This is a genomic window from Stenotrophomonas sp. TEPEL, from assembly GCF_004348785.1.
GTDB classification, from domain to species: Bacteria; Pseudomonadota; Gammaproteobacteria; order Xanthomonadales; family Xanthomonadaceae; genus Stenotrophomonas; species Stenotrophomonas indicatrix.
In genome coordinates, this window is sequence record NZ_QQXJ01000001.1 from 732,721 (window position 1) to 788,707 (window position 55,987).

Genomic DNA, 55,987 nt, shown 5'->3' on the forward strand with positions numbered 1-55,987 from the left:
GGACCGTCCACGGCATGGATGCCGTGGCCGAGCCTACAGGGACGTACTTGCGGCGTGTCCCGCCAGCTGCCCCCCTCCCCGCCAACCAAGCAACAACCCAGAGCCGCTCCGGCTTTTGTAGTTGCTTTTGCAGTTGCAGTTGCCTCGGCGGGCGCCGGGCAGCCGCCCGGCCGATCACCCCTGTAACTGCAGCCGCTCACGCAGCAGCGGCACCAGCCAATCCAAGAACACCTGCACACGTTGCGCGCGATGCTGCCGGTGCGGCAGCAACAGGGTCACCGGCAGCGGCTGCGCCGCGTACTGGGGCATCACTTCCACCAGCGCACCGGTTTGCAGTTCGGCCTGCACGTCGTAGCGTGGAATCTGCAGCAGTCCCAGCCCCGCGACGCAGCAGGCAATCGACGCCTCGGCGCTGTTCACCCGCACCCAACCGGGCATCGGCAGCGTGCGCAGCTGCGCGCCGTCCTGCCATTCCCACGGCTCCACCCGCGCCGTGGTCGGCGACGCATAGTTCACCGCGCGGTGCTGCTGCAGGTCGGTGGGGTGCTGCGGCACGCCGTGCGCGTGCAGGTACGCCGGCGCGGCAACGTTGACGAAGTCCAGCTGGCCCAGCGTGCGGGCCACCAGGCTGGAGTCACCCAGCTGGCCCACCCTCAGCACCGCATCGCAGCCGTCCTCGATCAGATTCACCGCGCGATCGGTCATGCCCAGGTCCAGCTCGACCTGGGGGTGCCGTGCGAAGAAGTCCGGCAGCGCCGGGGCGATGATGCGGCGGCCGATCCGGCTGGGTACATCGATCTTCAACAGGCCACTCGGCTGTGCGTCGTCCTGGCGGAACAGCGACTCGGCGTCTTCCACCTCGGCGATCAGGCGCAGGCAGCGCACGTAGAAGGTGTCGCCGTCGTGGGTGGTGGAGACCCTGCGGGTGGAGCGCTGCAGCAGGCGCGTGCCCAGGCGCTGCTCGAGCTCGGCCACGGCCGCCGAGACGGTGGAGCGGGGCAGGCCGAGCTGGTCGGCGGCGCGGGTGAAGCTGGTGCACTCCACCACCCGGGCAAAGATGCGGAAACGCTCGATCCGGTCCATTGTTCGCCCGCTTTGGAAAGTTAAGTCAACGTTGCGGTCTTTATCCGCAATTTCTGCACGATATCGTCGTCGGCACAGGGTTGCCAGCCCGGCAGCCTCTTCCCGAGACCGATGCCATGACCGACCACCGTATCCAGGGCAAGACCGTGCTGATCGCCGGCGGTGCCAAGAACCTCGGCGGGCTGATCGCCCGCGACTTCGCCGAACAGGGCGCCAAGGCCATCGTCATCCACTACAACAGCGCCGCCACCCAGGCCGACGCCGAGGCGACCGTTGCGGCGGTGCAGGCCGCAGGTGCCAAGGCCGTGGCGTTGCAGGCCGATCTGACCTCGGCCGCTGCGATGGAGCGCCTGTTCGCCGACGCGGTTGCCGCCGTCGGTCGCCCCGACATCGCCATCAACACCGTCGGCAAAGTGCTGAAGAAGCCGATGCTGGACATCAGCGAAGCGGAGTACGACCAGATGAGCGCGGTCAACGCGAAGACGGCCTTCTTCTTCCTCAAGGAGGCAGGGCGCCACGTCAACGACGGCGGCCGCATCTGCACACTGGTCACGTCGCTACTGGGCGCGTTCACGCCGTTCTATTCCAGCTACGCGGGCACCAAGGCGCCGGTGGAACACTTCACCCGCGCGGCGTCGAAGGAGTTTGGCGAGCGTGGAATCTCGGTGACCGCGATCGGCCCCGGGCCGATGGATACGCCGTTCTTCTATCCGGCCGAGAGTGCCGATGCGCAGGCCTACCACAAGACCGCCGCGGCACTGTCGGCGTTCACCCGTACCGGCCTGACCGATATCGCCGACATCGTGCCGTGGATCCGCTTCCTGGTGACCGACGGTTGGTGGATGACCGGGCAGACCATCCTGGTCAATGGCGGTTACACCACCAAGTAGAGGCAAGCGAGGCTTGGGTTTGCGCAGTAGATCCCCAAGTGGACAGCTTCAGGGCGTTCACGGGCACAATAGCGGGCTGTCCCGGGGCCGGAGAGCCTGCATGTTTCCTCGCACGATCCGCGCTTGCGTCCTGACGCTGGTCGCCTGCTGCGGTCCTGCCGATGCAGAGCCGGCGCAGACCGAGGCACTGCGCTTCCAGCAGAACTTGGTTGCCGTGCTCGAATGCCGTGCCAGTGCAGATACCCGGCAGACCGTCGCCAGTACCCTGCGTGCGGCACGCTACGGCGATCCGGCCGGTCGCCCGTTGCATCTGCGTGGCTGGCATTTCGAGCAGGCCGGAGACGCCGACGCCGCTTCGGTGACGATCGTCGATATGCCGGTGCCGTTGACCGTGCAGGGCGTCCGGACCCAGCGCGTATTCGCAGACGCGCAGGGGTTGTCCATTGCCATCGACGCTGCAGCGCGTGATCGTATCGTTGCCCGCCATGGCCTGCAGCTGCAGTCGAGCACGCTGCGTGAGCCCTTCCGGGTGTGGTCCGCACGATCGGTTGATGGCAACACGTCGGCCCCGTCGATCATGGTGAGCAGCGATGGCGACGGCTATCGGTTGGGATGTACTGCCCCAGCTGCCAGCACGCAGGGAGCGTTGCCACTGGATCGGCAGCAGCGTGCAGATGCCAATGACCTCACAGCGGCCATCGAGTGCCGTGCCGACGATGCGGCCCTGCGCCGCGTCGGGCGCTTGCTGCAGCAGGTGATGGAACAGCCGCAGAGCGAATGGCCGGCAGAGGTGCACGCAGTGTCGGCACCCACGCATGCGATCAACGGCACGGTGCTTCCCGTCTTCCAGATCGAACTGCAGACGCCGCTGCAGATCCAGGGGATCACCAGCGACAAGGTACTGGCGGCACCGGCCGGCCTGACCGCTGCAGACCTTGGCAGAATCAACGTGGCAAGCGTGTTGCTCGATGCCGGTCTGACGGGTGCTCACCAGCAGGCCGGCGTGCAGGTCTGGCAACGCGAAGCGTCGCGCAGCGGCTTGCCTTCAGGCAGCATCCGAATCCATGAACGCGTGGTGGCCAGAGCTGACGACGGCACCGTCCTGACCGGATGCAGCAGCTCGCAGATGCGCGCGGCCGCGAGCGATCCGCAGAGCGCGAACATCCCGCACTGAGTAAGTCAGTGCGGGATACGCAGAGAGAACGGGTAGCGGACGCCGTCCGGTACCCCGAACACTCATCCCAGTTTGGCCAGCACCGCGTCGGTGGCCGCCGCCGTGCTCACCGCGTGGCCCTTGGCGGCCAGGTCTGCGGTGAACACGCCATCGTCCAGCACCGCGTGCACCGCCGCTTCCACCGCTGCTGCTTCGTCTTCCAGCCCCAGCGAATGGCGCAGCAGCATCGCCGCGCTGAAGATCGTCGCGTACGGGTTGGCGATGCCCTTGCCGGCGATGTCCGGTGCCGAGCCGTGGATCGGCTCGTAGATACCCACCGCACCCGGCTCGCCCAGCGATGCCGATGGCAGCAGGCCCAGCGAACCGGCCAGCATCGAGGCCTCATCGGTGAGGATGTCGCCGAACATGTTCTCGGTCACGATCACGTCGTACTCGCGCGGCTTGGCCAGCAGATGCATCGCCATGGAATCGACCAGCTGGTGTTCCAGCGCCACGTCCGGGAATTCCTCGCGGCCGATGCGCGCGGCCACGTCACGCCACAGGCGTGAGGTTTCCAGCACGTTGGCCTTGTCCACCGAAGTGAGCTTGCCGCGACGCTGCTGCGCCAGCCGGAAGGCACTGCGCAGCACACGCTCGATCTCGGCCACGGTGTAGCGGCACAGATCGCTGGCGCTGTCGGCATCGCGGGTCTTGTCACCGAAGTAGATGCCACCGGTCAGTTCGCGCACCACGACGAAGTCCACGCCCTGCAGCAGCTCGGCCTTGATCGGCGAGGCGTGCAGTGCGGCTTCATGGGTGCGCACCGGACGCAGGTTGGCATACAGGCCCAGCGCCTTGCGGATCGCCAGCAGGCCCTGTTCCGGGCGTACCTTGGCGTTCGGGTCGGACCACTTCGGCCCGCCCACGGCGCCCAGCAGCACAGCATTGGCGGCCTGGCAGGCGGCCAGGGTCGACGCCGGCAGCGGTTCGCCGTGGCGGTCGATGGCGATGCCACCGATGTCGTGCTCGCTGAAGGTGAAGGTGTGGTTGAAGCGCTTGGCGACAGCGTTCAGAACGGCGACCGCGGCGGCGGCCACTTCCGGGCCGATGCCATCACCGGGCAGGACAACAATTTCAGCGTGCATGCTCACTCTCGTAACGTTCGATTTCAGGGACACGGCCCAACAGATAACCCAGTTGATCGACGCCTTCCAGCAGGCAGGTCTGCGAGAAGCCGTCCAACGGGAAGGAGTAGATGCGGCCATCGGGCGTGCGCAGCTCGCGCGCCGCAATGTCGATGGTCAGCTCATCGTCAGGGCGCTGCATCAGCAGCTGCACGTCGGCCTCGTCCAGTACGATCGGCAGCAGGCCGTTCTTCAGCGAATTGCCGCGGAAGATGTCGGCGATCTCGCTGCTGACGATGGCACGCAGGCCGAGATCGGTCAGTGCCCACGGCGCGTGTTCGCGCGATGAGCCGCAGCCGAAGTTGCGCCCGGCCAGCAGGATGCTGCGGCCGGCGTTGTGCGGTTGGTTGAAGGCGAAGTCGGCCACGGGCGAGCCATCGGCCTGCCAGCGCCAGTCGTTGAACGCATTGCGGCCCAGGCCAGCACGTTCGGTGGTGGACAGGAACCGCGCCGGAATGATCTGGTCGGTGTCGATGTTGGTCTGGCGCAGCACCACGCTGGCCGAGCTCAGGGTGCGGAAGCCGCTCATCAGGCCACCTCCTGGGCGAACAGCTCACGGGCATCGGCGACGTGGCCCTGCACCGCGGCCCAGGCAGCACTCATCGGCGAGGCCAGCAGCGTGCGCGAGCCCGGGCCCTGGCGGCCTTCGAAGTTGCGGTTGCTGGTGCTGACCGCCAGTTGGCCGGGGGCGACCAGGTCGCCATTCATGGCGATGCACATCGAACAACCCGGTTCGCGCCATTCGGCACCGGCCGCGCGCACGATCTCATGGATGCCTTCGGCTTCGGCCTGGCGCTTGACGATCTCGGAACCAGGCACCACCAGCATGCGCACGCGCTCGGCGACGCGACGGCCGCGCAGCACCTGTGCCACTTCGCGCATGTCGCTCAGCCGCCCATTGGTGCAGGAGCCGACGAACACCACGTCCACCGGCGTACCGGCCAGTGTCTGTCCCGCCTGGAAGTGCATGTAATCCAGGCCCTTCTGCGCGGCGGCATCATTGGCCGCCGGGATCGGCGCATCCACCGCGATGGCGGTGCCGGGGTGGGTGCCCCAGGTCATTGTCGGGCGGATATCGGCGGCATCAATGTGCACCTCGCTGTCGAAGCGCGCGCCTTCATCGCTGCGCAGCTGCGTCCAGCGGGCAACGGCAGCGTCGAAGTCGGCGCCCTTGGGGCCGCGCGGCGTATTGGCAACGAAGTCCAACGTCACCTGGTCGGGCGCAACCATGCCGGCGCGTGCACCGGCTTCGATCGACATGTTGCACAGGGTCATGCGCTGTTCCATGTCCATCGCTTCGATGGTGCTGCCGCGGAACTCGATCACGTGTCCGGTGCCGCCATTGACGCCGATCACGCCGATGATGTGCAGGACCACGTCCTTGGCGCCGATGCCCGGCGCGAGCTTGCCATCGACGGTGATCGCCAGCGTCTTCGCCTTGCGCTGCAGCAGGCACTGCGTGGCCAGTACATGGCCGACTTCGCTGGTGCCGATGCCGAAGGCCAGCGACCCGAATGCGCCGTGGGTGGAGGTGTGGCTGTCGCCGCAGACGATGGTCATGCCCGGCTGGGTGAAGCCCTGTTCCGGTGCGATCACGTGGACGATGCCGCGGTTGTCCGAGGCCATGTCGAACAGTTCGATGCCGTGCTCGGCGCAGTTGCGCGCCAGCATCGCGACCTGTGCTTCGGAGGCGGCACTGGCGTAGGGCAGCGTACCGTCGGCAGCGGCCGGCAGGGTCGGCGTTGAATGGTCCATCGTGGCCTTGGTCCGATCCGGACGGCGCGGCTTCAGGCCACGCTCGCGCAGCTCGGTGAAGGCCTGCGGCGAGGTCACTTCATGGATCAGGTGCAGGTCGATATACAGCACGGCGGGCGCGCTGTCGGTTTCTGGAACCACCACGTGGGCGTCCCACAGTTTGTCGTACAGGGTACGGGGTGCGGAAGTCATGCGTTTGCCTGGCAGGAGTACGGAGTAACGGGCATCGAAGAGAAAGTAACAGGAGCAGGTCAGCGGCGCCGCGCGAGCACGCGCAGGCGCACGTAGTCCGCCAGCGGCTGGCCGGCGGCATTGCGCGGCAGGTCGGCCAGCAGGGCCGTGGCGGCATCGCGCACCGTGGCGCGCGCCTCGGCCGGCAGGTCGTCCAGCAGTGGAGCGGCGAATACCCGCAGCCAGCCGGCAACGCCGGTCGGCAGCGCGGTCGGGCGCGGCAGGCATTCGATCAGCTGCACCTGGAAGCCGTGCTGGCGCAGGCGGTCTGCGTAGGCATCGGCGGTGGGGAAGTACCACTGGAATGCGCTGGCACCATGGCCATGGGCGACGCGCGCGGCCTGCACGGCGGCAGTGATCGTGGCCACGTTGCCATGGCCGCCGAACTCGGCGACCACGCGCCCGCCGGGGCGCAGGGCGCGGCGCACGCCCTCCAGCACGCGATCCGGGTCGGGCATCCAATGCAGGGCTGCGTTGCTGAACACCGCATCGAACGCGCCGTCGAAGGCCAGGGCGTGGCCGTCCATCACCTGCGCATCGACGCCCCGCGCACGCGCGGCGATCACCATTTCCGGCGAGGCATCGACGCCCAGCATGTGTGCGCCGCTGAGGGCCAGTTCGGTGGTGAGCACGCCATCGCCACACCCCAGGTCGAGAATGCGCTCACCGGCACGCGCATCGAGCAGGCGCGCTACGGCGCCACCGAGGGTCGGCACGAAGCCGGCATCGATCGCATAGTCCTGGGCATTCCACTGCTGGCCAGCGCTGCTGGTGGTGGTTGCGGTGTCGAAGGCGCTCATCTCACATTCCTCAGGCGGTGGCGGTGGCAGGTGATTCAGTACTGATGCCGGCGTTGGCCTGGCGCTGGCGCAGCAGGCGGTTGGCCACGTCCAGCCAGGCCAGCGCGGATGCTTCGATGATGTCCTTGCTGGTGCCGGTGCCGTCGTACTCCACGCCCTCGTGGCGCACGCTCAGGTTGGCCTCGCCACGCGCATCGGCACCGATGCCGACGCTGTGCACGTGGTAGCTGTCCAGCATCAGCTGCACGCCGGTGGCGGCCGCCAACGCGCCGAACAGCGCATCGACCGGGCCGTCGCCCTGCGCGGTCTCGGCCACGCGGTTGCCGTCCGGGTCGGACAGTTCGACCAGCGCGTTGGCGCGGCTGCCGACATCGCTGATGGTCATCGAAGCCAGGCGGTAGCCCTGGGCATTGGAGCCGCCCTGCATCAGCGTCTGCAGGTCGGCATCGGTGACAACACGCTGCTGCTCGCACAGTCCCTTGAACTGCTCGAACACCAGCTTCAGCTCGTCTTCTTCCAGCCAGAAGCCCAGTGCGCGCAGGCGTGCTTCGACGGCGGCGCGGCCACTGTGGCGGCCCAGCACCATCTGCGAATCTTCCCAGCCCACGTCTTCCGGACGCATGATTTCGTAGGTGCCGCGGTGACGCAGCATGCCGTGCTGATGGATGCCGGACTCATGGGCGAAGGCATTGGCACCCACGATGGCCTTGTTGCGCTGTACCGGCATGCCGACCAGGCGCTGCAGCAGCTGCGAGGTGCCGACGATGCGCGGGGTGTCGATGGCGGTGTCCTGCTCGTAGAAAGCCTGGCGCACCTTCAGCACCATCGCGATCTCTTCCAGCGAGCAGTTGCCGGCGCGCTCGCCGATGCCGTTGACGGTGCATTCGACCTGGCGCGCGCCGCCTTCGATGGCGGCCAGCGAGTTGGCCACGGCCAGGCCCAGGTCGTTGTGGCAGTGGGCGCTGAAGATCACGTTGGCTGCGTTCGGCACATCGGCGACGCCAGCGATGACCTGCTGGAACATCGTGCGGATCTCTTCCGGCGTGGTGAAGCCGACGGTGTCGGGCAGGTTGATGGTGGTGGCGCCGGCCGCGATCGCCACGCGCGAGACCTCGATCAGGTAGTCCAGTTCGGTGCGGGTGGCGTCCTCGGCGGAGAACTCCACGTCATCGATGTAGGAGCGGGCCAGCGCTACGTGCCTGCGTACCGATTCCAGTACCTGCTCGCGGGTCATCCGCAGCTTGTGCTCACGGTGCAGCGGGCTGGTCGACAGGAACACATGCAGGCGCGGGTTGGCAGCGGCTTCCAGCGCACGCGCCGAGGTTTCGATGTCGGCCTGCAGGCAGCGCGACAGCACCGCCAGGCTCAGGCTCGGGCGGCGCAGTTCGCGGCCGATCAGGGCCATCGCTTCGCGGTCGGACTGCGAGCTGGCCGGGAAGCCGGTCTCGATGATGTCCACGCCCAGTTCGTCCAGCGCACGCGCCATCACCAGCTTCTGCGGCGGGCTCATGCTGCAGCCGGGGGACTGCTCGCCGTCACGCAGGGTGGTGTCGAAGATGCGGATGCGCGGGGTGGTAATTCGTTCGATGGTGGTCACAGGGAAATCTCCTCGACAGCGGGTGCGACGGCTTGCAGGGGGGAAGGGAAAGGCGTGGGAAAAGCGGTGGCGGTCGCCTTGCCGGGCGAGCGCGGGGTTTCTGCCCGGCGTCGGCGCGGCTTGCGTGGCGGGCGGGGGCGGATGTCGGTGAGCAGGCCGGCGAGCACGCCGGCGTCTATGTTGCCGCCGGAGACGACCGCGCACTTGCGGCGCCCGGCGACGCGACGGCCGGCGGCCAGTGCCAGCGCACCGGCGCCTTCGGCGATGATGTGTTCTTCCAGTGCCAACCGCACCAGGGTCTCGCGCAGCTCGGCTTCGCGCACGATCACCACATCGTCCAGCAGCGAGGTACACAGGCGACGGGTCAGGAAACCGGGGACCTTCACCCGCACGCCATCGGCCAGCGACGGCACGGGATTGATCTCGCGCACGTCGCCGCGGATCGCGCGGGCCATCGAATCGACCCCCTCGACCTGCGCGCCGACGATGCGCACGCCCTGCGACTTCAGCGCCAGGGCGACACCGGATGCCAGGCCGCCACCGCCGATCGGTACGATCACCACGTCCGGCGCGTGTGCGGCCAGCTCGATGCCGACGGTACCCTGGCCGGCGATGACATCGGCATCGTCGAAGGCGGACAGGAAGCGGTAGCCGTGGCGCTGCGCCAGTTCGACGGCGAACGCATAGGCCTCGTCATAGCTGTTGCCGTGCTGGCGCACCGTTGCACCCCAATGGGCGACGCCAGCGATCTTGGTGGCCGGCGCGCCATGCGGCATCACGGTGATGGCCGGCACATCCAGGCGATAGGCAGCCCAGGCCACGCCCTGGGCGTGGTTGCCGGCCGAGGCGCAGATCACCGGCCGGGTATCGCCACGTTCGCGGGCGGCCAGCAGGGCATTCAGCGCGCCGCGCACCTTGTACGAGCCGGTGCGCTGCAGGTTTTCCAGCTTCAGCCAGGTGCCGAAGCGCTCGGCATGATGCAGCGGCGTGGGCGGCAGGAAACGGCGCAGGCGGGCCTGCGCGGCCAGTACGTCGGCAACGGTTACGTCGCCGACATCGCTTTCCTTGCTGGCGTCAGCGGCCGGCATGGGCCACCAGCAGGGTGTTGCCGACCACCGCATGCGGGCACGGGCGGCGAAGAAGACGCCTCCGTACCGGCACCGTGTTGCATACGGTACGGGCATTCATGCGGAAGCTCCTTCCAGTGCGGTCATCTGCACCGAAACGCAGTCGTAGATCTTTTCCATCTGCCGGCACAGCGTTTCCGGCGGGCGCTGGCTGTCCACCACCAGTTGCAGGTGCCAACGGCCATCATCGGCGGCCACCGGCGCACCGGTGATCGCGCGCGGCGTGAAACCGCGGCGTTCGGCCATGCCGATCACGCGCAGCAGCGCGCCCTCGGCCGGTTGCAGCACCAGGTCAAGCCGGTATTGCATTGGGGATCTCCTGGCGTGCATGTGCAGGGTTGCTTTCCAGCATGGTGCTGTTGGCGGTATTGGGCGGCACCAGCGGCCACACGTTCGCGCGTGCATCGATGGCCACGTGCAGCAGGGCCGGGCCGGGTTCGGCCAGCAGCGCGGCCAGGCCGCCTTCGACGTCATCACGTGCATCGATGCGCGTGGCCGCGATGCCGAACACCTTGGCCAGGGCGACGAAGTCCGGGTTGTCGGACAGGTCGATCTCGCTGTAACGCTCGGCGAAGAACAGTTCCTGCCACTGCCGCACCATGCCCAGCGAACTGTTGTCCAGCAGGATGATCTTCACCGGCAGGCGGCAGCGGGCGATGGTCGCCAGCTCCTGCACGTTCATCATGAAGCTGCCATCGCCGGACACCAGCACCACCGTGCGCTCGGGGCAGGCGAACTGCGCGCCCATCGCCGCCGGCAGGCCGAAGCCCATCGTGCCCAGCGCACCGCTGGTGAGGTGGTTGCGCGGATGAGTGAAGCGGCAGTGCTGCGCAACCCACATCTGGTGCTGGCCGACGTCGCAGGCGACCACCGTATCGGCCGGCGCCAGTTCGCTCAGGCGCTTCAGCAGCGCCGGGGCGTAGATGTGCTGGCCGGGTGCGTCGTAGCGCGCGGCGAAGCGATCGCGATGCTGTGCGCAGCGCTTGCGCCATGCGTCCTGGTGGGCCTTGGGGGAGGGGAAGGCCGCACGCAGGGCGCGGATGGCGTGGCCGACGTTGCCGGGCACGGCGACATCGGCGCTGCGCAGCTTGGAGATCTCGTACGCATCGGCATCGATGTGCACCACGCGGGCAAACGGTGCGAACTCGGCCAGCTTGCCGGTCGCCCGATCATCGAAGCGCGCACCCAGCACCAGCAGCAGATCGCTTTCCTGCACGGCCATGTTCGCCGCGCGGGTGCCGTGCATGCCCAGCATGCCCAGCGACTGCGGGTGTTGGGGAGGCAGCGCGCCCAGCCCACGCAGGGTCATCACGGTGGGGATGGCGCTGGCTTCGACGAATTCGCGCAGGTCCTGCACGGCATCGCCCAGGGCGATGCCACCACCGGCGTAGACCACCGGCTTCTCGGCTGCCGCCAGAGCCGCGATGGCCTCGGCGATGGCCGCGTCGGCGGCGGCCGGCGGCGGTTCCACATCGGCCGGCACATGCGCCGGCAGGTGGCTGGCATCGGCCAGCTGCACGTCCTTGGGCAGATCGATCAGCACCGGGCCGGGACGGCCTTCGCGGGCGATGCGGAAAGCATCGGCCACCGCGCGTGGCAGGTCATCGACGCTGCGCACCAGCCAGCTGTGCTTGACGATCGGCATCGTCAGGCCGAACACGTCCAGTTCCTGGAACGCATCGGTGCCCAGCAGCGGCGTGGCGACCTGGCCGGTGATGCAGACCATCGGCACCGAATCGAGCATCGCATCGGCGATGCCGGTGACCAGGTTTGACGCGCCCGGCCCGGAGGTCGCCACGCAGACGCCGACCTGGCCACTGGCGCGCGCAAAGCCGTTGGCGGCCAGTGCCGCGCCCTGCTCATGGCGCACCAGGATGTGCTTCAGCGACGAATCCACCAGCGCGTCGTAGAACGGCATGATGGTGCCGCCCGGGTAGCCGAACAGCGTACGGACACCCTCGGCCTCCAGCGCCTGGGTCAGCCAGCGCGCGCCGTTGGGCGGCGCGCTGCGGTGTGTGGGAGAGTTCATGGGGGAACCTTGCAGAGCGGGTGGGGGTGCCGCGTTGTTACGCGGCTTGACCTTGCAACCAGACCATCTTGGCGCGCAGTTCCTTGCCTACCTTCTCGATCGGGTGCTCCAGGTCGGCCTGCTTGAACTTGTTGTAGTTCGGCAGGCCCGCTTCGTACTCGGCCACCCAGTTCTTGGTGAAGGTGCCGTCCTGGATGTCCTTCAGCACTTCCTTCATGCGCGCCTTGGTACCGGCGTCGATCACCCGCGGGCCGCTGACGTAGTCGCCGTACTGCGCGGTCTCGGAGATGAACTCCAGCATCCGCGAGATGCCGCCTTCGTAGAACAGGTCGACGATCAGCTTCAGTTCGTGCAGCACTTCGTAGTAGGCGATTTCCGGCTGGTAACCGGCTTCCACCAGCGTCTCGAAGCCCGCCTGCACCAGTGCCGAAGCGCCGCCGCACAGCACTGCCTGCTCGCCGAACAGATCGGTTTCGGTTTCTTCCTTGAAGGTGGTCTGGATCAGGTTGGCGCGCGCACCACCCAGGCCGGCCGCATAGGCGAGCGCGTACTCGGCGGCCTTGCCGCTCTTGTCCTGGTAGACCGCCCAGATGCATGGCACACCGCGGCCGATTTCATATTCGCGGCGGACCAGTGCACCCGGGCCCTTCGGTGCGACCAGCACGACATCCAGGTCTTCGCGCGGCTTGATCATGTCGAAGTGCACGTTCAGACCATGCGCGAACAGCAGCACCGCGCCCTGCTTCATGTTCGACGCCAGCACGTCCTCGTACAGCTTCTTCTGCACCATGTCCGGGGTCAGCACCGCGACCAGGTCGGCATCCTTCACCGCATCGGCCGGTGCCTTCACGGTGAAGCCATCGGCCTGTGCCTTGACCTCGGTGGGGCCGCCCGGACGCAGGCCTACTACCACATCGAAGCCGGATTCACGCAGGTTCAGCGCGTGCGCGCGGCCCTGGCTGCCGTAGCCGATGACGGCGATCTTGGTCTGGGGCAGTTCGTTGGTGCTCATGGGGGAGGTTCCTTGCGGGTGGGAAGAAAAAAGACGGCCGGCAGTCGAAGCGACGTACCGGCCGGTCAGGGAAAAGTGGCGAGGGCAGCGCCGCGCATCGCACAGGTACTGCCACCACGAGAGTTCGTGGTGCAGCAGGTCCAGGTTGTGGAGGAGGCGGTGGTCATGGTGGTTGCGTCTGAAACCAGGTCCTGAAATGAAAAAACCCGCACCTGGGCGGGTGCGGGTTTTTGAAGAGTTCCGGTGTGTCTGTTGCTTACACGCTGGCTCGTCCCGCACCTGTTGGTTGGGTAATAAGTACGAGCACAAGAATCGAACGCAGCGAGGCGGCGCCGGTATCGGCGGCTTCGATGTGGGTTCGCGGTGGTGTGTTGTGATGCAACATGTGATCGAGAAAACCACAGCCATTTCCGCTGTGTCAACCCTCGCAGCACTATTTCCGTCAGTTTCCGCTGCATGCAGTGCAATCGCTTGTGGCACAAGGATGGTTGCTGCTGAAAGTGTTTCGGTGAACCCGAATTCACTCTTTTCAACGGGTTTTTTGCGCGGATTCCGGGTGATGCCAGCTGCGCTCGGCGGGTCGTGCAGCGCCCCGTGTGCCGCGGGAGGTTCGGCGCGCATTGCGATGCATTCGTGGCAATGGCGCCCGTGGCTCCATGAGGCGCCCCATGACCTATGCCCGATGGCCACCGGTCGCGGTGGCGGCGAAGATCGGGTCACCACCTCTTCCCTCGGAACCTGACCGTGTCCCGACGTCTTGCCCGTTCCCTGCTGGCAGCTGCCGTGCTGGCTGCCGTGCCCATGCTGTCCCAGGCTGCCGACCGCATTACCGGCCACACCTTCGCCACCCGTTCGGAGGTGATCGCCCCGCATGCGATGGCCGCCACCTCGCAGCCGCTGGCTACCCAGATCGCGCTGGACGTGATGAAGGCCGGTGGCTCGGCCGTCGATGCCGCCATTGCGGCCAACGCAGCGCTGGGGTTGATGGAGCCGACTGGCAATGGCGTCGGCGGCGACCTGTTCGCCATCGTGTGGGACCCGAAGACGCAGAAGCTCTACGGCTACAACGGCTCGGGCCGTTCGCCGAAGTCACTCACCCTGGCCGAGTTCCAGCGTCGTGGCCTGAAGGAGATCCCCGCGACCGGCCCGCTGCCGGTATCGGTGCCGGGCGCGGTTGATGGCTGGTTCGCGCTGCACGAGCGCTTCGGCCGCAAGCCGATGGCCGACAACCTGGCCCCGGCCATCCGCTACGCACGCGATGGTCATCCCGTTGCCGAAGTGATCGCCCATTACTGGGATCGCTCGGTGCCGAAGCTGTCGCAGTATCCGGGTTTCAAGGAACAGTTCACGATCGATGGCCACGCGCCGCGCAAGGGCGAGATGTGGAAGAACCCCAACCTTGCCGACACCCTGCAGAAGATTGCCGACGGCGGCCGTGATGCCTTCTACAAGGGCGACATCGCCCACACCATCGGCGATTACTTCAAGAAGAACGGCGGCTACCTGAGCTACCAGGACATGGCCGACCATCATGGCGAGTGGGTCGAGCCGGTCAGCAGCAACTACCGCGGCTACGACGTGTGGGAGCTGCCGCCCAACAGCCAGGGCATCGCCGCGCTGCAGATCCTCAACGTACTGGAAGGCTACGACTTCTCGAAGATTCCGTTCGGCTCACCCGAGCACGTGCATCTGTTCGTGGAAGCCAAGAAGCTGGCTTTCGCCGATCGTGCGCGCTTCTACGCCGACATGGCGTTCCAGCCCGCGCCGGTACAGAAGCTGATTTCCAAGGAGTACGCAGCGCAGCGTCGCGCGCTGATTTCGATGGACAAGGCGCTGAAGGAAGTGCAGCCGGGTACGCCCAAGCAGCTGGAAGAGGGCGACACGATCTACATGACCGTGGCCGATGCCGACGGCATGATGGTGTCACTGATCCAGTCCAACTACCGCGGCATGGGCAGCGGCATGGCCCCGCCGGGGCTGGGCTTCATCCTGCAGGATCGCGGCGAGATGTTCGTGCTGCAGAAGAACCATCCCAACGGTTACGCACCGGGCAAGCGTCCCTTCCAGACCATCATTCCGGCCTTCATCACCAAGGGCGGCAAGCCTTATGCAAGCTTCGGGGTGATGGGTGGTGCGATGCAGCCGCAGGGGCACGCACAGATCGTGATGAATCTTGTGGACTTCGGCATGAACCTGCAGGAGGCCGGTGATGCGCCGCGCATCCAGCATGAAGGCTCGACCGAACCGACCGGTCAGGCGACGGCGATGACCGATGGTGGCGAGGTCAATCTGGAAACCGGGTTCCCGTACGAGACGGTGCGGGCGCTGATGCGCAAGGGGCATCGGGTGGTGTTCGCCGATGGTCCGTATGGTGGCTACCAGGCGATCCTGCGTGATCCGGAAACGGGCGTGTATTACGGCGCGTCGGAGAGCCGCAAGGATGGGCAGGCGGCGGGGTATTGAAGTTTCCCGGCCACCGGGCTGAGCCCCCTCTGCGGTGGATTCCGTAATGCTGGGTTTGGCCGGCCGGGTGGATTGTCTGGGGGCCGCCGTGAATACGTCCCTGTAGGCTCGGTCGCCGCATCCATGCGGCTCACGCCCCCAGCCAATCCACCCGCCCGGCCACGGACAGTTTCCTGTGGCTGCCACCGCAGGAAGAGAAAGAAGAAGATCAAAAGCAACAGCAACANCCGCNTGCTGANGGTTGGGGTCGGATCCGTTTTCCGTAGGAAAACGGATCCGGCCCCTTCTTGTTTTCCGATACACCTTCATCCACGCATGGCGTGGATCTACTGCCGTCANCGGGAAATNNTCGGAGGCGGGGAGGGGGCNGNTGGCGGGACCGTCCACGGCATGGATGCCGTGGCCGAGCCTACAGGGACGTACTTGCGGCGTGTCCCGCCATCGGCCCCCTCCCCGCCTCCGACAATTTCCCGGTGACGGCAGTAGATCCACGCCATGCGTGGATGAAGGTGTATCGGAAAACAAGTGGCGGGACCGTCCACGGCATGGATGCCGTGGCCGAGCCTACAGGGACGTACTTGCGGCGTGTCCCGCCATCGGCCCCCTCTCCGCCAAACCCTCAGCATCCCAGAGCCGCTTTTGCCGTTGCCGTGCTTGAAAGAAGCGGTGCAGCCGCAGGCTGCAAAACACCCTCAATCCGAATCCTGCGCGCGTGCCGCCTCCGCCTGGGTCTCTTCCTGCGCCGCCATCTCGCGTGCGATCCACGCATCGATCATGCGTCGCTGCCGCTGCGCCTGCCGCCGCTCGCGCGTGTACTCCTGGTCCAGCACCCGGTACAGCGACACCATCACCAGCACCATCAGCAGCGCGAACGGCAACGCCGCAATCGTGATCATGCCCTGCAGCGCATCCAGCCCGCCCGCCAGCAGCAATGCCGCCGCAATCAACGCCACCGCGATGCCCCACGCCAGCTTGCGCTTCAGCGGCGGATCCCCGGCTTCGTCGGTGGACATGCTGGCCAGCACCAGCACCGCCGAATCGGCCGAGGTCACGAAGAAGATCATCAACAGCACCAACGCCACCGCAGACAGCATCAGCGACGCCGGCAGGCTGTCGAACAGGGTGAACAGCACCGTCTCATAGCCATTGCCCAGTGCCTGCACAAGGTCGGCGTGGCCGAAGATCTGCGCCCACAATGCCGTTCCTCCGAACACGGCGAACCAGAAGAACCCGAGCAGGGTCGGTGCCAGCACCACGCCGATCACGAACTCGCGCACGCTGCGGCCGCGCGAGATGCGCGCGATGAAGGAACCCACGAACGGGGCCCACGAAATCCACCAGGCCCAGTAGAAGATCGTCCAGTCGGCCACCCACGTGCTGCCGGAGAACGGCGACATGCGCAGGCTCATGGTCACCAGCTGGTTGAGGTAGGAACCCAGCGTGGTGGTGAACGTATCGAAGATGAATCCAGTCGGCCCCAGCACAAGTACGGTCGCGGCCAGCAATGCAGCCAGTGCCAGGTTGAAGTTGGACAGCCACTTCACGCCGCGCTCCACACCGCTGGCGGTCGAGGCCATGTACAGCACGAAGGCAATGGCGATGATGGTCATCTGCACCGGTACGGTCGCCTGCAGGCCAAATACGCGCTCCACGCCTGCAGCGATCTGGATGGTGCCAAAGCCGAGCGTCGTCGCCACGCCGATCGCCGTGGCGACAACCGCCGCGATATTGACGACACGGCCGATCCAGCCGCGATGGTGGCGGCCGATGATCGGCTGCAGCATATCGCTGACCAGCCCGCGTCCATTGCGGTTGAACTGGAACCAGGCCATCGCCAGGCCGATCAGTGCATAGATCGCCCACGGATGCAGGCCCCAGTGGAAGAACGCATACCGCATCGATGCACGCGCGGCATCCATGCTTTGCGGTTCAAGACCTTCCGGTGGCTTGGTGAAGTGCGAGATCGGCTCGGCGGCGCCCCAGAACACCAGGCCGATGCCCATGCCGGCGGCAAACAGCATCGACATCCAGCTGGCGCGCGAGAACTCGGGTTCGGCGTCTTCGCCACCGATGCGCAGGTTGCCGAAGCGGCCGAAGGCCAGGTACATCAGGAACACCAGCGCCAGGAAGACCACCAGCAGGTACAGCCAACCGACGCTGCGGATGACATCCGCCAGCGCCGCCTGCACGACGGTATTGAAGGGACCGGGCGCGAGGCCGGCCAGCAGCACCAGGGCAAGCACCAGTGCGATGGAAATGCGAAACACCATGAAGGAGCTTCTCCGATCAAGGGATTGAGGGGAGCGAGCGAAAGCTTGCAGGGAGCAGGCCGGCGACAGTGTGCGCGCACCGGACAGGCGCCGCGATGGCGGCAGGGAAAGCACCGCGTGCAACGGTGCGGCGCGCGTGCACGTTACTGAATGCGACGTCACGGTTCTGTTAACCCGGGTGCGGCGGATCTGCGTCGTGCGTGGATGAACGGCCGGGGGGCGAGCGGTTTCTATGCTCTAATGCCCACCAAGAAGCGGGGGTACCGCGGCCTTGTGGCCACGGTTGAGATAGTCCCTTGGAACCTGATCCGGCTCATACCGGCGTAGGGAAGCTTTGCAATGCAGCCGCAGCCGGAACCTGCCCAAGGAGCGCCTTGGTGCCGTCCGGGCGCGGTGGCAGTGCGCCGCCGCTTCGTCCCTGACCTTCCTGGACGATGCCCGATGAACGCACAGCTCTCCGCCCTGCAGCAACAGGCCCAGCAACTCTCCGAATCCGTGACCCGGCCCATTCCCGGCTCGCGCAAGATCCACGTGCCTGGCTCGCGCCCGGACCTGCAGGTGCCGATGCGCGAGATCACGCTGACCCGCACGCCGACCGTGTTCGGCGGCGAAGAGAACGCACCGGTCACCGTCTATGACACCTCCGGTCCGTACACCGATCCGGACGTGCGCATCGACCTGTCTGCGGGCCTGCCGGCACTGCGCCGTGGCTGGGTGGAGGAGCGCAACGACACCGAGCAGCTCGACGGCCTCAGCTCCTCGTTCGGCCGCGCGCGCGAGCACGATCCGAAGCTGGACCCGGTGCGCTTCCCAGCGCGCAGCCTGCCACGTCGCGCGCGGGCCGGCGCCAACGTCACCCAGATGCACTATGCGCGCCGCGGCATCATCACCCCGGAAATGGAATTCGTGGCAATCCGCGAAAACCAGCGGCTGGAAGCGATCCGCGATGCCGCACTGTTGCAGCAGCATCCTGGCGAAGCATTCGGTGCGTCGATCCAGCGGATCATCACCCCGGAATTCGTGCGCGAGGAAATCGCCCGCGGCCGTGCGGTGCTGCCCAACAACATCAATCACCCGGAAAGCGAGCCGATGATCATCGGCCGCAACTTCCTGACCAAGATCAACGCCAACATCGGCAACAGCGCGGTGTCCTCGGGCATTGCCGAGGAAGTGGAAAAGCTGGTGTGGGCGATCCGCTGGGGCGGTGACACGGTGATGGACCTGTCCACCGGCAAGCACATCCATGAAACGCGCGAATGGATCATCCGCAATTCGCCGGTGGCGATTGGTACGGTGCCCATCTACCAGGCGCTGGAGAAGGTCGACGGCCGCGCCGAAGCGCTGACCTGGGAGATCTTCCGTGACACCCTGATCGAACAGGCAGAGCAGGGCGTGGACTACTTCACCATCCATGCCGGGGTACTGCTGCGCTATGTGCCACTCACCGCCCGGCGGGTTACCGGCATCGTCAGCCGCGGCGGCTCGATCATGGCCAAGTGGTGCCTGGCCCACCACAAGGAGAACTTCCTCTACACGCATTTCGAAGACATCTGCGAAATCATGAAGGCCTACGACGTGACCTTCTCGCTGGGTGACGGCCTGCGTCCTGGCTGCATCGCCGATGCCAACGATGCGGCACAGTTCGGCGAGCTGGAGACGCTGGGCGAGTTGACGAAGATTGCGTGGAAGCACGACGTGCAGACCATGATCGAAGGCCCCGGTCATGTGCCGATGCAGCTGATCAAGGAGAACATGGACAAGCAGCTGCGCGAGTGCGGTGAGGCGCCGTTCTACACGCTTGGCCCGCTGACCACCGACATCGCACCGGGGTACGACCACATCACCAGCGCGATCGGTGCGGCGATGATCGGTTGGTTCGGCACTGCCATGCTCTGCTACGTCACGCCGAAGGAGCATCTGGGCCTGCCCAACCGGCAGGACGTGCGCGACGGCATCATGGCCTATCGCATCGCCGCCCATGCTGCTGACCTGGCCAAGGGGCATCCGGGTGCGCAGGTGCGTGACAACGCGCTGAGCAAGGCACGCTTCGAATTCCGCTGGGAAGACCAGTTCCACCTCGGCCTGGACCCGGAGAAGGCCAAGGAATTCCACGACGAGACCCTGCCCAGGGACGCGCACAAGCTGGCCCACTTCTGTTCGATGTGCGGCCCGCATTTCTGTTCGATGAAGATCACCCAGGACGTGCGCGAGTACGCCGAGAAGGGCATGCAGGAAAAGTCCGAGCAGTTCCGGGCGGCCGGCGCCGAGGTGTACCAGCAGGGCTGATCGCAGAGGGGCAGTGCCGGGTCATGCCCGGCACCGTCCAGTCACCCATCTCACCGACATGCCGCTATCCTCGCCCCATCGTTCCCCGGGGACACGGAACCATGCCCATTGCCGTCACCACCCGCTGGCTGGCCATCGCCCGCCGACATCCCTCTGCCTGGCTGCTCGGCGCACAGCTGCTGTCGGTACTGCTGTACCCGGCGTTGGACGAAACCGCTGCCGGGCGCGCGGCAGTAGGCGTGTTCGGCATGGCCGTGCTCGGCCTGGCACTGTGGGTGGTGCAGCGCAGCCCGCTGGGGACATGGCTGGCGCTGGTGCTGGCCATTCCAGCGGTGGTGTTTTCCGTTTCGGCGGCCCTGCTCGACCGGCCTGCACTGGGCATCACCGCGCAGCTGCTGGAAAGCCTGCTGTATTTCTACACCGCCGGTGCGCTGATCGCTTACATGCTGCAGGACCACAAGGTGACGCGCGACGAGCTGTTCGCCGCCGGTGCCACGTTCACTCTGCTGGCATGGGCATTCGCTTTTACCTTTGCCGTATGTCAGCAGTGGTATCCGGGCAGTTTCCAGGGCGCCAGTGGCGGCGCGCAGCGCACATGGATGGAGCTGCTTTACCTGAGCTTCAGCTTATTGTCGGGGGTAGGTCTCAGCGACGTCGTGCCACTGCATCCGCAGGCCCGCGCGTTGGTAATGCTGGAGCAGTTTTCCGGCGTCATGTACGTAGCGCTGGTGGTTTCGCGGCTGGTTGGCCTGACCATGCTGAAACGCTTCTGAAAATGAACGCCAGATAAAAATATCGCGCCCAAAAGGGCGCGAATGATGATGCGTATTATGTGAATGCGTCGGCGAGAGAGAGCCTGATGTCGACCACGCGATAGGCGAGGTAACTCGCATAGGCTAATATCCACAGGCTTCGTTTTTTTTGCGGTATGCGCCGATGCTTTGTGCGGAATCTGGCTTCTTGCTGTGCCAAGGATGGGAAGGGATCGATGGTGAACAGTGTTTGCGGCCTGTTTCAGCCCCATAGCAACGAATGATCAACAGCGAAATCCAGTCGCCTGAATCCGACCGCGTCCGCGTCGGTGAGTGCATCGTTACTTTGTCCTCGCGTGAGGTCGAAGTCGCTGGTGCCCGCCGAACACGCCGTTTGACGCCCAAGTCGCTGGGCGTGCTGCGCGTGTTGATGCGGCAGCCGGGGCGGGTGGTGACCCGTGACGAGCTGTTCGCCGAAGTGTGGCCGGACACGCTGCCGACCAACGATGTGCTGACCCAGGCTGTTACCCAGCTGCGCAAGGCGTTCAGCATCGACGACGACAATGGCCAGGCGTACATCGAGACCATTGCCAAGACCGGCTACCGCCTGCTGGTGCCGGTGCAGCCGCTGGCGGAACACGAGACCGATGCGATCGCCGTTGCAGAGGGCTCGACCGCATTACAGCCGCCTGCGCCGGATGCCGTGGCCGCCGCCGGCGTGCCGGTGGTTGAACGCGGAAGCCGCCGTTGGCGCCGTCTGCGCCGTCGCCTGCTGCTGGCACTGGGCGTGGTGATGCTGCTTGCGCTGGTGGTGTTGAGCGTACTGCTGCTGCGCCGCCCGGCGCCGGTGAATTCTCCGGTGGATGCGGCAGTGGAGAACGGCACGCGGGTGATCGGAAGCCCTGAGCGGCCGTATCGATTGATTACCGCGACGGCCGGTTTTGAGACCTATCCCACACTTTCTCCTGATGGATCGCAGGTCGCCTACGAAGGCGCCAACGACGATGGCACCGGCGGCAACGCCATCAAGGTGCAGACCTCCGGCAATGCCCCCGCGCGCCAGCTGCTTTCGCCACCAGCAGGTGCCAGCGACCGTTTCCCGAACTGGTCGCCCGATGGCCGCGAAATCGCCTTCGCCCGCTTTGGTGCCGATGCCAGCTGCCAGGTGCTGATCGCCAGCGCCACCGGCGGCGCCGTGCGCCAGGCCACGCGCTGCGACGGCACCGAGCTGCTCAGTTTCGACTGGACGCCCGATGGTCGTGGCCTGGTCTTCGGCAGCATGGTCGGTCGCTATGCCCATCGCGGCATCCGCGTGCTCGATCTGGCCACCGGCCAATGGCGTGCGCTGGAGTACGCTGTCGACGAGGATGATTTCGACTACGCCCCGCGCTATTCCCCGGATGGCCGATGGCTGGTGTTTGTCCGCAACCCTCAGTTGGGCGATCTGTGGCGGATGCCTGCCAGCGGCGGCACGCCCGAGCAGTTGACCACCGAATCGGCCGAACTGCGCGGTTGGGCGTGGCTGGGCGACAGCCGGCATATCGTGTTCGGTCGCCGCGTGGACAGCGAAGCACGCCTGTACTACCTCGACGTCGAGCGCCGGACGTTGCGCGACGCTGGGCTCGACGATGCGCAGTGGCCGGCAGTGTCCCGCCGCGGCGACATGCTGGCGTTCGTGCACCGGCGCGCGCAGTTCGGGGTGTTCAGGATGCCTGCGCAGGGCGGTGCCGGTGAGCGCCTGTTCGCCTCCAGTGGCCGTGATGGGCAACCGATGCTGGCGCCGGATGGGCGGCAACTGGTGTTCAGTTCCGATCGTTCCGGCAGCTTCGCCCTGTGGTGGGTCGACATGCAGCGGCCGGAGTCGCTGCGGCCGATCGAAGGGCTGAAGCCTGAGGCACGCCAGGCGCCCGACTGGTCGGCCGACAGCCGGCATCTGCTGGTGGTCGGCCGCGATGAGCATGGCGAAGCGGTTGTGTACGAGACCGCACCGCGCGATGAACAACTGCATCGCCTTCCGGTTCCCGCCGAGCAGCCATTGCAGGCGTTGTACGGCGCAGACGCGGAGCAGCTGCTGGTGGTCGAACGTGATGCCGACCAGCACACCCGTTTGAGCCTGTTCGACCGCAGCGCGCAGCCATGGCGGCGGTTGGCCAGCCTGGAGGGTGCGTCGCAGGCGCGTTTCGACCGCAGTACCGGGCGGGTGCTGTTCACCCGGCTGGCAGCTGGTGGGCTGTGGTCGGTGGACGCGGCGTTGACCCCCGGCAGCGTGCAACAGGTCAGTGAGGACCGGCCCAGCCGCTGGCGCTATCGCACCTGGACGGTGGCCGGCAACGGCAACATCGACTACCTCGGCAGCAGTGCCAGCTGTGGCACGACCCTGGTCCGTATCCAGTCCGGACGCGAAGAAGCCGAGCGTTGCCTGGACGCCCAGCGGCTGAGCGCGGGCAATGGACTCAGCGCCAGTGCCGACGGAAGCAGCCTGTATCTGGCCCTGGCCATCAGCGACGGTGCCGACATCGGTGTGATGCGACTGCCCGAACAACCGCCCGCACTGTTCCCGGCATTCTCCAAATTATTGATCTTGAACGAGAAAGGGCCTTCGTAATTTCTTCGTGACGATCTCGCCGCGAATTCGTGGCGATCTCGCCAGTCTTTCCTGACGCGCTGCCACCTCATTTGGCAAAACGGAGGCCTGTACTTGGCAAATCCGTGGTGCCCCTATGCGTCAACTCTCGCTGGCCGATCGTGGCCAAACCGTATCCCTGGACAAGGCGATCGACGATGTCGCGCCGACCTGCATGGGGGTTGCCCGCCTCGGCAGCCTGCAGACCGCCGGCACCAGCTTCAGCGTCTGGATGCAGGTGCGCGGCACCTCGTGGGTTGAAGCCAAGGAAGGGCGGTTCCGGCTGCGCCAGGGTGAGTGGATCGCGTTCGAGAAGGAGTCCAGGCCGCTGGTCCAGGCCGGACGCAACGGCTTGTGCGTGGGCATGAACCTGAACGTGGAAGCGCTGCGCGTGCTGACCGAAATGGCCGACTGCGGCCTGTACGCTGGTCGTGGCCAGATGAACCGCGCTGATGCGCGGGTGGCGCTGCGCCTGTGGCGTGACGCCCTGGCCAGTGGGCAGCCGGCGCAGGCACTGCGTCCGTTGCTGCTGCATCTGGCCGGTCTGCAGCGCAGCCTGGCCGACAACGTACAGCGTTGCCCGGGCCGCTCGCGCAGCCGCAAGCGCCAGGTGTTCGGTCGCATGCAGCGCGCGCGCCTGTATCTGGAAGGCAACAGCCACCGGGTGGTACGCATCGGCGAACTGGCCGAGCTGACCAACTTCTCCAGCTGGTATCTCTCCAAGACGTTCCAGAGCCTGTACGAGGAAAGCCCGCAGTCGCTTTCGGCACGGCTACGCCTCGAACGCGCGGCCGATCTGCTGCGCGATACCGACATGATGGTCGGCGAAGTCGCTGCCGCCAGTGGTTTCGACAACTGCTGCAGCTTCGCGCGTGCCTTCCGCGCCCGTTACGGCCAGTCCGCCTCGCGCTTCCGCGAGAACGGCGGACAGCTCCCGCCACACTCTGCAAAGTCTCCGGTTGTGTCGCGCAAATACAGCGGTGCAACGCAATCGTAACGTGCTACGGCGTTTTAACACGCTACTAACACGTACCTTGGAGAGATTGATGAACGTTCGTATTCCTGCAGTGCGGCTCGGCTTGTTGCCGGCCGGCATTGCGCTTGCCTTGGCACCGTCCTTCGCTTCGGCGCAGGACGCAGCTGCCGGCGGCACGACCGACCTGGACCGCATTTCGGTCACCGGTTCGCGCATCCGCCAGGCGAGCATGGAAACCGCGCAGCCGGTGATCGCGCTGCAGCGCGCCGACATTGAAAAGCAGGGCTTCACCAGCGTTGCCGACATCGTGCAGAACCTGTCGGCGACCGGTTCGCCGGCGATCAGCCGCGCCGATGCCCTGTCTTCGGGCGAAGAAGTCGGCGGCCAGTACGTCGACCTGCGCAACCTCGGCCCGGAGCGCACCCTGGTGCTGCTGGACGGCAAGCGCATGGGCACCAGCACCGGCGGCTACACCGACCTGGCCTCGATCCCGACCTCGGTCGTGGAACGCATCGAAGTGCTGACCGACGGTGCATCGGCCATCTATGGTTCCGACGCCATCGCCGGCGTGGTCAACATCATCACCCGCAAGAACTTCGACGGCCTGGAAGCCAGCGTCTACGGTGGCCAGTACGGCCAGGGCGACGGCCAGAAGCAGGTCTACAACTTCGTCTACGGCCAGACCGGTGAGCGCGGTTCGATCACCTTCGGCGCTGAGTACAGCAAGGAAGACGAGGTCCAGGCCAAGGATCGCTCCTTCAGCCGCTACCCGAACGGTCGCTTCCACCCGAACCCGACCGCAGACGATGCCAACGGCTGGTCGCCGGCATCCAACCATGGCGTGCTGATCGACGACATGGGTACCCCGAAGGACGCCAACGACGATATCTGGTACACCCGTGCCAATACCGGTGCCGGCAACGGCATGGGCGACTTCCGTGAGTTCGGCACCGCCGACTACACCAATGCCAGCCAGGAAATGTGGCTGCAGAACAAGCTGACCCGTCGCTCGGTCTTTGCCAACGGCAACTACGACCTGACCGACAACATCCGCGCCACCGCGAACGTGCTGTACACCAAGCGCACCGCGACCTCGCAGATTGCCGGCTACCCGTACCAGTCCGAGGTCTACGGCACCCCGCTGTCGGCCGACAGCATCTACAACCCGCTGGGCAAGGACGCGAACTTCATCCGTCGCACCTCCGAGTTCCCGCGCCAGACCGAATCCGAGCAGGAAACCTTCCGCTTCTCGGCCGGCCTGGAAGGTTCGTTCGAGTTCGCCGACAAGTTCTGGGATTGGGACGTGGGCTACGTCTACAACCAGAACAAGGGCGTCAAGACCGGCACCGGCAACCTGTTCATCCCGAACGTGCAGAACGCCGTCGGCCCGTCCTTCATGGACGGCGACGTTGCCCGTTGCGGCACCCCGGGCAAGGTGATCGCCGGTTGCACCCCGTGGAACCCGCTCGCACCGTACGGCTCCACCGGCAACGGTTCGCTGGCTGACCCGGCACTGCAGGCCTACCTGTTCCTGCCGAGCCACGACACCTACACCAACACCACCAAGGCCTACAGCGCCAACATCTCCGGTTCGCTGTTCACGCTGCCGGCCGGTGACCTGGCTATCGCCGCCGGTTACGAGCACCGCCAGGAAAGCGGTGAGTACAACCCGGATGCACTGCTGCAGTCGGGCCTGAGCACCGACCTGGCCGGCGCACCGACCAAGGGCAGCTACAAGCTCGACGAGTTCTACGTCGAACTGAACGTGCCGGTGCTGGCCGACATGCCGTTCGCCAAGGAACTGTCGCTCGACATGGCCGGTCGCTATTCGGACTACAACACCTTCGGCGACACCATCAACAGCAAGTTCGGCCTGAAGTGGAAGCCGATCGACGACCTGCTGGTGCGTGCGACCTATTCGACGGGCTTCCGCGCGCCGAACATCGCCAACATGTACGGCGGCACCTCGCAGACCTTCGACGCCTACACCGATCCGTGCGACAGCAGCTTCGGTTCGGCTTCGCGCAATCCGTCGGTTGCCGCAGCCTGCGGCGCACGTGGCGTTCCGGCGAACTTCCGCCAGATCACCTCCGGTGGCGCACAGTCGACCGGCCCGGGCACCCAGTCCTACAGCGCATTCGAGTCGGGTTCCAACCCGGAACTGCAGCCGGAAACCTCCAAGACCTGGACCGCTGGCCTGGTCTACAGCCCGAACTTCGTGCAGGGCCTGGACGTCAGCCTGGACTGGTGGAAGATCCGCATCGACAACGTGATCGCCGCGGAGTCGGTGACCTCGATCCTCAACCAGTGCTACGTGCTGGGCGTGGCGTCGGCGTGTGACCGCTTCAGCCGCGGTACCGAAGGCCGCACCGTCAACCAGGTGGTCGACGTTACCCGTACCCTGATCAACGGTGGTTACCAGGAAACCGCAGGTTACGACCTGGGCATCAAGTACCGCCTGCCGGAGTTCTCCTTCGGCAAGATCGTGGTTGACTGGAAGACCACCTACGTCGACTACCTCGAGTACAAGCGCGACAACGAAGCCGAGACTCCGGTCGAGCAGCACACCAGCTGGGCAACCGGCGACTGGGGTGCGAACTTCCGCGTCCGTTCGAACCTGAATGTCGATTGGAGCCTGGGCAACCTGGGCGTCAACTGGGCCGTGCGTTACTACTCGAGCATGAAGGAGCCGTGCTCCTACGACACCGAGTGCAACCTGCCTGACTTCAACTCGGCCTACACCCTGGGCCAGCCGACCCGCAAGGTCGGTTCGAACACCTTCCACGATGTGCAGGTGCGTTACACCCTGCCGTGGCAGGCTACGGTTTCGGTCGGTGCCAACAACGTGTTCAACCACGAAGGCCCGGTCATGTACAGCCAGCCGAACTCGAGCTTCTCCTACTACGGTGGCTTCGACATCGGTCGCTACTACTACATGAAGTACACCCAGCGCTTCTGATCCATCGAAGCGTGACAGCAGAAAGAGGAGGGCGGGCCGCAAGGTCCGCCCTTCTTGTTTGTGCGGTCGAGCAACGCGGCTGTCCACGCTGCGCGCGCCGAACCTCCGGTCACCGACGGTTGATCCATGCCGGTGTAGATCCACGCCATGCGTGGATGGACGTCCAGACACTTCCAGTAGATCCACGCCATGCGTGGATGGACTTCCGGCGCAACGAAAAAAGGCAGGCCACACGGCCTGCCTTTCGTCCCCTTCGTACCCGCCTGACGCTGTGCCTCAGGCCTCGCTCGGCACCAGCCCCATCAGGCTGTTGGCGTGCTCGCGCCACTGCGGCAGCTTGTTCAGCACACCGGCGCGCTGCAGATACTCTTCATCCACCGGGTCACCGTTGACCAGCGCCAGTGCCACGTGCACCGCACCGGTCACCCAGAAGCTGCGAGTATTGGCGCGCTGCGGCTGCAGATGGAACGCCACCGCCTCGATGATCGGCATCGGCAGCCCCCACAGGCCAAGCAGGTAAGCACCCGCTTCGGCATGCCCGGGGCGATCATCATCGGCCGGCTCCGGTTCGCTGCGCTCGTTGCGCACGCCCGGCAGCAGCAGGCCGATGTCGGCCAGCAGGGCAGCGGTGGCACCGAGTTCGGCGCTGGAGTCGGGCAGCAGGCGTGCGGCCAATCGCGAGGCCATCAAGGCACGCTGCTGCAGCGAGTTGCGTTCGGCCCCGGACAAGGTCGGCGCGGAGAACACCTCACTGGCCAGCACCAGGTCGCGCAGCGTGGCCAGGCCCAGCCGGGTCACGGCGGTGCGCAGGTCGGCGATGGTGCGGCCCTGGCTGAAGAATGCCGAATTGGACAGCTGCAGCACCTTGGCCGCGATCGCCGGGTCGGCGGCCACCAGCTTGGCGACATCGGCGCTGTCGGCGTCGTCGTCATGTTCCAGTGCCTGGGTCAGGCTCAGGTACAGGTGCGGCGGCGAAGGCAGCTTCTCGATGCGGCCGATGGCGTCGCGCAGGCGCGGGCTGTCCAGCACGTCGCGCAGCTCTTCCAGGCTGGTCAGTGCTTCCAGCAGTACTTCCGGTGCCAACGGCAATGGCAGGAAGCGATGGGCGACCCCGATCAGGCGCGCCGGCGGCGGCCGGTTGCCATGCTGTGCATCGACCAGCGCGATGCGGATGGTCTCCGGGCGCAAGGTGCGGATCTGTCCCAGCAACGTGGTCGCGTTGAGATCGGGCAACTGCGGGCAGACGATCACCGCGTCCACGCCCTGGGTGGCGACCGCGGTCATCGCGGCATGGCCATCGGTGGCGGTCAACGGCTGCCAGTCTTCCCCAAGATCGGCAATGAATTCGGTCAGCTCAGCCGGCAGGCTGGCTGTATCCCCAACAAGCAGAATACGCACGACACATTCCCCTGGCTGTCTCGACGGTCGATGTCGATGACGTGTGAAGTGACGCAATTTACCTAATACGGCGGCAAAGGTGATGTGCCGCCGTCATGAAACGTGACCCGCATCGCTCCGACGCCGTGCGCCGGAGCAATGCCGTTCAGTCTCAGGCCTTGCTGTCGAGGTGGCGCTGGTGCGCCTCGATCAGGATCTGCTTGGCCTCGGCCGCGCCGCCCCAACCGTCCAGCTTGACCCACTTGCCCTTCTCCAGGTCCTTGTAGTGCTCGAAGAAGTGGCCGATGCGCTCCAGCCAGTGGCTCGACACCTGGGCGATGTCCTCGACGTGGGCATAGCCGCTGAAGATCTTCGAAACCGGCACGGCCAGGATCTTCTCGTCGCTGCCTGCCTCATCGCTCATCTTCAGCACGCCGACCGGACGGCAACGCACCACCGAACCCGGGACCAGCGGCAGCGGCAGCACCACCAGCACGTCGGCCGGATCGCCGTCGCCGCACAGGGTGCTCGGCACGTAGCCGTAGTTGCAGGGGTAGCGCATCGGGGTGGAAAGGATGCGGTCGACGAAGATCGCGCCGGTTTCCTTGTCCACTTCGTACTTCACCGGCTCGGAATCCTTCGGGATCTCGATGATGACGTTGATTTCTTCCGGCGGGTTCTTGCCGGGCGAGACGAGTTCCAGACCCATGGTGTGCTCCAGGTGGGGGATGTAGACGGATAGCCCTCCATTTTATGCCTTTGCCGGTCGCTGTGCAGGGTGGGGCGCCGACGGGCCGTCGCGGTAGCCGACGACCGGCCAGGACGGGGTTCCCCGATGGGGCCGGCCGGGCGACCGGGGCAGGCTGGAACCCTGGACCGAGGAGACCTGTCATGAACTGGAACCATTGGCGCTGCGGGGTCCTGCTGTTGCTTGCCCCGCTGGCCGCGCTCGCGCGCGGGACGCATGTCGACCTGATCCACTACCCGACCCAGGAGGCCGGGTGGGACAGGGCCTACGCGCTTGAGGCAGCGCTTGCACGGGCCTTCGACGGCGTGTGCGCCGATACCTTCTGCGAAGGCGATTACAGCAACTACCGGGTGATGCAGTTCCGCTGTGCAGTGCTGGCCCACCGCGGCACGGTGCAGCGGTGTGTGTGGGTGCTGGCGGCCAGCGAACTGGAGGTGCAGGGTGACACCGGCCAGGTGCAGGTCGACAACGGTCGCTGGACCTGCCCGGTGGAGATGCGGCCCGGGGTGCCGGTTGAAGCCTTCTTTGCCGCGCTGGAAGCGCCAGATGGGCTGATGGCACCGCTGCCCGGGCTCGATTACGGTCTGTTCGACGGGCTTGCCGATTGCCTGCGGGCGCAGGGGAGGGACGCCTGATGCGCACTTTCCCGGCACGATGGCTGCTCTGCGGTCTGATGGTGGTTGGCGCTGCGCAGGCCGCGCCGGCGTTCGTGGACGCCCGTGACCATCCCGATCCAGCGACCGGCCGGGAGCGGTTCCTGGCCGCCGAACGGATGCTGGTGCGCGGGTTCGATGATGTCTGTGGCGACACGTTCTGCGAGGGGCAGTACTACAACCTGTGGGCCATGCGCCTGCGCTGTTCGGTGGAGCGGGCGACAGGCGTGGTCGGCAGCTGTATCTGGACCTTCGCCGGCAGCGATACCTGGGTGCGGAAGGAAGGACGGATCGATGTCGACTTTGGCAGCTATGCATGCGTGCTGCCGCTGGCATCGGGAACCCGGTTGGAGCAGCTCCTGCAGGTCTGGCAGGTGGGTTCCGGGGATGAGGCGATCCACGCGCCGTTGCCCGGTACGACCACGAGCGTCTATGACGGGCTGACAGACTGTCTTTGACGGCTGGATAGGCTGGCGCTGGGCGTGATGCTGGCACCGCGTCGCGCCGCGCGTCTGGCCCCTGCTCGGCGGTATCGAGTGATCGTGTTCGAACGTCGGCGCAGCCGGGTCGGTGCGGACGCTGGGTCCGCACCGATGCCTGGGACCGGGTGCTTATTGTCCGGTCGCGGCCTTCACCGCTGCTTCGTGCAGCGCTTCGTTCAGTTCGTCGACCACGGTGGTCCAGGCCGCGTCTGCCTGCAGCGACTCGGCCAGGAACTGGCGCTGGGCGTTGTTCCAGTACGGCGCGTCAGCTACTTCCACTCCTGCAGCCAGCTGGTGGTCGGCGATGAACCGGGCAATGCCGTCGGAGCTGGCGTCCAGGCCCAGCTGCAGAAAAAGATTGGTCATGCGCGGTTCGGTGGTGATCATCGGTGCGGGCTGGCAAGGGAAAGGAACTGCATTATCAACGCAAGCAGGGTCGGGGGAACTCCCGCATGATTCGTCTGGGCAGTGCCTGCCCCGGCACAGCCTGCGTCGGTCGATGCGCGCAGGCATCGACCGACGTGAGGAAAGGTGCGGCCGACGACCATCATCATGGCCGTCAGCCGCACACCTGCTACAGCAACGGCACCAGCAGCAGCGCCACGATGTTGATGATCTTGATCAGCGGGTTGATCGCCGGGCCGGCGGTGTCCTTGTATGGGTCACCGACGGTGTCGCCGGTTACCGCTGCCTTGTGCGCCTCGCTGCCCTTGCCGCCGAAGTGGCCATCCTCGATGTACTTCTTGGCGTTGTCCCAGGCACCGCCGCCGGTGGTCATCGAAATGGCCACGAACAGCCCGGTGACGATCGTGCCGATCAGCAGCCCGCCCAGCGCGCGTGGCCCCAGCAGCAGGCCGACCACCACCGGCACGGCCACCGGCAGCAGCGACGGCATGATCATTTCGTGGATCGCCGAGCGGGTGAGCATGTCCACCGCCCTGTCGTACTGCGGCTTGGCGGTGCCCTGCATGATGCCGGGGATCTCGCGGAACTGCCGCCGCACTTCCTCCACCACCGCGCCGGCCGCGCGACCGACGGCTTCCATTGCCATCGCGCCGAACAGGTACGGAATCAGGCCGCCGATCAGCAGGCCGATGATCACCGTGTGGTCGCTGAGGTCGAAGCGGAACTCCTGGCCGGGATTGGCCGCCTGCAGGTTGTGCGTGTAGTCGGCGAACAGTACCAGTGCGGCCAGTGCTGCCGAGCCGATGGCATACCCCTTGGTGACCGCCTTGGTGGTGTTGCCCACCGCATCGAGCGGATCGGTGATGTCGCGGATTTCCGAAGGCAGCTCGGCCATCTCGGCGATGCCACCGGCGTTGTCGGTGATCGGCCCGTAGGCATCGAGTGCGACGATCATGCCCGCCATCGACAGCATTGCAGTGGCGGCGATGGCGATGCCGTACAGCCCGGCCAGTGCGTATGCGCCCCAGATCGCCGCGCAGACGGCAATCACCGGCAACGCGGTGGATTTCATCGAGATGCCGAGGCCGGCGATGATGTTGGTGCCGTGGCCGGTAGTCGAGGCCTGGGCCACGTGCTGCACCGGCTTGTATTGGGTGCCGGTGTAGTACTCGGTGATCCACACGATCAGGCCGGTCAGGACCAGGCCGATCAGTGCGCAGCCGTACAGCGCGATGGGACCATGCACGTTGTCGGCCATCAACCCGGTGGTGATCGGGTAGAACGCGATCGCGGCCAGCACGCCGGAGACGATCACACCCTTGTACAGCGCGCCCATGATCGAGCCGCCTGGCTTTACCTTGACGAACAGCGCGCCGATGATCGAAGCGATGATCGAAACACCCCCCAGCACCAGCGGATACAGCACCGCATTGGCACCGGCCTCGGCCAGCATCAGGCTGCCCAGCAACATGGTGGCGATCACGGTCACCGCATAGGTTTCAAACAGGTCGGCAGCCATGCCGGCGCAGTCGCCCACGTTGTCTCCGACGTTGTCGGCAATCACCGCCGGATTGCGCGGGTCGTCTTCGGGAATGCCCGCTTCGACCTTGCCGACCAGATCGGCGCCGACATCGGCACCCTTGGTGAAGATGCCGCCGCCCAGGCGCGCGAAGATCGAGATCAGCGATGAACCAAAGGCCAAGCCGACCAGCGCGTGCAGTGCCTGTTCCATCGGCAGGCCCAGCCGCAGCAGCAGTGCGTAGTAGCCGGCTACGCCGAGCAGGCCCAGCCCGACCACCAGCATGCCGGTGATCGCACCGCCGCGGAAAGCCACGTCCATTGCCGCACTGATGCCATGACGCGCGGCCTCTGCGGTGCGTACGTTGGCGCGCACCGACACGTTCATGCCGATGTAGCCCGCTGCACCGGACAGTACCGCACCGACCGCGAAGCCGATCGCGGTGTACCAGCTCAGGAAGATGCCGACCAGCACGAACAGCACGACGCCGGCGATGCCGATGGTCAGATACTGGCGGTTGAGGTAGGCGCGCGCGCCTTCCTGGATGGCCGCGGCGATGGCGACCATGCGTTCATTGCCGGTGGGTTGGCGCAGGATCCAGCGCGCCGAGACGATTCCGTACAGGATCGCGAGAATGGCGCAGCCCAGCGCCAATGACAGCCCGTGACGTTCCAGCATTAGACCCCTCCGCAGAATGGATGGACAAGCATCCAGTGGCGATGAACGGCACCACGAGGGGGACGACGGGCTGCAGCCTGGAACCAACCCGTACCGACCTTTGGTGGTCGTCCGACGTATGGCGGTGTTCAGCATTCCCTGGTGTCCGCAGTATGCGTGCACCCGCGCCCGGATGGTAGCGCCGGGCCGCGCCGCGCCGCATGACCCGTGGGCGCCCTCCAGATGAACGCATCGCCATGCGCGCGGAACCCGCCGCCGGTCCATGGGCATGCTTTGAGAGCCACAGACCCTTTGCACCCCGTTAAGCCAGCCTCTGCAAGCCTGCGCGCAGTCCCGTCGGAGAATCCCCATGCGCCTGTCCCTGTTGATGCTTGCCGTTCTGGCCCCGGCCCTGCCTGCCTTCGCGGCGGAAGCACCGGAACTGCAGCGAGCGGTGGGTGCACCACAAGCGGTCGGCGCGGTGCACACGCTGCGGCAGATTCCCGAAGCCTGTGCCCGCCTGGAAGGTGCGTTCACCGGCCAGGCCGCGGAGCCCTATCGTTTCTCGGCGGTGCGCACCAGCGAGCAGTGCCAGCCGCGTGCCCGCTTTGTCGACTACAGCAAGGCGCAACCGAGTGCGGACAAGGGCTGGAAGCTCAATGATGTGATCCGTGTTCCGAATGCCGCCTGCCCGGCGCAGCAGGCGGTGGTGCGCGTGTGGCGCCTGCCGGTGAACAACGCCCAGGCGCTGGATGGGCAGGGGCAGTCGCGCATCTATCTGGAGGAAGCCAAGAAGCAGGCCGCCGCCGGCAAGATCCCGCAGGTGACGATGTTCGCCGCGCAGCTGCAGATGGAAGGCAAGGCGTGCAATTGAGGCCGAGCATCTGAGGCCGAGCATCCACGCATGGCGTGGATCTACTGGGTGTGAGACTTGGGTAGTGCCGGCCGCTGGCCGGCAACCGATGGATTACTCCGCCAGTTTCGCCCCACGCGCCACCAGCAGATCGCGCAGCGCCGACCGGTGGCAATGCGCCTCGTCCTCGCAATAGCAGCCCACCGCGATATCGCTGTGCTGCGACAGCGCCGCGAGCAGGTCCAGCGCATGCGCTGCATCGGGCGCCTTCATTTCGGCGTTGTAGTGACGGAAGAACGCCGTCCAGTCGGCGGCGCTCTTCGCCTCATGCGCCTGTTTCACCAGCTCCGCGCTGGGTGACAGCGTAGGAAACCACACGTCGTACCAGTCCTGCCGGGCAAATTCGCTGCGCGGCACACCGCGCGGCGGGCGCCGCACGGTGCCGATGCGCAGGCCTTCACCGGGCGCGCGCGCTGAGCCAAGTCGAACAACACGCAACGCCATGGCATTCCTCGCAAAAAGGGGACGGAGGGGATCAGCCTTCAAACGCAGGCAGCTTCTGCTTCACCGCCACGTTCTTCAGCGTCACGTACTTGGGCAGGCCATCGCTACCGTAGGGCAACGGTGCTTCGCCCTTGATCAACGGCTGCAGGTAGGCGCGCGCCTTGGCCGTGATGCCGAATCCATCGCGACGGATGAAGCTGGCCGGCATCTTCTTCTCGTGGTTGGCAATCTTCGACAGCGGTGCGGCTTCGATCTTCCAGCGATACGGTGCATCGCTGCTGCGCACGATCACCGGCATCACCCCGTTCTGGCCCTTCAGCGCCAGCTGCACAGCGGCCTTGCCCACCGCCTGGGCCTGTTCCCAGTCGGTTTTGCTGGCCAAGTGGCGGGCTGAGCGCTGCAGGTAGTCGGGCAGGGCCCAGTGCACCTTCAGCCCCAGCTGGTCCTTGACCCGCCCGGCCAGATGCGCGGCCACGCCGCCCAGCTGCGAATGGCCGAAGGAGTCCTTGCCGCCGCCGGCGTCGGCGACGAAGCGGCCATCGGCGGTGGCGATGCCTTCCGACGCCACCACCACGCAGTAGCCCACGCGCGCGACCACGGCCTTGACCTTGGCCAGGAACGCGGCCTCGTCATAGGCGCGCTCGGGCAGCAGGATGATGTGCGGGGCGTCGTCCTCGCCGGTGCCGGCCAGGCCGGCGGCCGCGGCCAGCCAGCCGGCGTGGCGGCCCATCGCCTCGTAGATGAAGACGCGGGTGGAGGTCTCGGCCATCGCCGCCACGTCCAACGCCGCTTCGCGCACGGACACGGCCGTGTACTTGGCCGCCGAGCCGAAGCCGGGGCAGGTGTCGGTCACCGCCAGGTCGTTGTCGATGGTCTTGGGCACGCCGATGCAGGTCAGGTCGTAGCCGGAGCTTTTTGCCAGCTGCGACACCTTCAGTGCGGTGTCGGCCGAGTCGTTGCCGCCGTTGTAGAGGAACCAGCGCACGTCATGGGCGCGCAGGACCTCCAGCAGGCGGTCGTAACGGGCACGGTCGGCCTCAAGCGATTTCAGCTTGACCCGGCACGAGCCGAACGCGCCGCCGGGGGTGTGGGCCAGGGCGCGGATGGCCGCAGCACTCTCCTTGCTGGTGTCGATCAGCTCCTCGCGCAGGGCGCCGAGGATGCCGTTGCGCGCGGCCAGGACCTTGATTCCCTTGGCGCGGGCTTGTTCGATCACCGCCGCGGCCGTGGCGTTGATGACGGCGGTGACGCCGCCGGACTGGGCGTAAAGGAGGGTGCCATTGCGCATGCTTCTACCTGTTCGGGGGAGGGGACATTGCAGGGACATTACCCGGATGCGCTAAAGTGGCGCTATTGCGGTGCAGCGATACCGGACCGTCCGGGGCGCGAACCTTCTTTATTTTCAACACGTTGGAGTCAGGTCAATGCGATTGGTTCTGTTGGGACCGCCCGGTTCGGGCAAGGGGACACAGGCGACGCGCCTGAAGGAAAAGCTCGAGATCGCCCACATTTCCACTGGCGACATGCTGCGCGCGGAAATCGCCGCCGGCTCGGAGCTGGGCAAGCAGGCCAAGTCGGTGATGGACGCCGGCAACCTGGTGTCCGATGAGATCCTGCTGGGCATGCTGAAGTCGCGCCTGGCCCAGGCCGATGTCGCCAAGGGCTTCATCCTTGACGGCTATCCGCGCAATGTGGCCCAGGCCAACGCGCTGGACGGCATGCTGGCCGAGATCGGCCAGCCGCTGGATGCGGTGGTGCAGCTGGACGTGGCCACCGAGCTGCTGGTCGAGCGCATCGCCGGTCGTGCGCAGGAGCAGGGCCGTGCTGACGACAATCCGGAATCGGTGCGCAAGCGCCTGCAGGTCTACACCGAGCAGACTGCTCCGGTGGTCGACTTCTACGCCGGCCGTGGCACCCTGGCCCGCGTCGATGGCGTCGGCGAACTGGACGAGATCGAAGCGCGCATCCTGGCGGCGATCAAGCGCTGACCCTCGTGGCCGGTTGATGCCGGCTACCGCAGGCGCAAAAAAAACAGGCCTGATCCGCGAGGATCAGGCCTGTTTCGTTTCATAGGTGCCAGCAAAGGGCTTGCTCAGGGCCCCCACAGCATGAGCTCCCTTGGGGATGGCCTCTTGGGGAGTAGGACCGGTTCGGGTACTGCGGCTGGCATCCTGAATTGTGTCCGGGTTCACAGAACATCGCTATCAGGAATTCCCTGACATATGGCTGGAGTTTTCTCACAGCAGCTGTAGGGGTTCTCTTACCCCGATGCTGACAATGGCCCTATACAGCCGTGATCGGTCACAATCCCCGGTCATGAGCAGCGTACATATCCTTGCAATCGCCGGTACCTTCATGGGTGGCGTGGCCGCCCTGGCGCGGGAACTGGGCCATACGGTCAGTGGCAGCGACCAGGCCATCTATCCGCCGATGTCGACCCAGCTCGAGCAGCTGGGCATCACCCTGGACCAGGGCTACCGCGCCGACAGCGTGCCGGCGGGCACCGGGCAGGTGGTGATCGGCAACGCGCTGTCGCGCGGCAACCCTGCCGTCGAAGCCGTCCTGGATGCCGGCCAGCGCTACATTTCCGGCGCCCAGTGGCTGTCCGAGCAGGTCCTGCCGGGCCGTGACACCCTGGCCGTGGCCGGTACCCATGGAAAAACCACCACCACCACCATCCTGACCTGGCTGCTGGAGAATGCCGGTCGCTCCCCCGGCTTCCTGATCGGCGGCGTGGCCGAGGACTTCGGCGTGTCCGCCCGGTTGGGCCAGGGCCGCGAGTTCGTTGTCGAAGCCGACGAGTACGACACCGCGTTCTTCGACAAGCGCAGCAAGTTCGTGCACTACCGGCCGCTGGTGGCGATCCTCAACAACCTTGAATACGACCACGCCGACATCTTCCCCGACGTGGCGGCGATCCAGCGCCAGTTCCACCACCTGGTGCGTACCGTGCCGGCGCGCGGCCGCCTGATCGTCAATGGCGAAGACGCGCACCTTGCCGAAGTGCTGGCGATGGGCTGCTGGACCCCGGTCGAACGCTTCGGTTTCGACCCCGCGCTGGAATGGCATGCCGAACTGCTGGCTGCCGATGGCAGCGCGTTCCGCGTCCATCATCGTGGGCAGGCGCTGGGTGATGTGCACTGGTCGCTGCTGGGCCGGCACAACGTGCTCAATGGCCTGGCCGCATTGGCCGCCGCGCACGCCGTGGGTGTCGCGCCGGCCGAGGTGATCCCGGCGCTGGCGCGCTTCCGCAGCGTCAAGCGGCGCATGGAAGTGATCGGCAACCACGATGGCATCACCGTCTACGACGACTTCGCCCATCACCCGACCGCGATTGCGACCACCCTCGAAGGCCTGCGTGCCAGGGTCGGTGATGCGCGCATCGTGGTGGCGATGGAGCCGCGCAGCAATTCGATGCGGTTGGGCGCCCACGCACAGGCGCTGGCACCGTCGCTGGCACTGGCCGATGAGGTGGTGTTCCTGCACCGCCCGGAGCTGGCCTGGGATGCGGCAGCGGTGATCGCGGCGGTGCGCGGACAGGCGCATGCGGTGGCCGACACCGATGCGCTGTTGGCGCAGCTGCAGGCCGACGTGCGCAGCGGCGACCACGTGGTGTTCATGTCCAACGGCGGCTTCGACGGCGCGCCGCGCCGCTTCCTTGCAGGGCTGCAGGCACGATGAGCAGTGAGGGTTCGCTGCCGCTGTTCCCGCTGCATGCGACGCTGCTGCCGGGCGCGGCCATCGGCCTGCGTGTCTTCGAGCCACGCTACCTGGATCTGGTGCGCGAAACCGGCCGCAGTGGTGAAGGTTTCGGTGTCTGCCTGATCCTGGAAGGCAACGAAGTGGGAGCGCCGGCAACGCCGGCCGCCTTCGGCGTGCAGGTGAAGATCGAGGATTTCGATGTTGGCGCTGATGGCGTGCTGCAGCTGCGATTGCGCGGCACCCGCCGTTTCCACGTCGAGCGCACGCGCGNGCGCGACAACGGTCTGGTGGTTGCCGATGTGCGTTGGTGCGATGACGATCCCGATGACGAACTGCGTCCGCAGCATGCGTTGCTGGCCACGGTGCTGGACCACATCATCGAGCAGGCGGGCACGGCGTTCGCACCGGCCACACCGGCCTTGATGGACCAGGCCAGCTGGGTCAGCTGGCGGTTGGCCGAGCTTCTGCCGCTGAGCGAACAGCAGCGCCTGCAGCTGCTGCAGATGGATGACCCGCACCAGCGCCTGCAGCAGTTGCTGGGCTGGATGCCGTAGCCGGAAAAACGCCAACCAAGGTTGGCGACTACCAGAGTGCGGCGGAACCGGTAGATGCCAACCCGGGTTGGCAGCCTTTGCCCGAAGCGCCAACCAAGGTTGGCGACCACCAGAGCGGGAGGGTAGCGCCGGGCCATGCCCGGCCGCTTCGTTACGGCGTGGCGGTCTTCAACCGCATTACCGGCAGCCCGGTCTCCGGCTGCACATCCTCGCGCTGCGGCAACGATTGCACCGCTTCCTTGACCGCATTCAACGCCGGGTCGATGCCACGCACCGGGTGCCACATGCCGATCCACTGGAAGTGGCGCTCGTAGCGCAGGGTCTGTGCGCTGCCCAGCCACAACGGGGTATCGCCCGGCTGCAGCTGCGCCGGCGCCTGCCACAGCCGCAGCACGTAACGCTCGTCGGCCCGCGCGCCCTGGCGCACCATCAGCAGCGCTTCAACACGCGTATCCAGCGTCGCGGGCAGTACCGGCAGTTCATTGGCGCCGGTGTTCTTGTCCAGCATCAGCAGCGCTTCCTGCCAGCCGGCCTGGGCCTGCACCTGCCAGCCGCGCGCTTCCAGCTGCGCCTGCAGCGGCGCCAACGGGCCGGCCACCTGCACGTCCAGTGGCCAGCGCTGGTCATCGTCGAATTCGTTGCGGCGCGCCGGCAGCTTTGCCCAGTCATGCTGCCACCAGGCCTGCGCGTCCATCGCCAGCGGCGCCGGCAGGGTCGGCTCGAAGCGTTCCAGCTTGACCGGGATGTTGCGCGGCGCGTACCACATCGCCGCCACCACGAAGACGCCGTAGAACAGCCACGCTACCGGCTTGACCCAGAACGAGCGGTTGAAGCGGCGGCGGTAGGCGATGCCCAGCACCAGCAGCCAGAAGGTTCCGAACAACATGCCGCCGATGACATCGCTCAGCCAGTGCGCGCCCAGATACAGGCGCGCAAAGCCGATCAGGCTGACCACGATGCCTGACACCAGGTAGGGCCAGACGCGGGTGCGGCCGGGCATTTCGCGGGCGATCAGCACCGCGAAGAAGCCGAAGGTGATGGTGGCCATGGTCACCGATACCGACGGGAAGCCGAAGCCGCTGCTGGCATCGATCGGGCGCACCACATCGACGGTGGTACCGAGCAGTTTGGTCAGGGCCAGGCCGAAGGCCAATGCGGCCAGCCAATGAGCGGCCGCCATCCAGCGCCGGCGCCAGACCAGATAGCCCATCGCGGCAGCGGTGGCCGGCAGCAGCACCTGCCATGCGCCGAGCGAGGCCAACGCGGCCATCGGGTAGTCGGCCAGCGGATTGCGCAGGGCCAGCATCGCCTGGTGTACCAGCAGGTCCACCGCCAACGGCTCGCCATGGGCGACCACCACCGTCAGCAGCGCGAACCAGCCCCAGCCCAACAACAGCAGCATCAGCGCCAGCATCGCCAGCGGCACCGATTCGCGGCGCTTCGGGTCGAGCACGCCCACCGTGTAGCGGCCCAGCGTCGGGTGCCGGTTGGACCAGTCGAGCAGCCGCGCCAGCCAGCTGTCCATGCGCGCGGCCGACCAGCGATAGCCGTACAGCACGATGGCCCAGACCAGGCTGAGGATCACGGCCAGCAAGCCCACCACGACCACCAGCCGGCCGGCAACAGCAGCGACGGCATCATAGGCTTCGCCGAGAATCCAGCCCGGCGCCAGGAACAGCACAGCCCAGGAAATACTGGCGATGCCACTGGCCTGCACGTAACGGCTGGCGGGCATTTTCATCATGCCGGCAATGGCGGGCACGAACGGCCGGATGGCACCGACATAGCGGGCGATCAGGATGCTCTTGAACGCATTGCGGCGGAACAGGTTCTCGCCGCGATCAAGCAGCTGCGGGTAGCGGCTGAACGGCCAGACGCCACGCAGGCGGTCGCCCCAGCGCCGGCCTATCCAGTAGCTGATGCCATCACCGGCGAACGCACCCAGCGCCGCGGCGGCCACCGCATACGGGCCGGATATCTGGCCCAGGCCGATGAACACGCCAACGGCGAACAGCAACGGCAGCGCCGGCACGATGGCGCCAAGAATGATGACCGCATCGCAGAAGGCGATCAGAAAGATGACCGCACCCGCCAACACGGGATGAGCGGCAATCCACGCGAGGGTGGCGTCGATCCATGAAGAGTCCATTGCCCGATTATAGGGGCGTGAAGGTGACTGGTTCCCAGCCGCTTGGTGACCGTTTGCAACCGGCGCCATCGCCTAGAATGTCGCCATGCCTGTATCCAACGACGCGCCAACGCATGCACTGAAGGCCGACAGTTTCGGCCGGATCCTCCTCGTGCAGGGGCCGCAAGGCCCCTTCGTGCGCCGCGATCTGGGGGCCACGCCGCTGTGGCTGCGGTTGCCCGCGTGGTGGTTGGCGCGGCGCGAAGCGCGCGCGCTGAAGCACATCCACGGCATGGCCGACGTGCCGCAGCTGCTGGACTGGGATGGCCGACACCTCGACCGCAGCTTCATGGCCGGCGATGCGATGTATCAGCGTCCGCCGCGCGGTGACGTGGCCTGGTTCCGCGCCGCACGCCGCCTGCTGCAGCAGCTGCATCGGCGCGGTGTGGCCCACAACGACCTGGCCAAGGAAGCGAACTGGCTGGTGACCGAGGACGGTCGACCGGCCCTGATCGACTTCCAGCTGGCAGTGATCGGCGACCCGCGCTCGCGCTGGATGCGCCTGTTGGCGCGCGAGGACCTGCGCCACCTGCTCAAGCACAAGCGCATGTACTGCCGGGAGTCGCTGACGCCGGTGGAGAAACGCGTGCTCAAGCGCACCTCGTGGGTGCGCGATCTCTGGTTCGCCACCGGCAAGCCGGTCTACCGCTTCGTCACCCGCCGCATCCTGCATTGGGAAGACAACGAAGGGCAGGGCCCCAAGCCGTGAGCGCCCAGCTGAGCGAAGGCAGCGTGCTGCGTTCGCAACTGCCGGGTGCCGATTTCGTCCATGCCTGCCAGGCAGCGGCGCCACGCAACGGCCGTTCGGCGCTGCAGGCCTACCGCGATATGGCGGCGACGGTGCCTGGGTGGTTCGATGGACTGATGGCGCTGCGCAATAGGGGCATGCGGCTGCTGGGCATGAAGGATCTCGGCTCGCTGCGCGCGGTGCAGCAGACCGCCGATCCGCAGCCCGGGCAACGCCTCGGCATCTTCACCCTGCAGGCGCTGGACGAGGATGTCATCGTGCTGGAAGACAACGACCGCCATCTGCGTGTGCAGCTGGCGCTGCAATGGCACGGCGATATGTTGGAAGTGGCGACGGTGGTGCACACCCACAACGCGTTCGGCCGCCTGTACATGCTGCCGGTGGCACCGGTGCATCGATGGATCGCGCCGCACCTGCTGAGCAAGCAGATCCACAGCTATCGGTAGCGCCGGGCCATGCCCGGCGGCATTGACATGCTGCGTCCGCCGGGCATGGCCCGGCGCTACCTGCCTACGGCGTCACCGGCACCACCTGCTGGCCGATGAAGTTGCGCTTGCCATCGAAGTCATAGCCGATCTGCAGCTGGCCCACATCCGGGCACGCATGGCAGTCGCGCAGCGGCGTGCGGTACAGCAGACGGATGCCGCCCCCGTCCAGCGCTGCGGTACCCGCAGCCTGCGCCGGCGCGAACGGCGTGGCCTGCGGATGCGCCTTGAGCACCTCCTGCACGCCGGGATCGGCGCGCAGCGTATCATCCAGCTGCACCGCATCCACGTCGATACGCTTGCCTGCGGCATCAACCAGGCGCGTGCCTTCATTGGTATTGGCGCGGAACGGATATTCGACAGTGGCCACGCCCAGGCCGTCGTGCTCATGCCACGCGGTCACGTAGGCCAGTTCGCCACCGGTGGACAGCTGCTCGGCCGCAGTGACCGCATCCGCACTGGCCCCACCGGCACGCATCGCATCGCGCAGGCAATCGCGGGTGGCCGCGCTGTCGCCCTGCCGGCAGGCGTTGAGGTCACCATCCCAGACAACGGCCTCGCTCCAGCGCAGCTTGCCATCACCGGCGGCCTTGTCGACGCTGGCGGCGTCATCCTTGGCCGGCGCGCTGCCGGGTTCGGGCGAGCGGCCCTGGCAGGCGGTGAGCAGGGCCAGGCCCAGGGCAGGCAACAACAGGCGGGAACAGCGCATGGCATGGACCTCGTGCAGTGACCGGGGCGCCAGTATCGTCAACGTGCGGTGAACTCCGCGTCGGCGCGGCATACTAACGGCTCATTGCATACGCTGGAGTGTGGAACGTGGGCAGTCTGCAGGGCAAAACCCTTTTCATCACCGGTGCCTCGCGCGGCATCGGCCTGGCCATCGCGTTGCGCGCCGCGCGCGACGGTGCCAACGTCGCCATTGCTGCCAAGTCGTCGGTGCCCAATCCGAAGCTGCCGGGTACCATCCACAGTGCCGCCGAGGCCGTCACCGCAGCCGGTGGCCAGGGCCTGGCGCTGAAGTGCGACATCCGCGAGGAAGACCAGGTGCAGGCGGCGGTTGCCGCTACCGTCGACACCTTCGGCGGCATCGACATCCTGGTCAACAACGCCAGCGCCATCTGGTTGCGCGGCACCCTGGACACGCCGATGAAGCGCTTCGACCTGATGCAGCAGGTCAATTCGCGCGGCAGCTTCCTGTGCGCGCAGGCATGCCTGCCGTACCTGCTGCAGGCGCCGAACCCGCATATCCTGACCCTCGCGCCGCCGCCGAGCCTCGAGCCCAAGTGGTGGGGCGCGCATACCGGCTACACGCTGGCGAAGATGGGCATGAGTTTTGTCACCCTCGGCCTGGCCGCCGAGTTCGGCCCGCAGGGCGTGGCGGTCAATGCGCTGTGGCCGCGCACGGTCATTGCGACCGACGCGATCAACATGATTCCCGGCGTGGACGTCGGTGGCTGCCGCACGCCGCAGATCATGGCCGACGCTGCACACGCGGTGCTGGTGCGCGAGGCGGCCGGTTTCCACGGCCGTTTCCTGATCGATGACGAGGTACTGGCCGAAGCCGGCGTGACCGATCTGTCGGGATATGCGGTGGATGTGTCGCGTCCGCTGCTGCCGGATCTGTTCCTGGATTGACCCTGCCGCTGGGAAAAGGCCCATGGCTGCGGACCTCGGCCCGCTGCGCTAGAATGCGCGGCTGTAATCGTTTTCAACAGGGATGTGAGCCCATGTCACGTACTCTTTCCATCGCGGCGCTGGCCGCTTCGCTGTCGCTTCTTCTGGCTGCCTGTGGTGGCAAGGCGCCCGCAAGCGCCGGGGACGCGGGTTCCGCCGGCAAGCCGGAGGCCAGCACGGCGCCAGCCGACGCACAGCAGCAGTTGACCGCAAAGCTCAACGCCTACATCGGCTGCTTCAACGCGCTTGATTCGAAAATGCACGGCAGCATCCAGTCCTACACGCGCTGGATCAAGGACGTCGACGCCGGCCCCAGCGGGCGCGAGACGAACGTGTACGGGCCGTTCGAGATCGGCGATTACGACATGAAGCAATGCGACGCCCCGGTGACCGAGGCGATCGCTGCCAAGCCGGCGCTTGCCGATCTCGATGCCGCTGCGGGCCACTACCAGCAGGCGCTGAAGGCGCTGGTGCCGATCAGCAAGGAAGCCCACGACTACTACGAGCGCCAGGACTACGAAGACGACAAGTTTGCCAAGGGCAAGCAGCTGCACGCGCCGTTGATGACCGCCTTCAAGGATTTCGTCGTTGCCAGTGAAACCTTCAACGTCGAACTGGAGCGCCAGAACGACGCTGCCCAGCGCGAACAGCTCAAGGCGCTGGAACAGGCCGAAGGGCGCACCCGCGAGTACTACCGACTGGCGATGATGCTGGAAGCGAAAGCGATCATGGACATGATGAGCGAGGACGACTTCGACGCGGCCCGGGCACGGGAGCGGCTGGACGCCTTCAACCGCATTTCCGACGAAGCGCATGCCAAGGTGGCCGATCAGGAGCCGGGCAAGCTGGACTGGAACAGCTTTGAACGCGAGGCCGAGAACTTCCGCCGCGAAGGCAAGGAGCGGCTGCAGCGGGTCAGCGCGAACACGCCCTACACGGACTTCGAACGACGCATGCTTGATTCGCCCTCGATGGCGCCGAGCGGCTCGGCCGGGCGACTGCTGCACATCTACAACGCACTGGTGTTCCAGAGCAATCGCCAGTAATCCGGCGCGGCGCCGCCATTCCAGGCCTGCACGAGCTGGATGAGGCGCCCCCGGGCCGGGCGCCTTGAGGGGCACGGTTGAGGGTGGTCGCGGTCTGCAACGATCTGCCGACCACCAGCAACGGCATGGATTGCGCCGTTGGATTGACCCGATGCGTGGATGCAGCAGGCTTCATCCACGCATGGCGTGGATCTACTGCGCTGCCCACGGTGGGCCCGACCGTCGGCCGGGCTCATCGTCAGTGGCTGAACGTATCCGGTAGCTGCCCGCCACACTTCCGGCAGTGCCTCGCATCCGGCTCGTGGCCTTCCAGCCCGCAGTGCGGGCAGCCACGTGCATCGCGGCGCGCGGCCAGCTCGGCATCGCGCATGGTGCTGGCCAGCTCGGCGGTGTAGATGCCGGTGGGCACGGCGATGATGCTGTAACCGATCAGGATCAGCACCGAGGTGACGAAGCGGCCGAGCACGGTCTGCGGCACGATGTCGCCGAAGCCGACCGTGGCCATCGTCACCACTGCCCAGTACATGCTGCTGGGAATGCTGGTGAAGCCATGGTTCGGCCCCTCGATCACGTACATCAGCGTGCCGGCGATGATGGTGATGGTGACCACCGTGAACAGGAACAGCAGGATCTTGCGCCGGCTGCGCCACAGCGACTGCATCAGCACGCCGCTTTCTTCGATGTAGCGGGTCAGCTTGAGGATGCGGAACACGCGCAGGATGCGCAGTGCACGCACCACCAGCAGGCTCTGTGCGCCGGGAATGAACAGCGACAGGTAGGTCGGCAGGATCGAGGCCAGGTCGATGGTGCCCCAGATGCTCACCGCGTAGCGCAGTGGGCGCTTGACCACCGCCAGGCGCAGCACGTATTCGGCGGTGAACAGGATGGTGAAGCCCCATTCCAGCACGTACAGCCAGTCGGCATGGGCGATGTGGAAGCGCTGCACGCTGTCGAACATCACCACCAGCACGCTGGCGATGATCGCGTAGACCAGCAGCAGGTCGAAATTGCGCGAGGGCCGGCTGTCGTGGCGGTAGATGATGTCGAACCACCGGCGGCGCCAGCCGGTCTCGGTGGCGGGGTTCAGCTGGGGGGCGGAAAACGGTCGCATGCGTGCATTGTGCCGCACGGGTTCCAGCGCGAGAATGGGCATTCCTGAACCCTGCTGACCGCCATGACCGCCGCTACCGATCCGCTGATCTCCCTGTCGCACTACTACCTGCCGGTGTACAAGCCCCGCCAGGTGGTGCTGGAGCGAGGCCAGGGCGCCCGCGTGTGGGACAGCCAGGGCCGTGAGTTCATCGATCTGGCCGCCGGCATCGCCGTGTGCGGCCTGGGCCACAACGACCCGGATCTGGTCGCGGCGCTGGTCGAACAGGCCGGCAAGCTGTGGCACACCAGCAACGTGTTCTACAGCGCGCCGCCACTGCACCTGGCTGAGGAACTGGTAAAGGCCAGCCGCTTCGCCGAGCGCGTGTTCCTGTGCAACTCCGGTGCCGAAGCCAACGAAGTGGCGATCAAGATGGTCCGCAAGTGGGCCTCCAGCCAGGGCCGCGCGGCCGACAAGCGCGTCATCATCACCTTCCGCGGCAGCTTCCACGGCCGCACCATGGGCGCGGTGACCGCTACCGCGCAGCCGAAATACCAGGAAGGCTACGAGCCGCTGCCGGGTGGCTTCCGCTACATCGACTTCAACGATGACGTGCAGCTGGAAACGGCGATGGCCGCCGGCGACGTGGCGGCGGTGATGCTGGAGCCGATCCAGGGCGAGGGCGGGGTGATGCCGGCCAAGTCCGGTTTCCTCAAGCGCGTGCGCGAACTGTGCGACCAGCACAACGCACTGCTGGTGCTGGACGAGATCCAGGCCGGCATGGGGCGTACCGGTACCTTGTTCGCGCATTGGCAGGATGACGTGGTACCGGACATGGTGACCCTGGCCAAGGCACTGGGCGGTGGTTTCCCGATCGGCGCGATGCTGGCCGGCCCGAAGGTGGCCGAGACCATGCAGTTCGGTGCCCACGGCACCACCTTCGGCGGCAATCCGCTGGCCGCGGCCGTCGCCCGCGTGGCGCTGCGCAAGCTGGCCTCGGCCGAGATCGCGGCCAATGTCAGCCATCAGTCGAAGGCCCTGCGCGATGGCTTTGCCCGCATCAACGATGAGTTCAAGGTGTTCAGCGAGGTGCGCGGTCGCGGCCTGATGCTGGGTGCGGTGCTGAGCAAGGCGTTCGCTGGCCAGGCCGGTGCCATTCTCGACCACGCTGCGGAGCAGGGCCTGTTGACCCTGCAGGCGGGCCCGGACGTGCTGCGCTTCGTGCCGTCGCTGAACATCACCGACGAAGAAGTGGCCGAAGGCCTCAAGCGCCTGCGCGCGGCGATTGCCGCGTTCGTTGCAGCGCGCTGATCATTGACCAAGGCAGCGCCGGGCCATGCCTGGCGTTGCTTTTCCGCTGCGCTCGCCGGGCATGGCCCGGCGCTACCGCACCCCGTAGCGCTTCAGCACCTTGCCCAGTCCGCGTCCGTCCTGCACGGTTTCCGCGTGCAGGCCCGCTGCGCGTGCACCGCGCACGTTGACGAACAGGTCATCGACGAACAGCGTGTGCGCCGGTGCCACCTCGAGGGCTGCGAGCGTGCGCAGGAACACCTCCGGCGCAGGCTTGCGCAGGCCGAAGTCCGCGCTGCAGAAGACCCGGCCGTGCAGCATGGGAAACAGCTCCGGCAGCAGCGTCGGCAGCGCCTGCGTCATCAAGGCACCATTGTTGGTCAGCACCGCCATCGGCACCTGCAGGGCATGCAGCCGTTGCAGCACGGCGTGCTGCGGGTGGCTGGCCGCGTGTCGTGCGGCGATCCAGGTGTGCAGCGTTACCGTTGTGCCCAGCCGTTCGCCCAGCTTGGCCAGATAGCGCGCGCCATCCAGCGTACCGCTGTCGTGTGCGGCTTCGAGCCCGCTGTCGTACATCGCGGCCTGCACGCGCGCGGTCGGCACGTCCAGCGCCTGCGCCAGATGCAGCACGCGCTGTGCGCGCTGGTAGTGCAGCAGCACGCCATCAACATCGAGCAGGAGAAGATCGATCCGCATCGGTCGAGCATGCCATTGCCCTATCCGCACGCAAACCCTGGACCACCACTGCGACACACGGTCGCAGCCGGGTGGCCAGGCGTCTGCCTAGAATGACCACCGAACCAGCAGGAGACGCGAAGATGAAGGCTTGGATGGTAGCGATGGGGCTGGGTGCGCTGATGCTGGCGCCATCGGCGATGGCGCGCGTATGTGCGGTGAGCATCGACAGCACCGACCAGATGAGCTTCAGCAGCCGGGAGATCAAGGTGGCCGCCGATTGCAGCGAAATCGACCTGACCCTGCGCCACACCGGCAGGCTGGCCGCCACCGCAATGGGCCACAACTGGGTGCTGACCCGCACCGCCGACTACCAGCCGGTGGCGATGGCAGGCATGCGCATGACCCTGGCCGACAGCTACCTGCCGAAGGCCGACAAGCGCGTGCTGGCCCACACCAAGGTGGTCGGTGGTGGCGAGACCACCCGCGTGCGTTTTTCCACGAAGGGCATGCAGAAGGGCGGCGATTACACGTTCTTCTGCTCGTTCCCCGGCCACTTCGCGATGATGAAGGGCAAGTTCGTCTTCGGTTGAGTGCACAGCAGCCACGCATGGCGTGGCTCTACTCCAGAGACGCAGCTCAGTAGATCCACGCCATGCGTGGATGAAGCACATCGATCCAGTAGATCCACGCCATGCGTGGATGAGGCCAGGCAGGTGCCGACCNNGGTCGGCACCTGCCTGGCCGGGTTCAGCCCTTGGCCGCCTTGAACGCCACGCGTGCCGCTGCCAGCGTGGCCTCGATCACGTCATCATCGTGTGCACTGGACAGGAAGCCGGCCTCGTACGCCGACGGTGCCAGGAACACACCCTGGTCCAGCATCGCGTGGAAGAAGCGGTTGAATGCGGGGATGTCACAGGCCGTGGCCTGGGCGTAGGTCTCCACCTTCTCAGCGGTGAAGAACAGGCCGAACATCGCGCCCACCTGGGTGGTGGTCACCGCTACGCCTGCATCGGCGGCGGCGGCTTCCAGGCCCGCGCACAGGCGTGCGGCGCGCGCGCTCAGATCGTCGTGGAAACCCGGCTGCTGGATCAGCTCCAGCATGGCCAGGCCGGCGGCCATCGCCACCGGGTTGCCGCTGAGCGTGCCGGCCTGGTAGATCGGGCCAGCGGGCGCGATCTGCTGCATCAGCTCGCGGCGGCCGCCGTAGGCGCCCACCGGCATGCCGCCACCGATGATCTTGCCGAAGGTGGTCAGGTCCGGGCTGATACCGTAGTGCGCCTGCGCACCGCCAAGGGCAACGCGGAAACCGGTCATCACTTCGTCGAAGATCAACAGCGCGCCATGCTGCGTGCACAGCGCGCGCAGGTGCTGCAGGTAGCCTTCGCGGGGCGGAATGCAGTTGGCGTTGCCCACCACTGGCTCGATGATCAGGCCGGCGATCTCGCTGCCGCGTGCCTCGAACAGGGCGGTGGCCGCCTCGAAGTCGTTGTAGGGCAGGGTCAGGGTCAGCTCGCTCAGGCCGGCCGGCACGCCGGGCGAGGTCGGCACGCCCAGGGTCAGCATGCCGCTGCCGGCCTTGACCAGGAACGAGTCGCCGTGGCCGTGGTAGCAGCCTTCGAACTTGACGATGCAGCTGCGGCCGGTGGCACCGCGCGCCAGGCGGATCGCCGACAGGGTGGCTTCGGTACCGGAGTTGACCATGCGCACCATCTCGCACGACGGCACCAGCCGGGTGATGGTCTCGGCCATGGTCACTTCCGCTGCGCACGGCGCACCGAAGGACAGGCCGTTGTCGATCGCCTTTTTCACCGCCTGGCGTACGGCGGTGTGGTTGTGGCCGACGATCATCGGGCCCCACGACCCCACGTAGTCGATGTAGCGGTTGCCGTCGACGTCGTACAGGTAGGCGCCGTCAGCGCGCTCGACGAAGAAGGGTTCGCCACCGACCGACTTGAACGCGCGCACCGGTGAGTTGACGCCGCCAGGCAGCAATTGCTGGGCGCGGGAGAACAGGGCGTGGGACTGGTCGTGGTTCATGGGGTTTCCTGGGGTTACTGCTTCGTATCGAATCGGGCGAGGTAGGCGCGCTGGGTCGCGACCGGGTCCTGCGCGGCGTAGATGCCGCTGACCACGGCCAGCAGGTCGGCGCCGGCATCGATGATGGGACCGACATTGTCCGGGCTCAGGCCACCAATCGCCACCCGCGGCACGCCCAGTGCGGCGCTTTGCCGCAGCAGGTCGGGGTGGGCGCGGCTGCTGGTGACCTTGGTGGTGGTGGGGAAGAACGCGCCGAAGGCCACGTAGCTGGCGCCGGCCGCCACGGCACGCTCGGCGTTGGCCAGCTGGTCGTAGCAGGAGGCGCCGATGATGGCGTCAGGGCCGAGCAGGCTGCGTGCGGCGCCGATATCACCGTCGGTGCCGCCCAGGTGCACGCCCGCCGCGCCGATGGCCTGGGCAAGCGCCGGGTCGTCGTTGACGATCAGCGGCACGCCGTGGGCGGCGCACAAGGCCTGCAGGGCCGTGGCCTGTTCCCGCCGCAGGGCATCGCTGGCGGTCTTGTTGCGGTACTGCAGCCAGGTGGCGCCGGCGGCGAGCAGCGGCGCGGTGCGCGCCAGCAGCCGGGCGGTATCGGGTTCATCCGGGGTGATCAGGTAGACGCCGCGGGGCGCCGGGGAAGCAGAAGGCATCGATGGCTACCGGTGAGTGGACCGCGATGGGACAATGGCGGCCCGTGAATCCAGCCCTGATTATCCGATGAGCGAAGCCACCCCCACCACCCTGCGTACCTGGATGTGCGTGGTCTGCGGATTCCTGTACCGGGAAGCGGATGGGCTGCCGGAAGAGGGCATCGCCCCGGGCACGCGCTGGGAAGACATTCCCGAGACCTGGACCTGCCCGGATTGTGGCGTGACCAAGGACGATTTCGAGATGGTCGAGATCGATTGATCGCAATCGCCGCCGTGCACGGCCCGGCGCTACCGGTGGGGCGGATCGTTGGTGGTGGGTGTGGACCGTTGGTCTGCACACCGGACAACCTCAATGCAGCCGCGGTACCGGTCCGCCCAGGTCGATCAGCTTCTCGCGCAGCCATTGCGCGTCGCTGGCCTCGGGGTTGCGCTTGAGGTACAGGCCCAGGTCGTTGCGCGCGCCGGCCAGGTAGTCCAACTGCAGGTAGGCCAGGCCGCGATCGCGCAGCGCATCGTCCTGTTCGGGGGCGAGCTTGAGCAGGCGGTCGGCACTGCGCGCGGCACGATCCCACTCGCTGGCCTCGGCATAGACCCCATGCAGGTTGCGCAGCATGCGGATCAGGATCGCGCGGCTCGGTGCAGGATCGAGGATCTGCGCCAGCACCTGGTCGTCGGGCATCTGCCCGCCCAGGTGCGATCTGGCGCGTTCGCGCAGTTCGTCCACGTCCAGCGGTCGGCCCCCATTGAACGGGTCCATCACCAGCACGCCATCGTCAACCGGCAGGCGCACCAGGAAATGACCGGGGAATGACACGCCGTCCAACGGAATGCCCAGCCGCCGCGCCACCTCCATCTGCACCAGTGCCAGCGAGATCGGATTGCCCAGACGGCGCTCGAAGACCTGGTTGAGGTAGCTGTTGCGCGGGTCGTAGTACTCCTGGTGGTCGCCGCTGTAGCCCAGCTCATCGAACAGATGCCGGTTGATGGCCGCCATCTTCAGCGGGCTGTGCTCGATGCTGTCCACCTCGGCGCGCAGGTGCTCGACGTGGCTCTGCACCAGCGCATCGTAGGTCGACGGCTGCAGATCAGGATATTCATCGCGCGCGATCAGCAGCGCGGTCGGCAGCAGTGGCAGCGCCTCGTCGTCGAAGTCGGCCAGTGCATCCCAGTCGGGGAGTGTGATCCGGTCCTGCATGTCCACAGACTGGCGGCAATCGCAGGCGGTTTCAAGCAGCGTGGCGTGAATTCATCATCCCCCACGTGTCCCCATCCACGCATGGCGTGGATCTACTGTGTCGACCAAGGTCGACACCCACCAACAGCGGCAGGAAGCTGTCAGAGGTGGGGCGGTGTGGGCTTGCAGGACCGCAGGCGCCGGCCGCCCCCTACTTCTCGATGCCCGGGCCGAACTTCAGCTCCGTGCCATCCTTCAGCTTGAGCTTCTCGGCCTGGCCGGCGTTGAGCTCCAGCACGTACCGGGCCGGGCCGCCGCTGGGGTAGGGCGGGCACATGTCGCCGGCCGAGCACGGCGGCACGTCACGCTGCTGGCTCACCAGCCGCCGCTCGCTGTCGAAGTACAGGATGTCCAGCGCGATCTTGGTGTTCTTCATCCAGTACGCCTGCATTTCCTCGCGGTCATGCACGAACAGCATGCCGTGGTTCTCGGCCATCTGGTCGCGGAACATCAATCCGCGCGCACGGGTTTCATCGTTGGTGGCCAGTTCAACGTCATAGCGCGCACCGTCAAGTTCCACCCAGTGGCGGGCAGCATCGGTGGCGCAGCCGGTCAGGGCCAGCAGCGGGAGCATCAGCAGTGAGCGCAGCAACGACATCGTCAGGGTCCTTCGAAAGGGTCAGAGCACGATCGGCGGCTCGCCGCCGACGATCACCACATCGGCACGGCGCCGTGCGAACAGGCCGACGCAGACCACGCCCGGCAGCTGGTTGAGCTCACGCTCGAGCTTTTCCGGATCGGTGATCTGCAGGTTGTGGATGTCCAGGATCTGGTTGCCGTTGTCGGTCACCACGCCCTCGCGCCAGGTCGGCTGGCCGCCGGTCATGTCGCGGATCTGGCGGGCAACCAGGCTGCGTGCCATCGGGATCACTTCCACCGGCAGCGGGAACCTGCCCAGCACCGGTACCTGCTTGCTCGGGTCGACGATGCAGACGAAGCGCTCGCTGGCCTCGGCGATGATCTTCTCGCGGGTCAGCGCAGCGCCGCCGCCCTTGATCAGGCACTTGCCCGGATCGCACTCGTCGGCGCCATCCACGTACAGCGACAGCGTACCGGTGTGGTTCAGCTCGATCACCTCGATGCCATGCTGCTTCAGGCGCGCGGTGCTCTGTTCGGAACTGGACACCGCACCCTTGATGCGATGCTGGATGCGGGCCAGCGCATCGATGAAATAGGCGACGGTGGAACCGGTGCCGACACCGACGATCATGCCGTCTTCGACGTACTCGATGGCCTTTTCGGCGGCCAGGCGCTTGGCTTCAGACATTGCGGAGAGCTCTCAGGCAGGGAATCAGGATTTCTTTTCCAGCGACAGCAGCAGCTTCCACTGCGCAGCGGTCACCGGGAACACCGACAGGCGGTTGCCCTTGGCAACCAGCGGGAAGCCTTCGCCGAGTTCCTCGGCATGCAGCTTGATCTCGTCCAGCGCGATCACCTGCTTGAGCTTGCGCTCGAAGGCCACGTCCACCAGCATCCAGCGCGGGTTCTCGCGCGTGCTCTTGGGATCGTGGTAGTCGGATTTCGGATCGAACTGGGTGTCATCGGGGTAGGCCGCGCTGGCCACCGTGGCCAGGCCGACGATGCCGGGCACCTTGGTATTGGAGTGGTAGAACAGGATGCCGTCACCGACCTGCATGCCATCGCGCATGAAATTGCGCGCCTGGTAGTTGCGCACGCCGTTCCAGGGTTCAACCTTGACCTTGGCCAGGTCATCGATGGAAAAGGCGTCCGGTTCGGACTTCATCAGCCAGTAGCGCTTGCGGGCGGTCATGCGTTCACGGGGGCAGCGGAAGGGAGCAGGGTGCCGGCTTCAGTGCAGATCGCATCCACCGGCACGTCCCAGGACGCCACCGGCAAGGACTCGACCTGCTGCACCGAGAATGCCGCGCCGACCAGCCAGGGTGGCGCCGGCCGATCATGGCGGAAGGCGAAGCTGCGATCATACCAGCCACCTCCCATGCCCAGCCGCCGGCACCGTGCGTCGAAGCCCACCAGCGGCGTCACCACCAGGGCCATCTGCGCCGGTTCCAGCATGTCTTCGAGGGCGATGTCCGGTTCGGGAATGCCGTAGCGGTTGCTGGTCAACGGTTGGCCGGGGCGCCAGGGCGCGAAGCGCAGCACGTCGCCGTGCAGCACCGGCAGGCAGTAGGTCAAGCGATCGGGCAGCTGCAGTTGCCAGCGGTGCAGGGCGATTTCGCCATCCAGCGCCCAGTAGCCGGCCACGGCGCCTTCGCGCGGGGCGAACGGCAGCGCCAGCAGCGCATCGGCCAGCGATTCGGCAGCGGCGATACGGGCGGGGGCGGAAAGGTCGCGGCGGCGTTGCCGCAGGTCGTGGCGCAGGGCCTGGCGCGGGTCGGTCATGGCAGCGTGCGGCAAGGAACAGCCGTCATTGTGCCGGAAAGAACAAGGGCGACGCCCGAAGACGCCGCCCTTGCTGGAATATTGCATTCTCCGCAATGTCGATGCATGCGAAACGACCTTGAACCCGGGGGCTCAAGTGGGAACGCTGGAGAACCATCGGGCTTCCCGCTGCAAGGCGGACCTGCACTCCCGGCGCTGTCGCGCTCCCGGTGTCGTTCTTAAGGGACAAGGCGAATGTTTGCACATGCCGTCGAGTACCGCAGAGAACGCGTGGCCATTATAGCTACCGCGCGTGATCTGGATAGGCCGTTCGTCGGCAACAGTGCGTGCCAATTCAGAAAAGAGAAGGCGCATTCCGCGCCTATCTCACGTGCTGCTGTCGATCGCCCGGTCCAGGCGCCGGTTCAGGTCGGCCAGGGTCTGTTGCAGGGCGACCGCCTGGCGGGCGTTCTCATCGCGCAGCAGCTGCAGTTCGTGCGCCAGGTTGAGTGCCGCCAGCACCGCGATGCGGTCCACCGCGGCCATCCGGTTGCTGCCGCGGATCTCGCGCATGCGCGCATCCAGCAGGCGGGCCGCCGCCATCAGGCTGTCGCGTTCATCGCCACCAACGCCGACCGTGTATTCACGGTCGAGGATACGGACGCTGACCGGTTCGGCACTCATGTGTGCTGCTCCAGTGATTTGAGCCGGGTGATCATCGCTTCCACCCGCGAACGCGCCTGCTCGTTCTTGGCCAGCAGCGTCGAGCGCTCGGCCACCAGCTGTTCCTGCTGGTGGCGCAGGCTGCGGTTCTCCTCGGCCAGCCGCAGGTTGCGGTCGAGCAACGCCTCCACACGGGCGGCGAAGGCCTGCAGCTGGGCAAGGGGATCGGCGGGTTCCATGCCCGCACGATAGGCAAGCCGGGTCAGGGCGGTCAAGCACTGTCGCAGCAGGCCCCCGGCGGCCACGGAGAGCAGGCGGACACATTGCTACACTACCCGGCTCACGGGCGCGCGCGCGCTCTGCCGTTTTCCCTTCCGAACGAGCCGCACGATGATCGAACTTCCCTCCGTCGACGACGTTACCCGCGCCAGCCAGGAACTGGGCCTGGGCGCCACTGCTGCCGAGCTGCATGGCGGGCTGTGCGGCTGGCTGGCCGCAGGCGGTGCTCCTGGCAACGATTGGCCGGCGCGTGTGCTGGCCGACGACAACCTGCCGCAGGCGGCTGCCGGCAGCGCGCTGGCGCAGTTGCTGGAGGCCACCATCAAGCAGCTGGAAGACCGGGACTTCGCCTTCGAGCTGCTGTTGACCGACAGCAGCGACGTGGCCGCGCAGGCGGACGCCATGTTCAGCTGGACCCGTTCCTTCCTGGGTGGCTTCGGCCTGGGCAGTGGCGGCCACCGGCCGGCCCTGTCCGAAGAAGGCGAGGAGGCGCTGAACGACCTGGCCAGCCTGGCCCGCGCCTCGAGCGAGGATTTTGAAGCGGGCGGTGATGATGACGACGAAGCCCTGTCGGAGATCGAAGAGTTCATCCGCGTGGCGGTGCTGCTGCTGCACGGTGACGTGGTGCTGGCCGCGCGCCATCGGCAGCGCCTGAACTGATGGATATCAAGCAGCGCACCGGCATCGCTGCCGGCGAGTACAAGCGTCGTCGCCGGCAGTTGATGGACATGGCGGGCGAAGACGCGATCCTGGTGCTGCCGGCGGCATCTGAGAAGGTGCGCAGCCTTGATACCCATTATCCGTACCGGCAGGATTCGGATTTCCAGTACCTGAGCGGCTTCCCGGAGCCGGAAGCGGTGCTGGTGCTGATTCCCGGCCGTCGCCACGGCGAAGCGATCCTGTTCTGCCGCGAGCGCGATCCCGCGCGCGAAGCCTGGGAT

General features: G+C 66.6%; 53 protein-coding genes, 1 other RNA gene and 1 riboswitch (1 of these 55 cut by a window edge). Of the genes, 23 read left to right on the forward strand and 31 right to left on the reverse strand.

Annotation, left to right across the window (positions count from 1 at the left end):
* Positions 1-174 precede the first annotated feature (174 nt).
* Positions 175-1,083 carry a LysR family transcriptional regulator gene (locus TEP_RS03330; protein ID WP_025874141.1) on the reverse strand — a complete coding sequence of 303 codons (909 nt, stop codon included), beginning with the start codon at positions 1,081-1,083 and terminating at the stop codon, positions 175-177.
* Between the two features lie 116 nt (positions 1,084-1,199).
* On the opposite strand from TEP_RS03330, the gene TEP_RS03335 reads away from it, so the two are divergent.
* Complete coding sequence (locus TEP_RS03335) at positions 1,200-1,973, forward strand: SDR family oxidoreductase (protein WP_049465737.1); 774 nt, start codon at positions 1,200-1,202, stop codon at positions 1,971-1,973.
* 100 nt (positions 1,974-2,073) lie between these two features.
* Positions 2,074-3,147, forward strand: a complete 1,074-nt coding sequence (locus TEP_RS03340; protein WP_132824261.1) for a hypothetical protein — start codon at positions 2,074-2,076, stop codon at positions 3,145-3,147.
* Between the two features lie 62 nt (positions 3,148-3,209).
* Here TEP_RS03340 and leuB read toward each other — a convergent pair whose 3' ends face one another.
* From leuB to ilvC, 9 genes are all read right to left on the reverse strand, one after another.
* Positions 3,210-4,271, reverse strand: a complete 1,062-nt coding sequence (gene leuB / locus TEP_RS03345) for a 3-isopropylmalate dehydrogenase (protein WP_132824262.1) — start codon at positions 4,269-4,271, stop codon at positions 3,210-3,212.
* Positions 4,261-4,839, reverse strand: a complete 579-nt coding sequence (leuD, locus tag TEP_RS03350) for a 3-isopropylmalate dehydratase small subunit (RefSeq protein ID WP_025874145.1) — start codon at positions 4,837-4,839, stop codon at positions 4,261-4,263. Before leuD ends, leuB begins: the two co-directional genes overlap by 11 nt.
* Entirely contained in the window at positions 4,839-6,257 is a 1,419-nt protein-coding gene (leuC, locus tag TEP_RS03355; protein ID WP_132824263.1) for a 3-isopropylmalate dehydratase large subunit, read from the reverse strand. Before leuC ends, leuD begins: the two co-directional genes overlap by 1 nt.
* Positions 6,258-6,316: 59 nt before the next feature.
* Positions 6,317-7,096, reverse strand: coding sequence for a class I SAM-dependent methyltransferase (locus TEP_RS03360; RefSeq protein ID WP_132824264.1), 780 nt, complete (start codon positions 7,094-7,096; stop codon positions 6,317-6,319).
* Positions 7,097-7,106: 10 nt separating this feature from the next.
* Positions 7,107-8,693: a 2-isopropylmalate synthase gene (locus TEP_RS03365; protein ID WP_132824265.1), complete on the reverse strand. Its 1,587-nt coding sequence runs from the start codon at positions 8,691-8,693 to the stop codon at positions 7,107-7,109.
* A complete protein-coding gene (locus TEP_RS03370) occupies positions 8,690-9,781 on the reverse strand; it encodes a threonine dehydratase (protein WP_132824266.1) in 1,092 nt (363 codons plus the stop codon). The genes TEP_RS03365 and TEP_RS03370 overlap by 4 nt, the downstream gene beginning before the upstream one ends.
* Positions 9,782-9,877: 96 nt before the next feature.
* Positions 9,878-10,129: an ACT domain-containing protein gene (locus tag TEP_RS03375; RefSeq protein WP_132824267.1), complete on the reverse strand. Its 252-nt coding sequence runs from the start codon at positions 10,127-10,129 to the stop codon at positions 9,878-9,880.
* Complete coding sequence (gene ilvG / locus TEP_RS03380) at positions 10,113-11,849, reverse strand: acetolactate synthase 2 catalytic subunit (protein WP_132824268.1); 1,737 nt, start codon at positions 11,847-11,849, stop codon at positions 10,113-10,115. Before ilvG ends, TEP_RS03375 begins: the two co-directional genes overlap by 17 nt.
* 37 nt (positions 11,850-11,886) lie before the next feature.
* Positions 11,887-12,861 carry a ketol-acid reductoisomerase gene (ilvC, locus tag TEP_RS03385; RefSeq protein WP_025874152.1) on the reverse strand — a complete coding sequence of 325 codons (975 nt, stop codon included), beginning with the start codon at positions 12,859-12,861 and terminating at the stop codon, positions 11,887-11,889.
* Positions 12,862-13,662: 801 nt separating this feature from the next.
* Here ilvC and ggt point away from each other — a divergent pair.
* Positions 13,663-15,324, forward strand: a complete 1,662-nt coding sequence (gene ggt / locus TEP_RS03390; protein ID WP_132826439.1) for a gamma-glutamyltransferase — start codon at positions 13,663-13,665, stop codon at positions 15,322-15,324.
* A 692-nt stretch (positions 15,325-16,016) separates the two neighbouring features.
* Here the strand turns inward: ggt and TEP_RS03395 are convergent.
* Positions 16,017-17,594: a BCCT family transporter gene (locus TEP_RS03395; RefSeq protein WP_132824269.1), complete on the reverse strand. Its 1,578-nt coding sequence runs from the start codon at positions 17,592-17,594 to the stop codon at positions 16,017-16,019.
* 246 nt (positions 17,595-17,840) lie between these two features.
* A riboswitch (TPP riboswitch) is annotated at positions 17,841-17,942 on the forward strand.
* Positions 17,943-18,035: 93 nt separating this feature from the next.
* On the opposite strand from TEP_RS03395, the gene thiC reads away from it, so the two are divergent.
* The 5 genes from thiC to TEP_RS03420 all read left to right on the forward strand — a co-directional run bounded on the left by thiC (position 18,036) and on the right by TEP_RS03420 (position 27,190).
* A complete protein-coding gene (gene thiC, locus TEP_RS03400; RefSeq protein WP_132824270.1) occupies positions 18,036-19,880 on the forward strand; it encodes a phosphomethylpyrimidine synthase ThiC in 1,845 nt (614 codons plus the stop codon).
* Positions 19,881-19,981: 101 nt separating this feature from the next.
* Positions 19,982-20,653: an ion channel gene (locus TEP_RS03405; RefSeq protein ID WP_132824271.1), complete on the forward strand. Its 672-nt coding sequence runs from the start codon at positions 19,982-19,984 to the stop codon at positions 20,651-20,653.
* A gap of 259 nt (positions 20,654-20,912) precedes the next feature.
* Positions 20,913-23,237 (forward strand): winged helix-turn-helix domain-containing protein, encoded by a 2,325-nt coding sequence (locus TEP_RS03410; protein WP_132824272.1) that lies wholly within the window; start codon positions 20,913-20,915, stop codon positions 23,235-23,237.
* A 115-nt stretch (positions 23,238-23,352) separates the two neighbouring features.
* Positions 23,353-24,252 carry a helix-turn-helix transcriptional regulator gene (locus tag TEP_RS03415; RefSeq protein WP_132824273.1) on the forward strand — a complete coding sequence of 300 codons (900 nt, stop codon included), beginning with the start codon at positions 23,353-23,355 and terminating at the stop codon, positions 24,250-24,252.
* Positions 24,253-24,301: 49 nt separating this feature from the next.
* On the forward strand, positions 24,302-27,190 hold the full coding sequence (locus TEP_RS03420; RefSeq protein ID WP_206140175.1) for a TonB-dependent receptor: 2,889 nt from the start codon (positions 24,302-24,304) through the stop codon (positions 27,188-27,190).
* A 276-nt stretch (positions 27,191-27,466) separates the two neighbouring features.
* Here the strand turns inward: TEP_RS03420 and TEP_RS03425 are convergent, their stop codons facing one another.
* Positions 27,467-28,588: an HDOD domain-containing protein gene (locus TEP_RS03425; RefSeq protein ID WP_132824274.1), complete on the reverse strand. Its 1,122-nt coding sequence runs from the start codon at positions 28,586-28,588 to the stop codon at positions 27,467-27,469.
* A 151-nt stretch (positions 28,589-28,739) separates the two neighbouring features.
* Positions 28,740-29,276, reverse strand: coding sequence for an inorganic diphosphatase (gene ppa, locus TEP_RS03430; RefSeq protein WP_005410935.1), 537 nt, complete (start codon positions 29,274-29,276; stop codon positions 28,740-28,742).
* 182 nt (positions 29,277-29,458) lie between these two features.
* Between ppa and TEP_RS03435 the strand changes: the two genes are divergently transcribed.
* Positions 29,459-29,950 (forward strand): hypothetical protein, encoded by a 492-nt coding sequence (locus TEP_RS03435; protein WP_132824275.1) that lies wholly within the window; start codon positions 29,459-29,461, stop codon positions 29,948-29,950.
* On the forward strand, positions 29,950-30,426 hold the full coding sequence (locus TEP_RS03440; protein ID WP_132824276.1) for a hypothetical protein: 477 nt from the start codon (positions 29,950-29,952) through the stop codon (positions 30,424-30,426). The genes TEP_RS03435 and TEP_RS03440 overlap by 1 nt, the downstream gene beginning before the upstream one ends.
* A gap of 153 nt (positions 30,427-30,579) precedes the next feature.
* On the opposite strand, the gene TEP_RS03445 is transcribed toward TEP_RS03440, so the two are convergent.
* Positions 30,580-30,837 carry a DUF2789 domain-containing protein gene (locus tag TEP_RS03445; protein WP_132824277.1) on the reverse strand — a complete coding sequence of 86 codons (258 nt, stop codon included), beginning with the start codon at positions 30,835-30,837 and terminating at the stop codon, positions 30,580-30,582.
* A 187-nt stretch (positions 30,838-31,024) separates the two neighbouring features.
* The gene (locus TEP_RS03450; RefSeq protein WP_132824278.1) at positions 31,025-33,052 is read right to left on the reverse strand and encodes a sodium-translocating pyrophosphatase; all 2,028 of its coding nucleotides are present in this window, start codon (positions 33,050-33,052) and stop codon (positions 31,025-31,027) included.
* A gap of 349 nt (positions 33,053-33,401) precedes the next feature.
* On the opposite strand from TEP_RS03450, the gene TEP_RS03455 reads away from it, so the two are divergent.
* On the forward strand, positions 33,402-33,905 hold the full coding sequence (locus TEP_RS03455) for a hypothetical protein (protein ID WP_025874174.1): 504 nt from the start codon (positions 33,402-33,404) through the stop codon (positions 33,903-33,905).
* A 93-nt stretch (positions 33,906-33,998) separates the two neighbouring features.
* Here the strand turns inward: TEP_RS03455 and TEP_RS03460 are convergent, their stop codons facing one another.
* A complete protein-coding gene (locus TEP_RS03460) occupies positions 33,999-34,388 on the reverse strand; it encodes a DUF488 family protein (protein WP_132824279.1) in 390 nt (129 codons plus the stop codon).
* Between the two features lie 31 nt (positions 34,389-34,419).
* Positions 34,420-35,676, reverse strand: coding sequence for a 6-phosphofructokinase (locus TEP_RS03465; protein WP_025874176.1), 1,257 nt, complete (start codon positions 35,674-35,676; stop codon positions 34,420-34,422).
* Between the two features lie 136 nt (positions 35,677-35,812).
* Here TEP_RS03465 and TEP_RS03470 point away from each other — a divergent pair, with 136 nt between their 5' ends.
* From TEP_RS03470 to TEP_RS03480, 3 genes are all read left to right on the forward strand, one after another.
* Positions 35,813-36,376 (forward strand): adenylate kinase, encoded by a 564-nt coding sequence (locus TEP_RS03470; protein WP_025874177.1) that lies wholly within the window; start codon positions 35,813-35,815, stop codon positions 36,374-36,376.
* Positions 36,377-36,704: 328 nt separating this feature from the next.
* Entirely contained in the window at positions 36,705-38,069 is a 1,365-nt protein-coding gene (gene mpl / locus TEP_RS03475; RefSeq protein WP_132824280.1) for a UDP-N-acetylmuramate:L-alanyl-gamma-D-glutamyl-meso-diaminopimelate ligase, read from the forward strand.
* Complete coding sequence (locus TEP_RS03480; RefSeq protein WP_132824281.1) at positions 38,066-38,644, forward strand: LON peptidase substrate-binding domain-containing protein; 579 nt, start codon at positions 38,066-38,068, stop codon at positions 38,642-38,644. The genes mpl and TEP_RS03480 overlap by 4 nt, the downstream gene beginning before the upstream one ends.
* Positions 38,645-38,795: 151 nt before the next feature.
* Here TEP_RS03480 and TEP_RS03485 read toward each other — a convergent pair whose 3' ends face one another.
* Complete coding sequence (locus tag TEP_RS03485; protein ID WP_132824282.1) at positions 38,796-40,793, reverse strand: bifunctional DedA family/phosphatase PAP2 family protein; 1,998 nt, start codon at positions 40,791-40,793, stop codon at positions 38,796-38,798.
* Between the two features lie 85 nt (positions 40,794-40,878).
* On the opposite strand from TEP_RS03485, the gene TEP_RS03490 reads away from it, so the two are divergent.
* A complete protein-coding gene (locus TEP_RS03490) occupies positions 40,879-41,541 on the forward strand; it encodes a serine/threonine-protein kinase (RefSeq protein WP_132824283.1) in 663 nt (220 codons plus the stop codon).
* Positions 41,538-42,026, forward strand: a complete 489-nt coding sequence (locus TEP_RS03495) for a DUF2867 domain-containing protein (RefSeq protein WP_132824284.1) — start codon at positions 41,538-41,540, stop codon at positions 42,024-42,026. Before TEP_RS03490 ends, TEP_RS03495 begins: the two co-directional genes overlap by 4 nt.
* Before the next feature lie 64 nt (positions 42,027-42,090).
* Here the strand turns inward: TEP_RS03495 and TEP_RS03500 are convergent, their stop codons facing one another.
* Complete coding sequence (locus tag TEP_RS03500; RefSeq protein WP_132824285.1) at positions 42,091-42,774, reverse strand: hypothetical protein; 684 nt, start codon at positions 42,772-42,774, stop codon at positions 42,091-42,093.
* A 107-nt stretch (positions 42,775-42,881) separates the two neighbouring features.
* Between TEP_RS03500 and TEP_RS03505 the strand changes: the two genes are divergently transcribed.
* Positions 42,882-43,700 (forward strand): NAD(P)-dependent oxidoreductase, encoded by an 819-nt coding sequence (locus TEP_RS03505; protein ID WP_132824286.1) that lies wholly within the window; start codon positions 42,882-42,884, stop codon positions 43,698-43,700.
* A 92-nt stretch (positions 43,701-43,792) separates the two neighbouring features.
* The gene (locus tag TEP_RS03510) at positions 43,793-44,785 is read left to right on the forward strand and encodes a YiiG family protein (RefSeq protein ID WP_132824287.1); all 993 of its coding nucleotides are present in this window, start codon (positions 43,793-43,795) and stop codon (positions 44,783-44,785) included.
* Positions 44,786-45,023: 238 nt separating this feature from the next.
* Here TEP_RS03510 and TEP_RS03515 read toward each other — a convergent pair whose 3' ends face one another.
* Entirely contained in the window at positions 45,024-45,896 is an 873-nt protein-coding gene (locus TEP_RS03515) for an ion transporter (RefSeq protein WP_132824288.1), read from the reverse strand.
* Between the two features lie 63 nt (positions 45,897-45,959).
* On the opposite strand from TEP_RS03515, the gene TEP_RS03520 reads away from it, so the two are divergent.
* Positions 45,960-47,186: an acetylornithine transaminase gene (locus tag TEP_RS03520; protein WP_132824289.1), complete on the forward strand. Its 1,227-nt coding sequence runs from the start codon at positions 45,960-45,962 to the stop codon at positions 47,184-47,186.
* A 72-nt stretch (positions 47,187-47,258) separates the two neighbouring features.
* On the opposite strand, the gene TEP_RS03525 is transcribed toward TEP_RS03520, so the two are convergent.
* Positions 47,259-47,861 (reverse strand): HAD-IA family hydrolase, encoded by a 603-nt coding sequence (locus TEP_RS03525; RefSeq protein WP_132824290.1) that lies wholly within the window; start codon positions 47,859-47,861, stop codon positions 47,259-47,261.
* Between the two features lie 122 nt (positions 47,862-47,983).
* Here TEP_RS03525 and azu point away from each other — a divergent pair, with 122 nt between their 5' ends.
* On the forward strand, positions 47,984-48,433 hold the full coding sequence (gene azu, locus TEP_RS03530) for an azurin (protein WP_132824291.1): 450 nt from the start codon (positions 47,984-47,986) through the stop codon (positions 48,431-48,433).
* Positions 48,434-48,590: 157 nt separating this feature from the next.
* Here azu and hemL read toward each other — a convergent pair whose 3' ends face one another.
* Positions 48,591-49,880: a glutamate-1-semialdehyde 2,1-aminomutase gene (gene hemL / locus TEP_RS03535; protein ID WP_132824292.1), complete on the reverse strand. Its 1,290-nt coding sequence runs from the start codon at positions 49,878-49,880 to the stop codon at positions 48,591-48,593.
* A 14-nt stretch (positions 49,881-49,894) separates the two neighbouring features.
* Entirely contained in the window at positions 49,895-50,530 is a 636-nt protein-coding gene (thiE, locus tag TEP_RS03540; protein ID WP_132824293.1) for a thiamine phosphate synthase, read from the reverse strand.
* Positions 50,531-50,564: 34 nt separating this feature from the next.
* On the opposite strand from thiE, the gene TEP_RS03545 reads away from it, so the two are divergent.
* A complete protein-coding gene (locus TEP_RS03545) occupies positions 50,565-50,789 on the forward strand; it encodes a rubredoxin (RefSeq protein WP_025874193.1) in 225 nt (74 codons plus the stop codon).
* 90 nt (positions 50,790-50,879) lie between these two features.
* Here the strand turns inward: TEP_RS03545 and TEP_RS03550 are convergent, their stop codons facing one another.
* The 8 genes from TEP_RS03550 to TEP_RS03585 all read right to left on the reverse strand — a co-directional run bounded on the left by TEP_RS03550 (position 50,880) and on the right by TEP_RS03585 (position 55,006).
* Positions 50,880-51,725 carry a SirB1 family protein gene (locus tag TEP_RS03550; protein ID WP_117311309.1) on the reverse strand — a complete coding sequence of 282 codons (846 nt, stop codon included), beginning with the start codon at positions 51,723-51,725 and terminating at the stop codon, positions 50,880-50,882.
* Positions 51,726-51,915: 190 nt separating this feature from the next.
* On the reverse strand, positions 51,916-52,362 hold the full coding sequence (locus TEP_RS03555; protein WP_132824294.1) for a DUF192 domain-containing protein: 447 nt from the start codon (positions 52,360-52,362) through the stop codon (positions 51,916-51,918).
* A gap of 21 nt (positions 52,363-52,383) precedes the next feature.
* On the reverse strand, positions 52,384-53,031 hold the full coding sequence (gene rpiA, locus TEP_RS03560) for a ribose-5-phosphate isomerase RpiA (RefSeq protein ID WP_032976728.1): 648 nt from the start codon (positions 53,029-53,031) through the stop codon (positions 52,384-52,386).
* A gap of 24 nt (positions 53,032-53,055) precedes the next feature.
* On the reverse strand, positions 53,056-53,535 hold the full coding sequence (locus TEP_RS03565; protein ID WP_132824295.1) for an EVE domain-containing protein: 480 nt from the start codon (positions 53,533-53,535) through the stop codon (positions 53,056-53,058).
* A complete protein-coding gene (locus tag TEP_RS03570; RefSeq protein ID WP_132824296.1) occupies positions 53,532-54,125 on the reverse strand; it encodes a 5-formyltetrahydrofolate cyclo-ligase in 594 nt (197 codons plus the stop codon). The genes TEP_RS03565 and TEP_RS03570 overlap by 4 nt, the downstream gene beginning before the upstream one ends.
* A gap of 83 nt (positions 54,126-54,208) precedes the next feature.
* Positions 54,209-54,394: non-coding RNA, 6S RNA (gene ssrS / locus TEP_RS03575), on the reverse strand.
* A gap of 97 nt (positions 54,395-54,491) precedes the next feature.
* Positions 54,492-54,788: a cell division protein ZapA gene (locus TEP_RS03580; RefSeq protein WP_025874199.1), complete on the reverse strand. Its 297-nt coding sequence runs from the start codon at positions 54,786-54,788 to the stop codon at positions 54,492-54,494.
* Entirely contained in the window at positions 54,785-55,006 is a 222-nt protein-coding gene (locus TEP_RS03585; RefSeq protein ID WP_049469000.1) for a TIGR02449 family protein, read from the reverse strand. Before TEP_RS03585 ends, TEP_RS03580 begins: the two co-directional genes overlap by 4 nt.
* Before the next feature lie 151 nt (positions 55,007-55,157).
* Here TEP_RS03585 and TEP_RS03590 point away from each other — a divergent pair, with 151 nt between their 5' ends.
* Positions 55,158-55,706 (forward strand): UPF0149 family protein, encoded by a 549-nt coding sequence (locus TEP_RS03590; RefSeq protein WP_132824297.1) that lies wholly within the window; start codon positions 55,158-55,160, stop codon positions 55,704-55,706.
* Between the two features lie 5 nt (positions 55,707-55,711).
* Positions 55,712-55,987: the start of an aminopeptidase P N-terminal domain-containing protein gene (locus TEP_RS03595; protein ID WP_132826441.1), read on the forward strand. It continues 1,047 nt past the right edge of the window; only the first 276 of its 1,323 coding nucleotides appear in the window; the start codon lies at positions 55,712-55,714; its stop codon lies beyond the right edge, outside the window.

Coding starts and splice junctions, on each gene's coding strand:
- TEP_RS03330 (WP_025874141.1), bottom strand. CDS start 1,083: ATGGACCGGATCGAGCGTTTCCGCATCTTTGCCCGGGTGGTGGAGTGC.
- TEP_RS03335 (WP_049465737.1), top strand. CDS start 1,200: ATGACCGACCACCGTATCCAGGGCAAGACCGTGCTGATCGCCGGCGGT.
- TEP_RS03340 (WP_132824261.1), top strand. CDS start 2,074: ATGTTTCCTCGCACGATCCGCGCTTGCGTCCTGACGCTGGTCGCCTGC.
- leuB (WP_132824262.1), bottom strand. CDS start 4,271: ATGCACGCTGAAATTGTTGTCCTGCCCGGTGATGGCATCGGCCCGGAA.
- leuD (WP_025874145.1), bottom strand. CDS start 4,839: ATGAGCGGCTTCCGCACCCTGAGCTCGGCCAGCGTGGTGCTGCGCCAG.
- leuC (WP_132824263.1), bottom strand. CDS start 6,257: ATGACTTCCGCACCCCGTACCCTGTACGACAAACTGTGGGACGCCCAC.
- TEP_RS03360 (WP_132824264.1), bottom strand. CDS start 7,096: ATGAGCGCCTTCGACACCGCAACCACCACCAGCAGCGCTGGCCAGCAG.
- TEP_RS03370 (WP_132824266.1), bottom strand. CDS start 9,781: ATGCCGGCCGCTGACGCCAGCAAGGAAAGCGATGTCGGCGACGTAACC.
- TEP_RS03375 (WP_132824267.1), bottom strand. CDS start 10,129: ATGCAATACCGGCTTGACCTGGTGCTGCAACCGGCCGAGGGCGCGCTG.
- ilvG (WP_132824268.1), bottom strand. CDS start 11,849: ATGAACTCTCCCACACACCGCAGCGCGCCGCCCAACGGCGCGCGCTGG.
- ilvC (WP_025874152.1), bottom strand. CDS start 12,861: ATGAGCACCAACGAACTGCCCCAGACCAAGATCGCCGTCATCGGCTAC.
- ggt (WP_132826439.1), top strand. CDS start 13,663: ATGCTGTCCCAGGCTGCCGACCGCATTACCGGCCACACCTTCGCCACC.
- TEP_RS03395 (WP_132824269.1), bottom strand. CDS start 17,594: ATGGTGTTTCGCATTTCCATCGCACTGGTGCTTGCCCTGGTGCTGCTG.
- thiC (WP_132824270.1), top strand. CDS start 18,036: ATGAACGCACAGCTCTCCGCCCTGCAGCAACAGGCCCAGCAACTCTCC.
- TEP_RS03405 (WP_132824271.1), top strand. CDS start 19,982: ATGCCCATTGCCGTCACCACCCGCTGGCTGGCCATCGCCCGCCGACAT.
- TEP_RS03410 (WP_132824272.1), top strand. CDS start 20,913: ATGATCAACAGCGAAATCCAGTCGCCTGAATCCGACCGCGTCCGCGTC.
- TEP_RS03415 (WP_132824273.1), top strand. CDS start 23,353: ATGCGTCAACTCTCGCTGGCCGATCGTGGCCAAACCGTATCCCTGGAC.
- TEP_RS03420 (WP_206140175.1), top strand. CDS start 24,302: ATGAACGTTCGTATTCCTGCAGTGCGGCTCGGCTTGTTGCCGGCCGGC.
- ppa (WP_005410935.1), bottom strand. CDS start 29,276: ATGGGTCTGGAACTCGTCTCGCCCGGCAAGAACCCGCCGGAAGAAATC.
- TEP_RS03435 (WP_132824275.1), top strand. CDS start 29,459: ATGAACTGGAACCATTGGCGCTGCGGGGTCCTGCTGTTGCTTGCCCCG.
- TEP_RS03440 (WP_132824276.1), top strand. CDS start 29,950: ATGCGCACTTTCCCGGCACGATGGCTGCTCTGCGGTCTGATGGTGGTT.
- TEP_RS03445 (WP_132824277.1), bottom strand. CDS start 30,837: ATGATCACCACCGAACCGCGCATGACCAATCTTTTTCTGCAGCTGGGC.
- TEP_RS03450 (WP_132824278.1), bottom strand. CDS start 33,052: ATGCTGGAACGTCACGGGCTGTCATTGGCGCTGGGCTGCGCCATTCTC.
- TEP_RS03455 (WP_025874174.1), top strand. CDS start 33,402: ATGCGCCTGTCCCTGTTGATGCTTGCCGTTCTGGCCCCGGCCCTGCCT.
- TEP_RS03460 (WP_132824279.1), bottom strand. CDS start 34,388: ATGGCGTTGCGTGTTGTTCGACTTGGCTCAGCGCGCGCGCCCGGTGAA.
- TEP_RS03465 (WP_025874176.1), bottom strand. CDS start 35,676: ATGCGCAATGGCACCCTCCTTTACGCCCAGTCCGGCGGCGTCACCGCC.
- TEP_RS03470 (WP_025874177.1), top strand. CDS start 35,813: ATGCGATTGGTTCTGTTGGGACCGCCCGGTTCGGGCAAGGGGACACAG.
- mpl (WP_132824280.1), top strand. CDS start 36,705: ATGAGCAGCGTACATATCCTTGCAATCGCCGGTACCTTCATGGGTGGC.
- TEP_RS03485 (WP_132824282.1), bottom strand. CDS start 40,793: ATGGACTCTTCATGGATCGACGCCACCCTCGCGTGGATTGCCGCTCAT.
- TEP_RS03490 (WP_132824283.1), top strand. CDS start 40,879: ATGCCTGTATCCAACGACGCGCCAACGCATGCACTGAAGGCCGACAGT.
- TEP_RS03500 (WP_132824285.1), bottom strand. CDS start 42,774: ATGCGCTGTTCCCGCCTGTTGTTGCCTGCCCTGGGCCTGGCCCTGCTC.
- TEP_RS03510 (WP_132824287.1), top strand. CDS start 43,793: ATGTCACGTACTCTTTCCATCGCGGCGCTGGCCGCTTCGCTGTCGCTT.
- TEP_RS03515 (WP_132824288.1), bottom strand. CDS start 45,896: ATGCGACCGTTTTCCGCCCCCCAGCTGAACCCCGCCACCGAGACCGGC.
- TEP_RS03520 (WP_132824289.1), top strand. CDS start 45,960: ATGACCGCCGCTACCGATCCGCTGATCTCCCTGTCGCACTACTACCTG.
- TEP_RS03525 (WP_132824290.1), bottom strand. CDS start 47,861: ATGCGGATCGATCTTCTCCTGCTCGATGTTGATGGCGTGCTGCTGCAC.
- azu (WP_132824291.1), top strand. CDS start 47,984: ATGAAGGCTTGGATGGTAGCGATGGGGCTGGGTGCGCTGATGCTGGCG.
- hemL (WP_132824292.1), bottom strand. CDS start 49,880: ATGAACCACGACCAGTCCCACGCCCTGTTCTCCCGCGCCCAGCAATTG.
- thiE (WP_132824293.1), bottom strand. CDS start 50,530: ATGCCTTCTGCTTCCCCGGCGCCCCGCGGCGTCTACCTGATCACCCCG.
- TEP_RS03545 (WP_025874193.1), top strand. CDS start 50,565: ATGGCGGCCCGTGAATCCAGCCCTGATTATCCGATGAGCGAAGCCACC.
- TEP_RS03550 (WP_117311309.1), bottom strand. CDS start 51,725: ATGCAGGACCGGATCACACTCCCCGACTGGGATGCACTGGCCGACTTC.
- TEP_RS03555 (WP_132824294.1), bottom strand. CDS start 52,362: ATGTCGTTGCTGCGCTCACTGCTGATGCTCCCGCTGCTGGCCCTGACC.
- rpiA (WP_032976728.1), bottom strand. CDS start 53,031: ATGTCTGAAGCCAAGCGCCTGGCCGCCGAAAAGGCCATCGAGTACGTC.
- TEP_RS03565 (WP_132824295.1), bottom strand. CDS start 53,535: ATGACCGCCCGCAAGCGCTACTGGCTGATGAAGTCCGAACCGGACGCC.
- TEP_RS03570 (WP_132824296.1), bottom strand. CDS start 54,125: ATGACCGACCCGCGCCAGGCCCTGCGCCACGACCTGCGGCAACGCCGC.
- TEP_RS03580 (WP_025874199.1), bottom strand. CDS start 54,788: ATGAGTGCCGAACCGGTCAGCGTCCGTATCCTCGACCGTGAATACACG.
- TEP_RS03585 (WP_049469000.1), bottom strand. CDS start 55,006: ATGGAACCCGCCGATCCCCTTGCCCAGCTGCAGGCCTTCGCCGCCCGT.
- TEP_RS03590 (WP_132824297.1), top strand. CDS start 55,158: ATGATCGAACTTCCCTCCGTCGACGACGTTACCCGCGCCAGCCAGGAA.